Here is a 57,671-nt window from a genome sequence, read left to right on the forward strand (position 1 = left end):
GAACTTGCAAATATCCCCTTCGATGATCCATTCGTGTTTGGTCTGGGATATTAAGTTCGACACCCTAGAAAATGCGTGTTCTGTGCTTCTCATGGGCCTGAAGCCATAAGAGTGTTCGAAGAATTGGGCTTCCAAAATTGGCTCGATAACCATTCTTACACATTCCTGAATGATTCGATCTTTGACCGTTGGAATTCCAAGCGGTCTCATTTCGTCTTTCCCAGGTTTCGGAATGAATTTCCGCCGTATGGGAGCTGGGTTGTAATGGTTCATCATCCGTTGTATCTCTGTGATGATTTCGCCGTAATCTCTTTGAAGATAGTCTGAGATCACTTTGCCATCAGAACCGGCAGTTTTACTGCCTTTGTTGGCTTTGATCTTATGAATCGCTGTCAGGATCGCTGTTTCACTGGAGACAACTTCGTAAATCCCTTTCCATCTAGGTACATCGTTTTTGTTGACCGTTTCCTGTGTGATCTTAAAAACCCTGTCTAATTCAGCTTGAAGTTCACCTTCGGTGTTTGGATAGGTTAGTTTTTGAGCCAATGTACCACCCCCTTTGTTTGGAGATGTCATTGGGTTAGCCAGTTAGTGTCCATCGACTTCCTAACCAAACTGTCTGCAATTACGAATTTCACTGACTATGCCCCTTCGCTCCACAGGCATTACCCTGTTTCATCACTACTACGGGCAGCTGTCCCCCCCATTCAACAGTCATTTCCTACTGTTTAGGGACATCGGATCATTGGTCATCCTTAACATTCCCTTGGGAGGTTCCACTGTTCCCCACATCCTAGCTTTACATATTGCCTTAGGTGCCACCTTTAACCCGCCAGCGATCCTCAGCCCACGGTTGGAGGGCAGTCGGATTGAGTTAGACCCAAAACTCTTCTACTTCGCGAGACAGAACACAAAGTAGCCACTGGAACCCTTATAGGGACCGCAAACTTTCTAAGACCTCGTTTGCGTCGACTTAACGAGCCTTTAGTTCGGTGGTTCGTCAGTACATTCTCATGCACATTCTCACCATAGCAATTTTATAGCCCCCCGTCCTACTTCTGGACATCGGTCAGTCCATTTTCGGTCGCCTTCACCGAGCTTCATACCACCATGTGACCAGCATGGTCGCATGTCGGAGTCTCAGGGAAGGATGGCCAACCTTCCATCCTTAGTGGGAACTTCCCCCACCTATTCGGATGTGGAGTTGGGCTACTTCGTAGCCCCTCAGCTTTTATTGTTTGTCTCCAAACAGGTTAGGCTGAGAACAGTGCGCACGGATCAATGTCCACGATTAACACTTTTTTCCCCAGTGCCGCAATCGCAGCAGCTAAGTTCACAGACGTGGTTGTTTTGTAGGGTAGACAGACAGCGCCTTATCCCTTGAAGGGACCGGTTTCTGTCTGCCCCCCTCCGAACCGGACGTACACCTTTCGATGTATCCGGCTCTCCAGTTGCCCCTAAGCCGTTCTTCGTTCGCCAATGATTCGGTAAAATAGGTAACCCAGGTGGCACCCGTTTTCACCGCAATCGTCCGTTTTCTCTCGCCTATTTGCACCCCATATTTGTCCAACACTTGTTTCACCGAGCTTTTTTCTTTGCTGGCGATGGTCTTGAGCAAGCTACCGTAGTGATAAAAACGAAACTTCCCCAATTTGGCCCGCACATCTGCCGCATAGCGGTAAGTCAGATACAACGCCTTCATCTCCTCCGCATATAACTGCACCAGCTCGGGTACGCTGAGATGAAGGCGCGCTGGATAATGAACCGGTTTGCCCTGTTTGCGAAAAGGCCGAATCCTTTCTTGAATGACCGAATGGGGAACCAGCAGTTGCAACCGTGCCGGATCGCGGTGGTCTTGCCCAATTTCATATCCCATGAACCGAACCTTCTTCTTCTCCTTGATATGGATAAGCGTCAAAGGTTCGGATGAAGTTGAGAATTGGAGTTCCTGATGCAGAAAGGTATGGATTTGTCCAATCACTTCTTGCGCCATCCGTTTCGATCCCTTCACCCCCACAAGGAGATGCTCTCCCCATCTGATGTAGTGAAGGGTGGCATGAGACAGGGAAGCACGGGCGTACTCGTTCATAAACTGATCAAGTGAATGGAACAAGAGCTGGCATGGGAACGGGGCTATGGTTTCATCAAGGGCCGCCGATCGATTAGCCAAAAGGGCCGCCCGCCAAACACCCGCATCCAACATGCGTCGGATCAATTCCAAAAACCGGCCATCCCCAATCCGTTGGCGCAACATCTCCATGAGCAAGGTATGCTGGTTTTTATTCAACTCAGTGGGAAGTTCCCCTCCCACAATCCAATTCACCCCTGATATCCCTTTCACCATGTGAAGCGCGGACCTTATCGTTGGCATCGGTCTAAAGCCTTGTGAAGAATTCAAGAAAAGCGGCTCATAAATCGCGCTAAGAATTTGACTGACCACGACAAGCACCAAATGGTCTTCTAATTTGAGCGGCGGTTTCATTGAGCTGGGAAAACCCACAAGTTGATATGGGGCAAAACGGTATGTCTCGTTCTTCAATTGCTGAATCATCGATTCTATCATTGCTATGTAAGTCCGCCCCGTTGGCCCTGATTTATTTTCCAAACAGACGGGGGCCCCTTGTAATTGCACGAGTGCATACCGATAAAAATCGGGATTAAATAAGTTCCGGTAAAGTCGACGAAAACGATAACGTTGATGTTCTTGTGCTTTTTGGCTTAGCAATGATAGGACGACCTCGGCTCTCTGCATTGCGCATACCTCCGGTTCACTATCATTTGGACAACCTGCCCCCCTTCGCCATGTGGCAGGCTTTCCCTGCCTCGGACTACTATGGGGACTCCGTCATCATAGCGAAAACCTGCCCATGTGGTGCGGGCCAGGCATTCACCTTAGATGATCTCCGTTTAGAGCAACGAGTACAGGGGAGTGACGTAGGTTCCCGTTCGTTTCCTTCACGTATCAACGATACGCCGAGGAAAGCTAGAGAGTACACAGGAGCGTGGGCAATACTCCTGGTAAACTTTCCTGTGCACGCGGCAATCTGTTCGCGCACACCCTGGATGGTTAAGGCAAGGAAACTGGGTTTAAGGCAGTCTAGCCTTGACCATATCACTCCTTGGTCTAGCACATCTGCTTGATCCGTGCGGTTCAAACCATGCGCGTTACTGACAGGCGATGTTCCCTTATCGGCGTTTCCACCTCAGGTTAGTCAGTTGACCATCAGGATCTCTCTCTAATCCTGAGCTTCCTTTGAAGCGATACTCCTTGCCCCTTACGGACGCACGCCCACGCCTCCCTTTTGATTGGCAATTGCAATGACTTTGCCCATACTTTCACCTCTTCTCCCAAACATCATACAGACATGTTGGAGGATTTATCGTCCCCATCATGAGCGGGACGTTCCTTACTTCAGCATTACGGGTTAAATGAAACGGCAGGGCTATGGCATCTCCTTCATCCACTTGCCAAACGACTTGTCTATCCCCTTGTTTCATGCTTTCGTCATGGACTGATGTCTGTGATTTCTTCGAGGCACAATGATGCCTCACTTCCACAGACCCCGCCGCTATCCTCCCCCTTCGCTGGGACGGTCTTTTCATCCCGGCCAACCGACTTAAGGGATGAATGGCCATTCGCGAACGTCCCCAGCCCGACTCGATAAAGAAAAAGAGGCTGACCGCCCCACAGACGATCGACCTTACCTGCTGTCAACCCGTCTCCGTGCTATGTTGCCTCCATTTTCATTCTTTTCTCCTTTTTATTTTAATAATAGACAAGTGAGAACGAAAGAAAAAAATGATGAAATTAGTTCATTCGCCTTTTTTGGGAATGCGAATAACCACTTCATAGTACCCATCATGTTCCTGTTCAGCGGTCTCCACATGTAATCCTGTTTGCTTTACCATATCCACGGATTGGCGAATGGTATTGATCGCGATCCGCATGTCACGCGAAACCGATTTGCGCTGGCTTTTCCCCTGTTTCTCTTCCGCTCCGCACAGCTTGCTGATCCGCACTTCCGTCTGTTTTACATTGAGGTCACGCTCGATGATTTCCGCCAACACTTTTAATTGCAAGGCTTCATCTTTCAGGGCCAGTAGCGCCCTGGCATGTCGCTCGGTTATCGACCTCTTGAGTAACGCGGTTTGAACTGGTTCAGGCAAATGTAATAGTCGCAATTTATTCGCAATCGTCGATTGTCCTTTACCCAACCGCTGTGCTAAACTTTCTTGTGTCAATTGATGTAGTTCAATCAACCTTTGATAGGCATGCGCTTCTTCTATTGCCGTCAAATTTTCCCGTTGCAAATTCTCAATCAAGGCTGCGGATGCTGCTTGATTGTCCGTCATATTGCGTATGATCGCCGGAACCGTCTCCAAACCTAATTTCTTGACTGCCCGTAAGCGCCGTTCACCCGCAATCAGTTCATAACGCCCACGTTCATTTCGTCTTACGACAACCGGCTGAATCACTCCATGCGAACGAATGGATTGACATAATTCGTCGATGCGCTCTTCTTGGAAAATCGTTCGAGGTTGATACGGGCTAGGTTCAATCTCTTCTACTGAAATTTGTTTCACTTGATCTTGACTTTTGTCACCTTTATCCACCAAACCGAATAGTCGTGTGAACGGTTCTTTCATTAACACAGACACCACCTTACGGTTATCTAGAAGTAGCCCGATCTATTAATAACCATTCGCTGACACGATCATCACAACCTGCTCATCTGTTATTTCTCAAAAAATGTTCAGGAAATGTTCCACGTGAAACAATCACTCTCTCATTTATATGGAAAATGTTTCATTGTCCCATAATGACGTTAGCATTTCTGATGTTTACGTCAGTTTTTATTTCTGTTGAATAAATTGTACATATTTGTAGATATTGGTCTCATTCTGTTGACCCTTTGCCTTCACAATTGATAGAATCGTGGGAAGAAGGGCATTTCATTTATTTGAGGAGGATATCTGAAAATGAGTGTACCTGTATACATAGGGAATGACCAAGGGTACTATGGCACCAAAGTTGTCACTCGTGCGAATGGCAAGTTTTATAAGATGTTTATTCGGAATATGGTGGTTCCAAACCGCGTTGGGGAAATCACCTATAACAACGACCCACATAACATCATGTATCGCGAACGTGAAGGCGATCGTGAGTGGTTCTGCGGTAAGCTGGCCATCGAGCAAGCCGGCGACGATGAACTGTTCGATTCCCATAAGCGCCGTTTATTTAGCCCTACATGGTTCCGTGAGCAAGAATACCTCATCATGTTCCGTGTGAGCACCGGATTAATGCTGCAAGGAAGTACGGAACCTGTTGTCTCTGTTGCCCTGCCAACCGATAGCTATATCGATTATAAAGATGAATTGAAGCGCCGCCTGATCGGCAAACACTCATTTGAGGTTAAGCAAGGAAATCTGCCCTGGCGCCGGATTGAATTCGAAATTAAGCGTGAAAACCTCTTCGTAATCAGCCAGCCAATGGCCACCCTCTTCCACATTGCCTTGGATCGTGACGGCAAGCTGTTAAACGAAGATCTGTTCATTCAAAAAGTAAGCATCAACGACTTAGGATTTGGCACTTCCGACATTGAGACATTGCACGGTGAAACCATCATCAAACGCCAAAGCTTCACCTCCCGCCATGCGATGCTTAACGTATATGAACTGTTGGCCAAACGCCTGCTCGATTTCACCCGTCAAGTGGACCCGGACTCCAACGGGAAAGAATATCCGATCTGGAGCTTGCCGCGTGTCGTCCGTTCGGGTGAAATCAGCTTCAAAGGCAAAGTGCATGATGTCAGTGCCATCGTGCAGGAATGCATCAAAGAAGTGGGTGAAGCGTTGGTCAGCGAAGTGTGGAACCGACTTGACTACGGTGATGACATCACCTATATCATCCTGACCGGCGGAGCTTCCATCCCATTCAAGCCATTCTATCGCGAGCGTTTTGGAGACAAGCTGATCTTCGCTGAAGATTATGGTATCGAAGCCCAATTCGCCAACGGATTTGGCCTCTGCAAATTTGCTCAATCCAAAGCGCGTGCGGTCCCAACCAAAGACATGTTGGAAGCGGCCGCCACGATCCACCAAGAATTCCATGTGCCTGATTCATTTGCTGAAGCTGCGGCAGCAACCGAGAAGAAAGCCAAGGCGGTAAAAAAATAAACACTAATCGGCCCCCAAGGAGATCCTTGGGGGAATGCTTTTAAAACCCATTTTTCTAAAATAACCCTAGCGATTCATTGAAAAAAAAGCGATAATAAATACAGAAGAAATAGTTGAGAGCGTAGGGATTCACCACCTGACTAATGGAAAAGGAGGGGGAGAAAATGTCACAATATGAATCGCAGTACGACATGATCATCATTGGCACGGACCCATCCGATCAAGAAGCCGTCCGAAAATTGCAAGAGAGCGGAAAATCGGCCTACTATATTCAATTAACTCCCAAAATGATCACCACCCTGGTAAGCCAAGCGTTAACAAAAGCGGAGACAAGCGAACCCTCCTCAGCTACGGAAGATTTTGATAAAGGGCATAAGCTGACTTTGCAGCAATCGACTTTACATACACCTGCTGGGGAGACAACCACTTATGCCATTCACGTCGCCAAGAGCGAGGTGGATACAGATGAGGAATTGGCATTCACCGGGGAAACCACTTATTATGAACCTGCACCATATCAAACGCATCAGCTGGATGACGAACCGGACTCCGCCGAAGAAGAATTGGAAGTGCTTGAAGCGCAAGAAGTGGAATACGCCAGTCCATATAGTTTTTTTCAAGAAGCCCCTGTCACTTCAACGCGGAAAAAAGGACTGCGCCGCAAATCTCGCATGCCTTTCCAGCCAGAACAAGAGCAGCAAGAAGATTACTCCGTCTATTCAGTGGAACGGATTTCCCTGGAAGATGACGACCATGAGTCTGAACAAGAGCCCATCAACCATTCACCTTGGGGAGAACCCTCTTCGATTTCCCAATTGTTCAGTCATCTGGGCACCGAACCGCAACCCGTCCAACAGACAAGCAACAAGTTAGATGAGGAAGAACCCGCTCAACCCATCTATCGCGAACGGGATCAAAAGCTACGCAAACGCCTTTCCGCTAGCCAACGCATTCATTATGCGGAGAATCCCGTCAAACATGAAGAGAACGGGCAACAACAAACAACTCTGTTCCCTTTTGAATCCCACGCATCCATGCATCACTCGCCTTTTTATCGCGAATCATCCTCGCCATACCAAGAGTCAGCCTCTTATCAAGACTCGACACAAGGGATTCAATTTGAAGCAGACGAGCCCAACGCGCAACCATTAGAACCGTTTGCCCCGCGCAGACGCAATCGTCAACAAAAGAAGGCGCGGTTTCACCAGAAAATCGAATCGCTGGCCGAAAAACGGGCAAGTAAAGCAAACAAGCAAAACTCTTCTTCCTTTTGGGAGGAGCAACCGCTGACATCGAACCATCAATCTCCCTTTTTCGCCTTTGAAGATGGCCCGTTATTTGAAAACACGCAACCATCCATTCAACCATTCAGCCGTGATCTCTATCAAGATGGAGAGTTGGACGATGGCGATGCCAGCCTAAAACGAGATGACATCGAATTTGAAGATGCTTACGGCGGCTATAACTCCTGGGAAGAATTCCTAACCCCCCATTCACAAAATAGCCGCAAACGGCAAGAAATGGATAAGATTGAAAAGAGAAAGCTCGCCTTACGCGGTCTTCACAGCTTGATTAACAATTTGGGATAAAGCAAAAAGCCGAATGTGTACTCCTTCCGTTCTAAGAGTCATTCGGCTTTTTATTATGCATTTCCCGGGAAATTCCCCATTTACGTTCTCATGACCTTTTAGCTCAATGGTTGCTTGGACGGCGTCCCCGCCTTGCGTGGGTACGCTTTGGGAGTATGGTCCCGTTTTTGCATGATGATCAGATTGCGTTTCCCCATCTCATCAGGAAGGAGAAACTCTTTTCGTTGACATGTGGTTTTCCCCAATATATGTAACGCCCGTTTGGCCTCGTTTATCTCTTCCTCCACCGACGGCCCTTTCATCGACACAAAGGCGCCCCCAACCTTCACAAAAGGCAGGCAGTACTCCGCCAACACATTTAAGCGGGCCACGGCCCGGGCCGTGGCCAAATCATAGGACTCACGGAAGCCTTTTTGTTTGGCCAGCTCTTCCGCGCGCCCATGGACACAAGAAACCTGAGTCAACTCCAAGCGGTCAACCACTTCTTGCAAGAAACCTACCCGCTTTTTCAATGAATCCAACAACGTCAGTTTCAGTCCAGGAAAAGCGATCTTCAACGGAATTCCAGGGAACCCGGCTCCCGTTCCTACATCGATTAACGATTCCGCCTTGGATAGGTCCACCACTTGTGACAATGTGAGTGAATCATAAAAATGCTTAATGTATACTTCACGCGCATCGGTGATCGAAGTGAGATTCATCACTTCATTTGTTTTAATCAAATGCTCATAGTACAGTTGAAACTGACGCAGTTGACCTTCCGATAACGAAAGACCCCATGGCGCCACCTGTTCGCGCAACCACTCGCCTAATTCACGCATAAACACCCTCCTAAAAAACCTGACCCCACAAACAGGCCAGGTTTTCATTACGTTTTAACGGCGGATTCACCAAATTTCGATTTTCAATAACCAAACCAATTCCTTTTTCGTTCTAATCTTGTCGATATACCTTGCCACCCTGTTCAATATGAACCATCAGAATGGAGATATCCGCCGGGTTCACACCCGAAATGCGGGAAGCTTGGCCCAAGGAAATCGGACGCACTTGCTCCAGCTTTTCGCGCGCTTCTGAGGAAATCCCGGCAATCTTGCTGTAATCCACCCAAGCGGGGATCCGTTTCTCCTCCATCCGCTTCATCTTCTCCACCTGCTGCAGGGCTTTCTTGATATACCCCTCATATTTCAATTGAATCTCCACCTGCTCTTCCACTTCAGGAGCCAACGGTTCAGGCGGCGGAGACATCCGGGCAATCTCCTTATAGCCCAACTCCGGACGTTTGATCAACGTGGCCAGTTCAATCGCATTATTGATTTCCGTCGTGCCCATCTCATGCAAGATCGCTTGCACTTCGGGCGTTGGACGCACTTTTGTTTCACGCAAACGCTCAATTTCCCGGGCAATCGCTTCCCGTTTTGCCGTGAACCGCGCATAACGCGCTTCGGGAATAAGGCCAATTTCATATCCGATATCGGTTAAGCGCAAATCGGCATTGTCGTGCCGCAACAACAAACGATACTCGGCGCGGGAAGTAAGCAGTCGATAAGGTTCATTGGTGCCTTTGGTTACCAAATCGTCAATCAACACCCCGATATAGGCTTGCGAACGGTCAAGGACAATCGGCTCTTTGCCCTGAACTTTGCGGGCCGCATTGATTCCGGCCATGATTCCCTGTGCCGCGGCCTCCTCATAACCAGACGTGCCGTTTAATTGTCCCGCAGTAAAGAGATTTTCCACCCGTTTTGTCTCCAGCGAAGGCCACAATTGCGTCGGTACGATCGAATCATACTCAATCGCATAACCCGTGCGCATCATCTCCACCCGCTCCATTCCTTCAATGGTGCGCAATATCGCCAATTGCACATCTTCCGGCAAACTGGTGGAAAGCCCTTGGACATACATCTCCATCGTCTCTCTGCCTTCCGGCTCGATAAAGATCTGATGCCGTCCCTTATCAGCGAAGCGCACGATCTTATCTTCAATCGACGGACAATAGCGTGGCCCTCTTCCCTCAATCACACCCGAGTACATCGGCGCTCGGTGCAAGTTGTCGCGGATGTATTGGTGCGTCTTCTCATTGGTATGGGTCAGCCAGCATGGCAACTGATCAGTGATGAATTCTGTCGTTTCATACGAAAAAGCGCGTGGCTCATCGTCCCCTGGCTGTTCCTCCATCTTGCTGGTATCAATCGTATTCTTATTCACCCGCGGCGGAGTTCCCGTTTTGAAACGAACCATATCAAAGCCCAGCTCCAGCAAATGATGGGCCAAGTTAACGGCAGGCTGTTGGTTATTGGGCCCACTTTCATAGGAAAGATCCCCAATAATGACTTTCCCTCTCAGATACGTACCTGTGGTTAATACCACTGTTTTGGCGAAGTAGTGCGCGCCTGTGCGGGTAATCACCCCTTGGCATACCCCGTTTTCCACGATCAGGCGCTCCACCAGCCCCTGATGAATGGCCAAATTCGGGGTGGTTTCCAGCGTTTTCTTCATTTCGCGTTGGTACAGCACTTTATCTGCTTGCGCCCTCAGTGCATAGACCGCCGGCCCTTTCCCCGTATTTAACATGCGCATTTGGATATGGGTTTTATCAATCGTTTTCCCCATTTCCCCTCCCAGCGCATCGATTTCCCGAACCACATGCCCCTTGGCTGGTCCCCCGATGGAAGGGTTGCATGGCATATAGGCGATGGTGTCCAGGCTTATTGTCAACAATAAGGTTGAACATCCCATGCGGGCGGCGGCCAAAGCGGCCTCGCAACCCGCATGGCCCGCTCCCACCACAACCACATCATAGTGCCCCGCGGTATAGGTCATTATTTTCACCCCACTTTTATTTTCCTAAGCAGAACTGCGAAAAAATCTGATCGATCAGATCTTCCGCCACAGCGTCCCCAATCACTTCCCCCAAATATTGCCAAGCGTTTTTAAGGTCGATCTCCACCATGTCCAGCGGCATGCCCGCTTCGATTCCGCGAACCACTTCATCCACGCTGCTTTTCGCCTTTTCCAACAAATGGATGTGGCGTGCATTGCTGACATAGGTCCCATCTGCGGCATCCACTTTGCCCAAGCGGAACAACTGGGAAATGGCTTCTTCCAAGTCCTCAATGCCCCGTTCTTCTTTAAGCGAAGTGGTAATGAGCGGTTTGTCACCGATCAACGATTTCACTTCATCCAAATCCAACCGCCCCTGCAGATCCGCCTTATTGACAATCACTACCGCCGTATGGGGCCCAATCAACTCAAGCAGGCGCCGATCTTCCTCAGCCAGCGGTTCGGCAAAGTTGAGCACCAACAAGACCAAATCGGCTTGTTCCAGCGCTTTATGCGACCGCTCCACCCCAATTCTCTCCACTACATCTTCCGTTTCCCGGATTCCGGCCGTATCGAGCAAGCGCAACGGAATCCCCCGCACATTGACATACTCCTCGATCACATCGCGGGTCGTGCCTGGAATATCCGTCACAATGGCTTTGTTTTCCTGGGTCAATGCATTCATCAATGACGATTTCCCCACGTTGGGCCGACCGATGATTGCCGTATAAATCCCTTCTCGGTAGATTTTGCCTTGCCTTGCCGTGTTAAGCAGACGGTCGATCTCGCCTGCGATGTAACGGCAACGCTCTTCCAAGAACTGCGCAGTCATCTCCTCCGCATCATACTCCGGATAATCTACATTGACCGCCAAATGGGCCAGCGTCTCCAGAATCTCGTTCCGCAGATTATTTATTAAACGCGACAGCCGCCCTTCCGTCTGGGACAACGCAATCTTGGCCGCCCGATCCGTTTTGGCACGGATCAGGTCGATCACCGCTTCCGCTTGCGATAAATCAATGCGGCCGTTTAAAAAGGCGCGTTTGGTGAATTCGCCAGGCTCAGCCAGCCTGGCTCCCGCCGCAAGCAGGGCTTCCAATGTCTTTTGTACCGGAATTATCCCCCCATGGCAACTAACCTCCACCACATCCTCGCGCGTAAACGTACGCGGCGCCCGCATGACGGTCACCAGGACTTCATCAATACGTTCACCGCTCTGCGGTTCAACAATATGTCCATAGTGTACCGTATGCGTCTTTGCCTCAGCTAACTTCTTTTTCCCTTTATATAGTTGATCCACAATTGATATCGCTTCTGGGCCGCTCACTCGTATGACGGCAATCCCGCCTTCGCCAACGGGTGTCGCAACGGCTGCAATTGTATCCGTATCCATCATGTCACCTCTAAGATTTTCCTAATAGTTAATCTTAGCATAGCCTGAAACGGCAAGCAAAAAAGATTCTGATACGAAAAAAACTCCCCATGATGGGGAGAATCAGCAATCATCTCATTCAACTTTGTCGGTTCCAATCAATGACCACACGGCGTTCCGGTTCGGTCCCTATGCTATACGTGACAATGCCGGCATGATTTTGCGCCACCAAATGAACGACTTTTCGCTCGTGCGCGGGCATGGGTGCCAGTTCGACCGGCCGCTTCGTCGCCAGAGCCTCAGCCACCGCTTTTTCCGTGATGCCAACCAACCGCTCTTGGCGCCGTTTCCGGTATCCATCCGCATCCAATTGAAACCGGACAGGTTTGGTCGTACCACGGTTGGCCACGGTATGCGTCAATATCTGCAAGGCCTCGATTGTTTGGCCCCTCCGACCGATAAGTGGGCCCAATTCTTCCCCGACCAATTCCAGCACCACGGGCTGCTCTCCATCCTGCGGCGGATGAACGTGCACTTGCGCCTTGATCCCCAATTTGGCAACCAACTCCGTGAGAAAGTGAACGGCTTTCTCTACAGGATGTTCCGCCAGTGCCACTTCGACCACCGCCTGGCGCCGGCCAATGAGACCACCGAGTAAGCCTTTATTCGGCTCAGACAGCACACGATAAGTAATCTGATCGCGGGAAACTTGCAAGCGGGCGCAAGCTTGCTCCAGCGCTTCTTCAATTGTGTCTGCTTCGATGGTCACTTTCGTCAACGAGCAGTCCCCTCCGATACATTACCTTTCACTTTTTTCTTGTTGAAAAAGATCAAGTATTGCAGAATGGTGAAAATATTGCCGTATACCCAGTACAAAGAAAGCGCCGACGGGAATTGATACGCCAAGAAGAAGATCATGATCGGCATCACCCATAGCATTACCTTCGTTTGCGGGTTATCCGCCGCACCCGTTGCGATAAACTGCAGGTACGTAGTAAATGCGGCTAAGAGCGGCAAAATATAATAAGGATCCGGTTGTCCCAACTGCAAATAGAGGAAATCGGACGTAAAGATATGGCGGTTTCCCATGATCGCTTGATAAAAGGCGAACAAAATGGGAATCTGGATCAACATGGGGAAACAACCGGCCATCGGGTTGACGTTGTGCTTTTGGAACAGCTTCATCGTCTCTTCCTGCATCTTCTGCTGGTTGTTTTTGTACTTCTCCCTGATCTTCACCAAATGGGGTTGCAATTCCTGCATGGCCTTGGAGCTTTGCTGCTGTTTCCAGGTGAGTGGAAACACAATCAGGCGCACAAGAAAAGTAACGACCAAGATCGATAAGCCATAGTTGCCCAACAGCCCCTTAAACCAGTCCAACAGATCGGACATGGGAATCACCAGGAACTTTTGCCACAAACTTGGGTTCTCATAATCAATCTTAAATTGTTGTTGTTGCGGCGCACAGCCTGCGAGGATGACAACCGCCATCGCCAACAGCAACAAGATGGCTATGTTGCGCTTACGTTTCAACACGGGAGTTCCCTCCTCATCTCTTCAATAATTTATTGGCCCGTTTCTCCGCCTGCTTGCTATGTTTCTCTGGTACATAATCAAATCCGCCAGGATGAAAGGGATGACATTTGAGAAGCCTTTTGCATGTAAGCCAACCCCCCGCAAGAACCCCGTGGCGCCGGATCGCGGTCAGTGCATACTCTGAACAGGTAGGCACGAAGCGACAGGTAGGCTGCGGCTTCAAAGGTGAAATAAACCGACGATAAAATTTTATTAGACCCAAGGCGAGCGCTTTCATCCCCATCTCCTCTTTCAATTGGATAGTGGATGCGGCGGTTTTTTGGCAAAGGCTTTTCCTTTGTTGAGCACATGGTAAAGGCTTGACCTCACTTGGTGATAATCCATCTCCTTCGCTGGAATACGGGCGATGATCACGAAATCGGTTTGCGGTTTTAAATAGGAAGTCCATTGTCGCATCGCTTCTTTGACCAACCGTTTCACTCGGTTGCGAACCACCGCTTTTCCCACCTTTTTGCTGACAGACACCCCGATGCGCGGGACGCCTTCATCTTTGCGCGCATGCATCACCACGACAAATTGGCGATTTGCCACCGAGTTGCCTGCTCGAAAAACCCTTGTAAAGTCGTTTCGCCTCTTCAGACGATATTCCTGTTGCAAAAAGACGGCTCCTTCCCAAACAGATTAACGATCTTTCACCATTATAGAGCAAAAGCGGACAGATTAAACAGAGAGGATATAAGAAGATAGGAAAAAAGGCCACATCAATGAGTGGCCAATTAAGCGGATAATACTTTTCTTCCTTTTCTTCTGCGGCGCGCCAAAACTTTGCGACCGTTTTTGGTTGCCATGCGTGCACGGAAACCATGAACGTTTTTGCGCTTGCGCTTGCTTGGTTGATAAGTGCGTTTCATATAGTCGACCTGGTCTTATCAGCCCACTATCCGCTGCAGCAACCACTTTGCTTGTAGCCTGATAGGGAATCCATGAACCAGGAAACCCTCCCTTCTGTATCTTACTTGGATTACATACCGATGGGCAATCTCTCTCATTATAGCGAGATGATGCGAGCAATGTCAAGGAACGGACTTTGTGCATAATGAGTTATCCACATGTGGATATAGATTTTTCTATCCACGCCTTATCCCGACATTATCCTCCATCTATCCACAGCATCCACACCTGTGAATAACCGTCCGATCCAACTCCTGTGAATTGTGGATAACTTACTATTTCCCATTGTAAATACTGGTATCTTTTGATATTCTTATTTTGTTTTCTTGTGGATAATTGTCGCTTCATGGGTTTTTATCCACACAATGTGGATAAGTGACGCAAGCTCCATCCACAAGCTGTGTAAAAAGGTATCCACAGCCTGTGAGTTCTGTTAATAAGTGCCTTAAAGGCTTACAAATACAGGGAAAAACCTGTGTATAGATGGTTTCATAAATCTGTTTACGTATGGACACAACTCTGTATAAACTCTGTCAACAAACTGTCGCAAAGGAGGGATTCAAGTGATTCACATACAGGAATTATGGGCAAGAACACTTGAAGCTATACAAGACAAGATCAGCAAGCCCAGTTTTGAAACCTGGCTCAAAGCGACTGAAGCCGTCGATTTGGATGGGGATATCCTCATCGTCTCCGCACCGAACGATTTTGCCCGCGATTGGCTGGAGTCACGTTACGCCGATCTTGTGCGGGATACGTTAAAAGAAGTCACCGGGTCAACGCTTGGGGTGAAATTCGTCAGCCATACCGCCGAAAAAGAAGAAACCGAAACCGAAGCGCCCGCACAACTCATTCCTGAAGTGTCCGAAGAAGAAGCGCCGCCCAAATCCCAACTCAATCCGCGCTATACCTTTGACACCTTCGTTATCGGTTCCGGTAACCGCTTTGCCCATGCCGCTTCCCTCGCCGTGGCCGAAGCGCCGGCCAAAGCTTACAACCCCCTTTTCATCTACGGTGGCGTAGGGTTGGGAAAAACCCACTTGATGCATGCGATCGGCCATTATGTGTTGGGCCACACGCCATCCAGCCGGGTGGTCTACATCTCGTCCGAAAAATTCACCAACGAATTTATCAACTCGATTCGAGACAATAAAACAATCCAATTCAGGAATAAGTATCGCTCTGTGGATATCTTGTTAATTGACGATATTCAATTCCTGGCGGGAAAAGAACAAACGCAGGAAGAATTCTTCCATACATTTAATGCACTGCATGAAGCCAACAAGCAGATCATCATCTCCAGTGACCGTCCCCCCAAGGAAATCCCAACACTGGAAGACCGGTTGCGTTCCCGTTTCGAATGGGGCTTGATTACGGATGTGCAACCGCCCGACCTTGAGACACGGATCGCGATCTTGCGCAAAAAGGCGATTGCTGATAATTTAGATGTTCCCAGTGAAGTCCTTGCTTTTATCGCTGATCGTGTCGACACCAACATCCGTGAGTTGGAAGGGGCCTTGATTCGCGTCGTCGCTTACTCCGCGCTGATGAACCAGCCCGTTTCGCCCGTATTGGCCGCGGAAGCGTTGAAGGACATCATGCCGCACTCGCGTCCCAAGGTGATCAGCATCCAAGACATTCAACAAGAAGTTTGCAACTATTACCGGTTGCGTGTGGAAGAATTAAAAAGCAAAAAAAGGACCAAGTCCGTCGCCTTCCCGCGCCAAATCGCCATGTACCTCTGCCGTGAGTTGACGGACCACTCTCTGCCCAAGATCGGTGAGGACTTTGGCGGGCGGGACCACACCACGGTGATACACGCCCATGAGAAGATCAGCCGCATTTTGACGCAGGACCCGCAAGTGGAACAGGCGATCAACGAACTGAAAAACCGGATTAAACGCGGTTCATAATGCGAACAGGCCCTTTTAGAGAATCATTCTTTTCATATATAAAAGCCGATGTCGAATTGTGTGTCTAACTTGTGAACGAGATTTTTTTCTTTTTCCATTAAGTAGAACTCTTCTACTTATACACACCCGATGTGAATGATGTGGACAACTGAGGACAGCCTATGCACACTTTTTCCACACCCGTGTATAGGCTGTCCATCTAGCTTCGGCTCACTTATACACATTATCCACAGCCCCTAATACTGTTACTGCTGTTTTTAAAAAAAGATATATATGAAGATGCACCATCGATGATGATCACAATCCCCTTTCCATTTTTATTTTGTTTCCACATACAAGGAGGATGAATGATGAAGTTCCGTGTGGCTAAAACAGCCCTAGTAGAAGCTGTATCCCAAGTTTCCAAAGCGGTCTCTTCCAAGACAACGATCCCCATTCTGACCGGGATGAAGATTCAAGCAGACGAACAGGGACTCACCCTGACAGGAAGCAACTCGGATATTACGATTCAGGTACGCGTAACTAAACAGAAAGAGGACTTAGAACAAGTATTTGTGGAAAAGATGGGAAGTGTCGTCTTGCCAGGGCGAATCTTTGCCGATCTTGTGCGCAAGTTGCCGGGTGACCAAGTGGAATGGGTTGTGAATGAAAAGTTTCAAGCGACGATTCGTTCCGAGACGGCCGAATTTCAATTGAATGGGTTTGACCCTGTGGAGTATCCGCGTTTGCCTCACTTATCCACAGAGATGATGTTCAGCGTTCCCGCCGAAACGTTGAAGTCGCTCATCCGCCAAACCGGTTTTGCCGTGGCAACCAATGAAGCGCGCGGTGTGTTGACAGGCGTTTTGTTTCAGTTGGAAGGAGGCATCCTCACCTGTGTGGCGACGGATAGCCACCGTTTATCCAAGCAACAGGCGGCGGTGGAGGGTTCAGAAACCCTCTCTCTCAGCAATGTGATTGTGCCGGGCAAAAGTTTGTCTGAGCTGGCCAAAACGCTAGCCGATTACACCGGTTATGTGGATATCATCGTAGCGGAAAACCAACTTCTCGCCAAAACGGACGGATTGGAATTTTACTCCAGGCTCTTGGAGGGCACTTATCCCGACACCAACCGCGTGATCCCGCAAAGCGGGGAGACGGAATTGGTCTCATCCACCAAGGAATTGTTACAATCCGTTGATCGTGCATCGCTAATTAGTCGGGATGGACGGGATAATGTGATAAAATGGACGTTAAGAGACGGAAAAGTAGAAGTGAATTCCGCTGCTCAAGATATTGGAAGCGTAACGGAAGAAGTGGTTGCGAAAGTAAATGGACCGGAACTGAGCATCTCCTTTAATGCGCGATATATGATGGAGGCCCTCCGCTCGATTGAAAGTGACGAGATTCGCATCCAATTTACCGGTATGATGACACCATTCTTGATTCAACCTACTGATCGCGAGGATTCCTTGCATTTGATCGTTCCCATTCGCACCCGTTGACTGGCCAAGGAGGGTTTGCCATTTTGAAAAAATTTCACATAGAAGGGCCTTATATTACGCTCGGGCAATTGCTTAAAATGTTGGATGTGATCGATAGCGGTGGACAGGCCAAACACTTCCTCATGGATGTTGAAGTGAAAGTGAATGACGAAGTGGAAACGAGAAGAGGGAGAAAGGTTTATCCACAAGATATTGTGGAAATAGACGGATTTGGCTCCGTGCAGGTGGTCCAAGACTAAGGGAGGAACCCTGCTTGCGTGTAGAAAGTTTAGACTGTAAACAGTATCGTAACTTGAACGAAGTATCCCTCTCGTGTCCGGAGGAACTACACCTCTTTGTGGGGCCCAACGCCCAAGGCAAGACGAACCTGCTTGAATCACTGTATGTCTTGGCTTTGGGCAAATCCCACCGAACCCGCTCACATAAGGATTTAATCCAGTTTGGCCAGCCCCACGCCAATATAAAAGCGAGAGTAAAAAAAGGACAGCAGGCCATTCGTCTCGAAGTTAAACTTTCCGAAAAAGGTAAGAAAGTGATCCGAAATGGCATCGAACAGCAAAAGCTGAGTCAATACATCGGCACATTGCCCGCTGTCCTGTTTGCTCCGGAAGATCTCGCGATCGTGAAAGGAAGCCCGCAAATTCGCCGGCGCTTTTTAGATATGGAGATCGGGCAAGTCAGCCCCAATTATGTCCATAATCTGACGCAGCTGAACAAGCTGTTGACGCAGCGAAATAGCTTGCTGAAGCAGATGGCGCAAAAAAGAAGCGCTCAGTCCCCGCTGTTGGAGGTGCTGGATGAACAGTTTGTCCACATCTCTGTTCAACTGTGGAAAAAACGCTTTCAATTTTTAACCTCTCTACAAGAATGGGCCAAAGAGATCCACTGCGCGATTACCCGCCAACATGAAGAACTTCAGGTGGAATACCGCTCTTCACTGCCGATAGCCGCTTTGCAAGATGAACAAGAATGGGTTAACCTACTGAGACGGGAATTGGAAAGGAACAGAGACAAAGAACTCATGCGCGGCAGCACGCTGGTTGGCCCGCATCGGGATGACCTCTATTTGTCCGTAAATGGGTTGAATCTGCATTTATACGGCTCTCAAGGGCAACAGCGCACAGCCGCTTTATCACTTAAATTGGCGGAAATAGAACTGATCCGCCAAGAAACAGGCTATTATCCGATTTTGTTATTAGATGATGTGTTGTCCGAACTGGATGACTCGCGTAAAACGCATTTGCTTGAGGCCATTCGTGGAAAGGTGCAAACGTTCGTCACCACGACGGGCCTGGAGGGGATTGACCCTGAAACGCTTGCGCGGGCCCGAATTTATCAGGTGCGGCAAGGGAGTATCACAGAACTGGGGGGATAAGGTGTTTATTCACCTGGGCGGCAGCCGCATGATTCGCATTCGAGAGGTGGTAGCCATTTTGGATGCGGGTGCGGCGGAGCAGGCGGCCAATGAGACGCATTTTGTACAAATAGCCAAAAACGAGGGGAGAATGGAACACATCTCTCCAGATGAGATTAAGTCTTACGTGATAACCAAAGATCGCGTGTTTGCTTCGCCCATCTCATCGACCACATTGAAAAAAAGGGCGGATCAGAGCCAGAAATCATGGAAATGATCCTTTGGTTTGTTTTCAGTAGTTCTGGATAAGGAAGCAGGTGACCAAACGTGTCCGTAAATAAAACCAATTATGATGAAACACAAATTCAAGTGCTTGAAGGGTTGGAAGCTGTACGAAAGCGTCCCGGGATGTATATCGGTTCCACGTCGAGCCGGGGCTTGCACCACTTGGTGTGGGAAGTGGTGGATAACAGTATTGACGAAGCGTTGGCGGGCCGATGCGATACCATCCATGTCATCGTCAATGAGGACAACAGCGTCACTGTCATCGACAACGGTAGCGGGATTCCGGTCGGGATTCAACCCAAACTGGGGCGGCCGGCGGTGGAGGTCGTGTTGACCGTGTTGCACGCCGGCGGGAAATTCGATGGCGAAGGATACAAATTCTCCGGCGGGTTGCACGGGGTGGGGGTATCGGTCGTAAACGCCCTGTCCGAGTGGCTGGAAGTGGAAGTCAAACGGGAAGGGAAAATCCATCGTCAACGGTACCGCCGTGGAGTGCCGGAACATGATTTGGAAGTCGTGGGCCAAACGGAGGAAACGGGAACGACCATTACGTTCAAACCGGATGCCACCATTTTCACCGAAACGACGGTGTATGATTACGACATTTTGCAAAACCGCCTCAGGGAGTTGGCCTTCCTCAACCGTGGCGTGAAGATCATTCTGGAAGATAAGCGCGGTGAGGGGAAACAAGTGGTTTTCCAATACGAGGGCGGCATTCAGTCGTTTGTGGAACATTTGAACCGCAACCGTGAAGTCTTGCATGAACCGCCGATTTACATCATGGGCGAGAAAGAATCGATTCATGCGGAAATCGCCATGCAGTACAATGATTCCTTCTCTTCCAACATCTATTCGTATGCCAACAACATCCACACGCATGAGGGTGGGACCCACGAATCCGGGTTTAAGTCGGCATTGACACGTGTTATCAACGATTATGCTCGCCGAAACAACATGTTGAAGGATAATGACAGCAACCTGACCGGTGATGATGTGCGCGAAGGGTTGACGGCGATCATCAGCGTGAAAATTTCCGATCCGCAGTTTGAGGGGCAAACCAAGACCAAGCTGGGCAACAGTGAGGCGAGAACGGCGACGGAGCAATTGTTCACGGAGCACTTCCAAACCTATCTGGAGGAAAATCCAGCTGTGGCCAAGAAAGTGATCGGCAAGGCGGTCATGGCCGCGCGGGCCCGGGAAGCGGCGCGGAAAGCGCGTGAATTGACCCGCCGCAAGAATGCCCTTGAAGTAAGCTCATTGCCCGGGAAATTGGCTGATTGCACTTCCCGCAATGCGGCGGAGAGTGAGCTGTTTATCGTAGAGGGGGACTCCGCGGGCGGTACGGCGAAACAAGGGCGTGACCGCATGTTCCAAGCGATTCTTCCCCTTAGAGGTAAAGTGCTCAACGTTGAAAAGGCCCGGATCGACAAAGCGTTGTCCAACGAAGAGATCCGCACCATCATCACCGCGCTTGGCACCGGCATTGCCAACGATTTCAATATAGAAAAAGCGCGCTATCATAAAATCGTTATCATGACAGACGCCGATGTGGACGGAGCGCATATCCGCACGCTTCTCTTGACGTTCTTCTATCGCTATATGCGTCCGCTGATTGAACATGGCTATGTGTATATCGCACAACCGCCTTTATATAAAATCACGCAAGGAAAAACGATCCGCTATGCGTATAATGACCGGATGAAAGAACAAATCCTCAAGGAACTCGAAGGAAAGAACGGAAAAATCGAGATCCAGCGTTACAAAGGGTTGGGCGAGATGAATGCGACCCAGCTGTGGGAGACGACGATGGATCCGGAATCCAGAACGCTCTTGCAGGTATCCCTCCAAGATGCGATGGATTCCGACGAAGTGTTTGAAATGCTGATGGGAGATCGGGTTGAACCACGGCGCGAGTTCATTCAAGAATTCGCGAATCAGGCTACTCTTGATGTATAGAGCAGTGGGTAAGTAGCGGGGAGATGAAAAAATGGCAGATATGCAAAGGATACAGAAAATAAATATCAGCCAGGAAATGAAAACCTCTTTCCTGGATTACGCGATGAGCGTCATTGTCAGCCGTGCTCTTCCCGATGTGCGCGATGGGTTGAAGCCTGTGCATCGGCGAATTCTCTATACGCTGTATGAATTGGGAATGACACCTGACAAGCCGTATAAGAAATCGTCTCGTGTCACCGGTAACGTCACTGCGCAATATCACCCCCACGGGGATGTGGCGGTATATGACGCGATGGTACGGATGGCCCAGGATTTTTCCTATCGCTATCCGCTTGTCGACGGGCATGGGAACTTTGGATCGATTGACGGCGATCCCCCGGCGGCGATGCGTTATACCGAGGCGAGAATGGCGCCGATTACGCTGGAAATGTTACGGGATATCCAGAAAGATACGATTGATTTTGGTCCCAACTACGACGGGCAACAAGAAGAGCCGCTTGTGTTGCCGGCCCGTTTCCCCAACTTGATCGTGAACGGGGCATCGGGAATCGCTGTAGGAATGGCCACCAACATTCCGCCGCACAACCTGCGTGAAGTGATCGACGGAATCTTGATGCTCCTGGACAATCCGGAAGCGACCGTAGAGCATCTGATGAAAGTCATCAAAGGGCCTGACTTCCCAACCGGGGGGATCATCCTTGGGTATGAAGGTATCCGCAAGGCTTTCCGCACCGGTCGGGGCAGCATCCAAATCCGGGCCAAGACGCGCATTGAAGAAGCTGGCAATGGCAAAATGCGCATTATTGTTGAGGAATTGCCTTACCAAGTGAACAAGGCGAAGCTGGTTGAAAAAATCGCCGAATTGGTGCGGGACAAAAAGATTGAGGGCATCACCGATTTGCGTGATGAATCCGACCGGAACGGAATGCGAGTCGTGATTGAGTTGCGCCGTGATGTCAATCCCCGCGTCGTCCTCAACAACTTGTACAAACACACCAGCCTGCAAACCAGCTTTGGAGTAAATACCCTGGCCCTTGTTGATGGGCAACCGCGTGTCCTCAACCTGAAAGAGGTGTTGCACTACTACATTCTTCATCAGGTGGAAGTGATTCGCAGACGGACCCAATTCGATCTCAACAAAGCGGAAGAGCGGGCCCACATCTTGGAAGGGTTGCGGATTGCGCTTGATCATATCGATGAAGTGATCGCCTTGATCCGCGCATCCGCCACCACGGCTGAAGCGCGAACCGGCTTGATGGAGAAATTTGGCTTGAGCGAGAAACAAGCGCAAGCGATCCTCGATATGAGATTGCACCGCTTAACCGGTCTGGAACGGGAAAAAATCGAAACCGAATATCAAGAGCTGCAAAAACTGATTGCGGAGTTGCGGGCCATTTTGGCTGATGAGAACAAAATCCGCGGCGTCCTGCGGGAAGAGATCATCGAGATTAAAGAAACCTATGGGGATGAGCGCCGCACCATGATCAAGGTGGATGAGGACAACATTGAAGAGGAGGATCTCATTCCTGAAGATGAAGTCTCGATCATGATGACCCATCGTGGCTATATCAAGCGGATGCCGCTGTCCACCTACCGCGCCCAACGCCGTGGCGGCAAAGGAATCACCGGAATGGGAACACGCGATGATGACTTTGTCCAACATATGTTTGTCACGCATTCGCATAACCACTTGCTCTTCTTCTCCAACAAAGGGAAGGTATATCGCTTGAAAGCGTACGAAATTCCCGAGTTGGGGCGGACGGCCAAAGGCACCGCGATCATCAACTTGATCCAGATTGACCAAGATGAGCGGATTCAAGCGATCATTCCTGTGAAGGAATTCGCCGCCAACCAGTATCTCTTCTTCTGCACCGCCGAGGGAGTCGTGAAGAAGACCGCTTTGAGCGAGTTTGAAAACATTCGGCGCAACGGCCTGTTTGCCATCAACTTGCGCGAAGGGGACGAACTGGTCGGCGTCCGCTTGACGGACGGGGAACAAGAAGTCATCATGGGAACGAAAGGCGGAATGTCGATCCGTTTCCCAGAGATGGAAGTGCGGGAAATGGGTCGTTCGGCCACCGGGGTGAAAGGAATTACTTTGGCGGAGGATGACCGTGTCATCGATATGGATATTGTCATTCCCGACAAGAATGTGATGATCGTCACCCGCAATGGCTACGGCAAACGCACGCCGATTGAAGAGTATCGTGTGCAATCGCGCGGCGGGAAAGGGATTAAGACACTCAGCCTGACTGAGAAAAAAGGCGATGTGATCGGTCATAAAGTGGTTTCCGATGATGAAGACTTGATGATCGTCACCCAATCGGGCATTGTGATTCGCCTCAATGTGAAAGACATCTCTGTGATGGGCCGATATGCGCAAGGCGTGAGATTGATTAAACTGGATGATGATGAAGTATCGGCTGTGGCGAAAGTGCAAGCCGAAGATGATGAAGAGATGGAAGCTCCGGCGGCTCCAACGGAAGAATAAACTTAAGTGTTAATGAGCCCGCAAGATGAGCTTTTCCTCGGCGAAAGCTGTCAGCATCAATTGCGCAAACTTGCGGGGCACCAACTCAAGCAATTCATGGATGATGATTTGCTCGGCCTGTTGGTTGTCCAACATGATTTCTCCCCACAGGGGCGGATCATATCGACATAACATGCTGAGGGAAAACAATAGCATCAAATGAACCAAAATCTCCGGCAACGGAGCGACTGGGCGATCATTACCTAACCACAGGTAAAGATCGCCTTTTTTGTTTTCATAAAACCAAGGGTGATGGAAACTCACACAAAGGGACTCCGTTGTGGATAAGGAGGGAAAACCCGGATGGGGTGGCAAGGGATTGTCCACAACCACAGTGGATAGACCCTCTTCATCACATGCGCAATGCAGCGTCAGATACCCATCGTAACCTCTGGATGTGGACAGGGAAAAGAGCCCATGCCTTGCCTGGTTTAATTTATCAACAAGACGTTCAGCGCTGAGATGGAAGTGATCCAGCACCTGTTCGGGAACATGGAGAAGGAGGCCTGCGCCGGAACGGGTAAAAAAGACGCGGGCCAAACTCTTTTGTTGAAAAAGTCGGTGATAAGTGGGATGCAAATCGGGTATAAAACTAAACAACTCTTTGGCTGTGTAGCTTTCCCCCGTCATGGGCGGGAGGTTCCATTCCTCCGCAACGAGGGGAAACAACCCTTCTCGTTGAATCTTAATTTCATCTTCACAGAAACGGAAACGCTCCCGTTTTCGTTTGCGGGTGGAAAGCCCATGACGCAAAACCGCCGTATTCTGCGGATAATCCGGAATGCGCGTTAAGAGCCACGCTTTGAGCATGCTCATCATCCCGTAATACAGCAAGATGGGACGGACCCAAGGGTGGTTAGTCTGGCTTTCTTTGATGAGGGACGTGGCTTGGTTGATATAGGAAGTGAAGGCGGGAACATTGCGATAGGCCAGACGATCCGGCTGGTTGAAAGGGCGTCGGCTGTAAGCGTCAATCAGATAACGGCGGGCGGTTTCCTCGTTTTGTAATAACATGTACTCCGTCCATATCCATTGCTCGGGGTTTTCTGTGCAGATGCATTTGATTGACTTCCTGATCATGTACCTTCACCTCCTATCGTCTTGTGCTTTCCCTTATTGTAAGGAAAAAAATTGCATGCTATAACAAAAGGGAAGCTGGGAAGAAAAAACGAGAAGAGTAGGCTTTGCTCTTTCTGCTTTCATTTTGTTTGGATGGGGAACCCTACCGCTCCAAGATTTGGCCAATCCACCTCGCCTCGCAGACGGTACATGGGCTTGGCAACCGCCACCCATGGGGCGCTGCCTTTTTGTGAGCCTTGGCAAAACACCAGGAATCATCGACATCTTTTCATTTACGCGAACGGATCTAACGATTGCAAAGGCACACAAACCGAAAAGGGGGAACCAATATCCGGGAATCGTCACCGACGGCTACCGATCCATTGAGGAGCAAGCGGAACTTGTTCCCCGGAAGGTGGACATACTACAAAAAAGAGTTTTAGTGGCCCCATGGGGGGGAGTCCCGTGGCAGACCGTTTGTTTGCGCCTTTACCAATATCCCATTTGATTAAATGGGAACAACACATGCAGGGACTTCACTTGCGACAGAATATGAAGGTGGAGAAAGAGCGATGCGCCCGATGACATCCCAGACGAATCAAGCCGGGGTTGGTACGGGGGATTGGCAGTGGGAGTTGCCTTGTTGGTGCGGAAAGTAGTGATAAAAGAGAAAGAGGTAACCATTTCCAGGGAAATACATGCTGAAAACCTTTTATGATAACAACTATTGGCGAGTCAATCCGAAGCTTAAGGTGGCTGAATGGATGTCCAAGTGATTCACAAGTTATCCACAATTCATCCATAGTTATGCACAGTTCTTGTGGATAACTTGTGAAGAAAAGTGAAAAACCAATGTTCAATCGGTGGATTCTTGACAGTATTGTGTAAGGCTTGTTAAACTTGCAAGAAAAACTCAGGGCCAAAGGGGATAGCGAGGTATGTGGGAAGAGAAATTTGCTAAAGAGGGTTTCACATTTGACGATGTGTTGTTAGTTCCGTCCAAGTCGGAAGTTTTGCCGCGCGATGTCAGTGTGGCGACCAAACTTTCGGAAAAAGTGCAGTTAAACATTCCTTTGATCAGTGCCGGCATGGACACCGTCACCGAATCGGCGATGGCGATTGCCATGGCTCGCCAAGGTGGCATCGGAATCATTCATAAAAACATGAAGGTCGAAGAGCAAGCGGAAGAAGTGGATCGGGTAAAACGCTCCGAAAGTGGCGTCATTACCAATCCCTTTTATTTGACGCCAGAACATAAGGTGCACGATGCAGAGGAGTTGATGGCCAAATACCGCATCTCGGGTGTGCCGATCGTTGATGAAAACCGTAAATTAGTAGGCATCCTCACCAACCGTGACCTGCGTTTTGTACGCAACTACTCTACCCTCATTTCCGAAGTGATGACCAAAGAGAATTTGGTTACCGCGCCAGTGGGAACAACGCTTGCTGAAGCGGAAGAGATTCTGCAACAGCACAAGATTGAAAAATTGCCGCTGGTTGATCAGCATGGCATTCTCAAAGGACTTATCACCATTAAAGATATTGAAAAAGCCACTTTGTTCCCCAACGCTGCCAAAGATAGCCAAGGCCGCCTGTTGGTCGGGGCGGCGGTCGGCGTGTCCAAAGATACGATGCGTCGCGTGGCCGCGTTGGTGGAAGCGGAAGTGGATCTGGTTGTGGTGGACACAGCGCATGGCCACTCCAAAGGCGTTTTGGATACCGTCCGCACCTTAAGAGAACAATACCCAGACCTCGTTATCGTTGCCGGAAACGTCGCGACCGGGGAAGGGACCCGCGACTTGATTGAAGCGGGAGCCAGCGTGGTGAAAGTGGGGATTGGCCCTGGATCAATCTGCACCACACGCGTCGTAGCGGGAATCGGTGTGCCACAGATCACCGCGATTTACGATTGCGCGAGTGTTGCCCGCCAATATGGCGTGCCGATTATTGCGGATGGCGGAATCCGTTACTCCGGCGATATCGTCAAGGCGTTGGCCGCGGGAGCGGATGCGGTGATGTTGGGCAGCGTATTCGCCGGTACCGAAGAATCCCCAGGCGAAACGGAAATCTTCCAAGGCCGCCGCTTCAAAGTGTATCGCGGCATGGGATCGATCGGGGCGATGCAAGCGGGAAGCAAAGACCGTTATTTCCAAGAAAACGAGCAAAAATTGGTTCCGGAAGGCATTGAAGGACGGGTGCCATACAAAGGACCATTGGCCGATACCGTATATCAACTCGTTGGGGGCATTCGGGCTGGCATGGGATATTGCGGCACGGCAACCCTGACAGAACTGAAAGAGAACAGCCGCTTCATCCGCATCACCTCCGCTTCTTTGCGCGAAAGCCATCCGCATGATGTGCAAATCACCAAAGAAGCGCCAAACTACCACCTGTAAACGTCGGTTTTGTGAACAAGCAGATCTTTTCTGCTTGTTCATTTCTTTTTGCCCCGCATTTCTGATATATTTAGTATCAGGATTAAGTCAGTTTGAATAAAAATGTTAATTTTACAACACCATTGTTATGGAGATAGAGAAATGAACCATATGCGTGCTGCGCGAATTGTCGCGCTTTCTGTTGTGCTGTGCGTGTCCGTCCTCCTCAGCTCGCCGACGGGGACCTGGGCTGAGGGAATGGCTCCAAAGGTAAAAGCCAAATCCTATATTTTAATGGATTTTGACTCTGGCGCGATTCTGGACGAATACAAGGCGGATGAAAAGAGAGCTCCGGCCAGCATGACCAAGATGATGTCAGCCTTTGTCGTGCTGGACAAGATCAGCGAGGGACAATTGAGTTGGAATGACATGGTGACCGTCAGCCCCCGAGCCGCCAAAATTGAAGAGGCCCAAATATTTCTCAAGCCGGGTGAACAGGTGCCCGTAAAAGAACTGTTTACGGCGATGCTGGTGTACTCCGCCAATGACGCGACAGTGGCGCTGGCGGAACATGTGGGTGGTTCCGAAGAAGCCTTTGTGGAGATGATGAACCAAAAAGCAAAAGCGTTGGGCATGGTACATACTCATTACCGTTGCGCTTCCGGATTGGATATGCACCTGTATCCCGATCCGCCCAACGTGCCTGGCGAGCATGTGATGTCAGCACAGGATTCGGCGATTTTGGCCCGGGAACTGATCAAAACTTACCCCGAAGTGTTGAAAACCACTTCCATGCCGAACGCCACCTTTTTGCAAGGGACGGACCACGCCCAGAAAAAACCGAACTGGAACAAGATGTTACCCGGATTTAAGCATTTTTACGATGGCGTCGATGGACTGAAGACCGGACATACGAATGAAGCGGGTTATTGTTTTACAGGGACGGCCAAACAACGGGACTACCGGTTGGTTACGGTGGTGATGGGCACCGCTTCTGACGATGCCCGGTTCAGTGAGACCAGCAAGTTGCTGGACTATGGCTTCGGCTCTTTTCAACCCACTGAACTGGTGGCTAAGAATGGAAAAGTGGCGGGAAAAGAAACCCTCGCTCTGCCCAATGGCGTGGAACGGACAGTGCCGGTCGTCGCCAATGAAAAGATCTTGATTCCCACACGAATCGGCGAAGAGGGAAATTACACCATCCAGGTTCAGTTTAAGCAGGGCATTCAGGCTCCGCTCAGCAAAGGGGATGTGGTGGGCGAAGCGAGAGTGCTGTACAAAAACCAGCCAGTGAAAGGTGTTGCGCCGATTCAGATGGTAGCGGCCGTGCCGATGGAAGAGGCAAGTGATTTCCAACTCTTTTTCCGTAAAGCGGGAGATACAATCAAAAGCTGGATTAACTAGGTTGTTTTCAAATGGTTATATTTATTTATAATAAATGAGAGAGGAAAGGTTGGTATTTTTTCTCTCAACCACTTATTTAAGGCTATAGGGGGCAATAACGATGACAACTCGCCAGACAGGAACTGATCGTGTAAAACGTGGAATGGCAGAAATGCAAAAAGGCGGCGTGATCATGGACGTCGTCAATGCCGAACAAGCGAAGATCGCCGAACAAGCGGGTGCTGTAGCGGTTATGGCGCTCGAGCGCGTTCCTTCTGATATTCGTGCAGCCGGTGGCGTGGCGCGCATGGCTGACCCAACAGTGATCGAAGAAGTGATGAATGCGGTAACGATTCCCGTGATGGCGAAAGCGCGGATCGGCCATTTTGTGGAAGCGCGTCTCTTGGAAGCGATGGGAGTAGACTACATCGACGAAAGCGAAGTGCTGACGCCGGCAGACGATCTGTTCCACATCGATAAATCACAATTCACCGTGCCTTTTGTCTGTGGCGCACGTGACTTGGGTGAAGCTTTGCGCCGGATTGGCGAAGGGGCTTCGATGATCCGCACCAAAGGGGAACCGGGCACGGGGAATATCGTGGAAGCGGTCCGCCATATGCGCATGATGCAAAGCCAAATCCGCAAAGTGAAAAGCATGTCACGCGACGAGTTGATGGCAGAGGCCAAACAGCTGGGAGCGCCATTTGAGTTATTGCTCCAAATCCATGAAACCGGCCGTTTGCCAGTGGTAAACTTTGCGGCGGGCGGTGTGGCGACACCGGCCGATGCGGCATTGATGATGCAACTGGGCGCGGACGGGGTATTTGTGGGCTCGGGTATCTTCAAATCGGAGAACCCGGAGAAATATGCCAAAGCGATTGTTCAAGCGACAACCCACTATGAAGATTTCGCACTGATTGCCGAAGTCTCCAAGGGATTGGGTGAGCCGATGACCGGTCTGGAAATCTCCAAACTAAGCGCAGCTGAACGGATGCAAGAGCGTGGTTGGTAGGAGGTTTCGGCGATGAAGATTGGTGTATTGGCCTTACAGGGAGCGGTGCGTGAGCATATCCGCCTGCTTGAATTGGCTGGCGCGGAAGCGGTGGCCGTCAAATACCGCCATGAGTTGGCCGATTTGGATGGATTGGTGATTCCTGGCGGGGAATCGACCACGATCGGCAAATTGATGCGGCAATATGAATTGAACGAACCCATCATGCAGATGCATCAACAAGGGAAACCGATCTTCGGCACATGTGCAGGATTGATCATGATTGCCAAGCAAGTGGAGAATTTGGAACAACCCCACCTGGACCTGATGGATATTGTGGTAAAGCGCAATGCCTTTGGGCGCCAAAGAGAGAGCTTTGAAGCCGACCTGGAGATCAAGGGTGTGGCGGATACGTTTCCGGCGGTTTTTATCCGGGCCCCTTATGTGGAGAAAGTGGGAGCCGGGGTCGAAGTGTTGTCCACCATTGATGGCAAAATCGTAGCCGCACGTCAAGATCGGTTGCTGTGTGCGGCGTTCCATCCCGAATTGACCGATGATGTCCGGTTCCATGCCTATTTTGTTGAAATGGTACGGGAATCGATGGTTACAAATACGGCAAAATAGGATATAATATAGAATAACTTTTTATACGGAGCGAGTCGCGAAGAAAAGGAAGAGTAGCTGTAGGATTCTGGCTCAGAGAGGCGATGGATGGTGCAAATCGCCCCGAATCGACAGCGAATCCACCTTGGAGCGAGGCATGACCGTGGGCTTGTCCCGCCTAAGTGCCGCCGGAGCGAGCCGTTATCTCGTTAGAGTGGACTTGTAAGCCTTGGCTTATGGTCAATAAGGGTGGCAACGCGGGCCTTCCGTCCCTTCTGAGGATGGAGGCCTTTTTTATTTATTATGGGGAGGTGTCTTGATGTTAGATATCAAGTTGCTGCGCAGCCAATTGGAAGACGTCAAACAACGCTTGGAAACACGGGGGGGCGATTTGACCAGCTTAAACGCGTTTGTCGATCTCGACCAGCGCCGCCGTGAGTTGATCCAGCAAACGGAACAGCTAAAAAACCAACGCAACGTGGTTTCAAAAGAGATTGCGGAGAAGAAAAAGCGCAAAGAGGATGCGGAGGCGCAGATTTTGGAGATGCGTCGCGTGGGGGATGAGATCAAGCGGTTGGATGAAGAACTGCGCCAGCTGGATGAGCAGATGGAGGGATTGCTTCTGACCTTGCCCAATGTGCCGCATGAAAGCGTGCCGGTGGGCGCTTCGGAAGAAGAAAATGTGGTGGTTCGCGCCTGGGGGGGGATTCGAGAGACCGGCTTCGAGGTGAAGCCCCATTGGGAGATCGCGGAGCAATTGGACATCCTTGATTTTGAGCGGGCGGCCAAAGTGACCGGATCGCGGTTTGTGTTTTACAAAGGCTGGGGTGCGCGCCTTGAGCGGGCTTTGATCAACTTCATGTTGGATCTGCATACGGCCGAACATGGGTATACGGAAGTGATTCCGCCTTATATCGTCAACCGTCAGGCGATGACGGGAACGGGGCAATTGCCGAAATTTGAAGAGGATGCCTTCAAACTGGCGGATAACCAAGACTACTTCTTGATCCCCACCGCGGAAGTCCCTGTGACAAACTACCATGCGGGCGAGATTTTGCCTGGTGAAGACTTGCCCAAATACTACACCGCTTTCACGGGTTGTTTCCGTTCGGAAGCCGGTTCCGCCGGCCGGGATACGCGTGGGTTGATCCGTTTGCACCAGTTCAACAAAGTGGAGATGATCAAGGTGGTGCATCCGGAAGCGTCGTACGACGAACTGGAAAAAATGGTGGCCAACGCCGAAAGGGTGTTGCAACTGCTGGAGTTGCCATATCGTGTCAGTGCCTTATGCACAGGAGATTTGGGTTTTAGCGCAACCAAGACCTATGACTTGGAAGTGTGGATGCCAAGCAATGGCCAATATCGCGAGATCTCTTCGTGCAGCAATTGCGGCGATTTCCAAGCGCGTCGCGCCAACATTCGCTTCCGCCGTGATGCGAAGGCAAAGCCGGAGTTTGTGCATACACTCAATGGTTCCGGCTTGGCGGTGGGCCGCACCGTGGCCGCGATTCTGGAGAACCATCAACAAGCGGATGGCACGATTCGCATTCCCCAAGCACTGCAACCCTACATGGGCGGTTTGGAGAAAATAGGAAAATGAGAGGGGTGGGAGCGGTTTTCCCTTTGCATCTCCGCTCCTCGCCCATTTTCCACTTTCATTTGACAATCGCAAAAAAATCTGTATAATTAATATCTGTAGCTCGTGATATCTGCCGTGGAGAGGTGGTCGAGTGGTTTAAGGCAGCGGTCTTGAAAACCGCCGATGTCGTGAGGCATCCGTGGGTTCGAATCCCACCCTCTCCGCCATAAGAGACAAAAAACGCACTTGCCGTTCATGCACGGCAAGTGCGTTTTTTGTGTTGGTGACCGTGCTTTCAAACAGGCGTTGCCAATGGCAAAACATTTGTTTCTCTAAATCAAATGCTGTTTATGGGTAGTAATATGGTGAACTTAGTGAATATAAACAGAAAAATGATTGTCTATACGAAATATATAAATGAAAGGGTGTTTGAGGAGTAGATGCATCTGCCGTCGATCTTTTAAGCAGTATCAATCGTGATAACGATTGAGCAATCCCTTATCAACCCGGAAAGGGATGAAGAATTTGAGAAAATTTCTCTCATTGGCGATGACATGGCTGCTTGTATTTACAGTGTTGTTGTTAGGAACTCCTGTATGGGCAACTGAAAATGACGCTGCAACACGTTATAACCTGACAAGTGATTGTCGTCCGGATGACCAAACCGTTAAACTTCGCATTACCAATGACAGTGATCAAGATGAAAACTATATGTTGTCCTTGCATGGTGGCAGTGAGAAATTTGCTGGAATAGTGAAAGCACATGGCAACGCGGAACAGATCGTGCCATGGAAATCTGCATACGATACTTGGATTCTTGAAATCGCCGGTCAACAAGTGACGAAAGCTGTTGGGGACAGTCCAAAATGCGAGACGGAAGGACCAACTCCTGAACTTACGATAACAGGCGACGGCATGGGAAATGTGTTTGCCAATATGACTAACGCGAAAGAGGCAAAGGGTACGTGGACTTATCTAATTGAAGATTATACTCCCATCATTCATCAGGGGGTAGAAGGACTGAGAGATGAAGCTAATTTTGAACATTATTTATCTCCAATGGTTCCTGAAGAAACGTTTAGCGTAACAGTTATTTTTGAAGGGGTTGTAGATGGCAAAGCAGGGTTTAAACTAACTGGTACAGTCAAACTTAAAGTGAAGGTACATCCCCATCAGTATGAAATGGCTTATCAGTATAAGTTTGAAGATTGCAAACATAAGATTGGCGGACAAGTATTGGGGGCAAAAGAGATTAGCACCTGGTGGGAAATTGAAATCTATAAGCAAGATGGGACACGTGTCGCAATCAAGGATCAGATGGGGAGCCGCAGTACATCATTTTCGGCGGAGTTTGATGTAGTGCCAGTAGGTAAATATACAGCAAGGATCGCATTAGTGCCTGATTCAACCTATATAGATCGTAAGCCTGGATTTGCAATCGCCACATTTCCATTAGAAGTGACAGAAAAACAATTTAAGGCTTGCAAATCTACTCCTTTAAAACCCCCAGCTATAGGTAACCCAAGGGAAGGTGGACCGCTACCCAAGACCACTACAGTCTATCCCATCGCCGCCATTGCAGGGGGTGTGGTGCTCTTGGTAGGTGTAACCCTTCTCAAATTCCGCCGCGCCGCTTAAGAGTTCGAATCCCACCCGCTCCGGCAAACAAACAGAAGCCGTCCTACCATCATGGTGGGGCGGTTTTTTTTGAGAATGTGCCTATCTTCATTTCACTTTAAGGAGCATTCCCGTTCATGGGATGAAGCGGCTTGTCATCTATCGGCGGCCAGTTCAAACCTCTACTCTTTAAGCGGTTCCGTTTTTTACTGACGCACCTTGTCGAGGATTGATTCATAAATCCCCATGCTGTGTCCGTGAATGTGGCTCAGTTCCGATTGCAACAACTGAGTCAGCATGTTCCGTTCTTCTTCCGTCCATTCTCCTTTGCGATCGCGAAGTTTTTGCTGTAATTGACGGATGGGATGTAATTCCTGTTCCTACGCGGAATGCTCATCGGCATGCGCATAGAGCCGCTGTACCTCCGCTTGTTCCTCTTCAAGCAAAGTGGCCAGCATATCCATCTCTTCAACCGTTAATTGCACGGCCCCAACCTCCATTCATCAATCTGGAAATAGTATCTGCATGGCCTGGCTAAATTAATACAAGCAATTCCATGAAGGGATCGAGCGCTTTTTAAGTCAGCGGTCTTGAAAACCGCCGATGTCGTAAGGCTACCGTAGGAGCGAATCCCACCCTCTCCGCCAAATGATAAAGAAGTCGTTCAAAACCTTTTCCTTGTATATTGGGCATAACGTGTGAGTAAGTATGGCAATTTAGTCTTCGTGTGAATTACAAACGGGTATTTCTCTTTATCGACTTTATTCTTGATCAATAGGTTTAGAAATACGATCATTATATAAATCAAAATACAGCTGACCATTTGTACCCATCACAGCATAGCAGACATCTTTTACATTCAGTCCGCGTTTGAGTAGCTCTTGAAATAACCAGTCTGTTGAAAGTTGTTTCTGAATCAAATTTTTTTCGACTATTTCACCATCCATAATTAGTTCAACTGGAATCTTTTCAACTAATGGAGTAACGATCGATAAATCTTTTTTCGTTATATGACGATAATGGGGCTTTTTCAATACAGATAAAGACCCATCGATTTCAACCATTGCAACCTCTACTTCTTCAATATTAAATATATCTTTTTCACGTAATCCATGATTTAAAGAATCCAACGTATATTTTAATTTTTTCATATTGTGTTCTAGTATTTTTCCATTTTCAATAACAACAGTTGGTTCTCCAGATATCCATTTTCTGGCTTTTCGGTTTCTTAATGCTATTAAAGCCAACAGAAAAATGATACTACTCATAATCAACAAAGAGATGACAAAATGCCAAGAATTTATTTTTATATTGAACGCCATATTTCCAGCAATGGTTCCCAATGTAATCGAAGCTATAAAACCGTGATAAGTTTTTTGAGCAATCGTTTGTTTGCCAAGTATACATGTAAAAGACCAGAGCAAGATAAATGCTACGAAGGTTCGAATAATCACTTCGATATTGTCAGACATCAATTTTTCTCCTTTATTTTACTTGGGATAAATGACTACAATAATACAAAAGTAGTTTATCCAGTTAGAGGAACAATATGTCTGATTATCTTGAAATCATCCTTCGTATGGTCGGAACGTTTCTTATAGGCCCATGGAAGCCCTGTATCGAATCACTCCATTTCTCAATAAGGATTTTATTTTGGCTTAAAATTGAATTGGCATAATGATCGTACGGATAACCTAAAGGAGCTGTCGTTATGAAAACGAAAAGTACGACTTTTATTGTTGTAAATGGAAAAAAGATTAAGCTGACAAAAAAACAATACGCTCTTCTCATAAAGAACTAAAATCATCGCCTTGGAAAGAAGATTTCGAACATCATACACCCTCTTGATGTCCCTCATAACCAGAGACAGAACATGTCTGACTGGTATGGGTTTTTCCATGACATTTAGGTGGTTCCGGCTTGACTTAATTTTTGGGCTAATTATTTTCCGACTATTACAAAAGATCGTGCGGTTGAAATGGAATGATTTAGATCCATTGGTTTGCAAATAAAAGAAGATAAATCTGTCAGCCACTCTCTATGGGGGGGAGTCGCTTGTTCATTGCCGTAACAAGGTAGATCGGCGTTCAAGTCCTTATTGATCAGCTGGATCTCCACCATGAAGTTTTGGATATAGTTTGCGTTGTAGAGCAGCGTCCATTGCGCTAATTGTTTTTGGTAAGCGAGAAGGGGAATTCGATAATTTTTAAATTTTATTTTTGGTTGAATTTGTATATAATACAACATCATTGTCTATAGAATAATCAGTGAAAAAGGAGCTTTGCACTATGAAAAAAATGATGATCCTTGCTGCGCTCGGGGTGATCCTTGGTTCCTTTTCTTGGAACTCTGTTTATGCGGAAGATACATATGCGAATTACGCAGACTTGGCTGCCCATGAACAATTGGGAGTAGATTACTCTATTCGTAGCAGAACGACATCTAGCCAGGCGGCGATCATCGCTATTCATGGAGGGAAAATAGAGCCTGGCACTTCACAAATTACTGAGAAAATCGCCGGTGATGACCATAATCTTTATCTGTTTGAGGGAACAAAATCGGCCAATAATCACGATTTGCATATCACCTCTACCCATTTTGATGAGCCGACGGCGGTCAAATTGGTCGCCAAGGCGCACAAAGTCGTTTCTGTACATGGTGCGGATGGCGATCAACCCATTGTGTACTTGGGTGGGAAAAATGAAGCGCTGAAAGATAAGATCAGTCAATTGTTAAGCGAGAAAAATTTTGTGGTCAAACCGCCTCTCGATGGAATTGCGGGTACGGAAGCGACGAACATCTGTAACTTAAACCGGACGCAAGCAGGTGTTCAATTGGAGTTAACCCGTGCGTTAAGGGATGAACTGGTAAGCAGTACGGATAGAATGAATGACTTTGCGACGGCGGTGAGAAATGCCATTTCCGCCGTGCCGGCCAATTCGGGCAGGGTGTTTGATTTTGATGCAGATTCATTTACTTCTTCCACCTATTTGAATGGCGGAAAAGTATTTTATGTGGACTCGTCAGACTATATCTTGGGAATACAAAATCCGAATAACACCAGTGACACGATTACCGTTCGCTTTAATATCTATGATCAGAATAACAAACTCGTTCTCTCAAAGACCAAGACGAGCCAGTTTCGCGAAGGTTATTTTAAACATGTTTTTACAGGGTTGCCCACGGGATATTACAAGATCGAAATGGTGAATCTGTATAAGCAATCTGCCTATATCCATGCCGGTCTGCACTATTGAGTCCGATACAGATGCCGTTCCTCATCATCAATGGGGACGGCATTTTCTTTTGGCTCATTCCACTTGTAACAATATTAAGAATGGATATGAAATGCATAAATGATTCGTTTGTTGCCTATTAAGATCGTTCTTTTCTTGTCTTACGTGTTGTCAGAGGAGATATTCAATGATGTTTTATATAGTCAATATTGTTATTTAAATAATATTATTTTAATTTGGTCTACTATTTAAATATAATGTAGTTAGAATTATTTACTCTATACTGACTGAGGGGTCTAATGTGTCTGGTTTTAATTAGCAGAGGTTCGAAATGTAAATAATTCGCAAAAGAGTTTGGAAAGGGTGACAACAGTGAAATTGAGCAAAACGATGGTAGGCATGCTATCTTCCGCCCTTGTCATCAGTGGTTTTGCGAGCGCGCCGATGGTCTTGGCCAAACCGACCACCCCAGGTCAACATGAGAAGCATATCGATTGGGCAAGCGTCGATGTGGAGCGATTGTCCAAAGCATTGGTAGAACAAGGTATTGTGAGCAAACGGGCTAGCGAGCAAGAGTTGGAAAAAGCGGTAGAATCTTATGTGGAAGAGAACAGCATCGAAGGCGGCATTGACACGTCCACCTCTTTCGGTAAAAAAGCGCAACGGGGTCTGGAACGCGTCCAGAGCCGCCAAGCGAAAAAAGCGAATGAAAGTGCATCCGCCACCTTTGGCAAATCGGCTCATAAAGATAACATTGTCTTGGCTTTGGTTGAATTCCCCGATTATAGCCATAACCGCATGAAGGAAGAACCAGGCTACCTATATACGAAGGACTTCAATCCAAGCCACTACCAAAACATGCTGTTTAACCAAAAGGGATACACCACACCGGAAGGATTGAAACTGACAACCATGGCCCAATATTATTTGCAGCAATCGGGCGGCACTTGGACGGTTGACGGCGTGGTTACCCCTTGGTTCCAATCAGAGCGCACCGCGAAAGAGAATGATGCGGATCCGCGCGGATTGGTTGTGGAAACATTAAGCCAAGTGGGGGAAGCGATCAAAGGGAAGGAAGCGCAATATGACCAACGCGATCCCTATGACATTGACCAGGACGGCAAAGTGATGGAAGCGGATGGCATGTTGGACAACCTCATGCTGGTCCACGCCGGTGTGGGTGAAGAGGCGGGTGGCGGAGAGCTGGGCGAAGATGCGATCTGGTCCCATCGCTGGACGCTGAGACAACCAACCGCCATCCCAGGCACTTCTCTCAAGGCCTATGATTACATGATTCAACCGGAAGACGGCGCGGTCGGCGTGTTTGCGCACGAATATGGCCACAACTTGGGATTGCCTGATTTGTATGACACCACCAATACCGGACTGGGCTCCCCTGTGGGCACATGGTCCCTGATGTCCGGCGGCTCTTGGAACGGGAAAGTGTCCGGAACGGAACCGGTCGGATTTGATCCATGGTCCAAACTGTACTTACAAGCCACTTATGGCGGGAAATGGATCGCCGCTAATGAAATCGACCACAACCAACTCAGTGATGACTTGGTGGTCAAGGTAAATGAAGCAGTTAGCTTAAAACCGGAAAACAAAGTGGTGAAAGTGAATTTGCCAGACGTGGAGAAAAAGCCGCCAACCCAACCAGTGGGCGGGAAATTCGCTTATTTCTCCGACATGGGAGACAACCTCAATACCAGCATGGTTTCCAAAGAGATCGATTTGACCGGTGCGCAAGCGGTCAAGCTTCGCTTCGACTCCTGGAGACAAATCGAGACCGGTTATGATTACCTGTATGTGAATGTGATTGATGTGGCCACCAACCAAAAACAAACGGTCAAAGCGTTTGATGATGACACCAAAGGCATTTGGGTGAAAGAAGAAATCGACTTGTCGGCTTTCGCCAATAAAAAGATTAAAGTCGAGTTTAACTATGTCACGGATGGCGGGTTGGCGATGGAAGGCTTCTACGCTGACAATATCGCGGTGGAGGCCGATGGCAAAACCGTCTTCGCCGATGATGCGGAAGCCGACCTGCAATTCTCCTTGTCCGGCTTCAGCCATTTCGACGGCAAGGGCAAGTTGTACCCAAATTATTACCTGATTGAGTGGCGCACGCACCATGGCGTGGACAAAGGGCTCGCGAATCTGCGCCGCGGCAGCAGCTTCATCACCAGTGACCCGGGCATGCTCGTATGGTACGTGGATGGCCGCTACCTCGATAACAACACCAGCGCCCATGTGGGTTATGGGATGGTTGGGGTGGTGGATGCCCATCAACGTGTCCATTACTGGAACAACGACCTGAGCAAACCGGCGAGCGACCGTTACCAACTGGTGGACGCCGCGTTTGGCTTTAAGAAAACGTCCGCCATTCACATTGACCAATACGCCACCTTTGGATCCATGCACTATAAGGGATTGCCGGGGGTATCCACTTTCTACGACGGCAATGATTACACGCTCAAAGGAGCACCTGAGGTAGGGAAGATCCTGCCGAAATACGGTTTGCAATTCAAGCTGAAGAAAGTGTTGAAAGACGGGAAGTCTGCGCTCATCAAGCTTTCCAAGCAATAAGGCGTCACATGAAGCCCCGCCCATCGCCAAGCGGGGCTTTTTATATTGGGCGATACTAACTGTCCATAAGCCGTCCGATCAGCAAGATACGGACGGCTTTTCCTTTTCCGTATGACTTTTGCGGGGAGGCGCTGTTGGAATCGGTTGTTTCGTCGACAAAACTTCCCATAAAAAGCGGATTGCCTTTAAATGTTTGAAAATTTATAATTGAGTTGTAATTATTGCATATTTTTCCAAGAGGTGTTGTCCATGTCCAAGAAAAAAGGAATTCGTTTCACTTTGTTGAGTCTTGCAATGGTTGTAGCGTTGGTTACCATGGTTTCCGCCCACCCCGCTTCAGCCGCATGGAGCGATAAAGAAGAAGTGGCTGATCCCCATCAATCCGTGTCCAGAAGTGGACAAGCCGTGATTATGCGGGATCATGCCTTTGATGATGTGGTTAAGACCAAAGATGGGGCATATGCCAAGGGGGCCAAAGGGACGGGGATGGCCCGGCCCGAACAGGCGGCACCTTCTGGGCCCGTGTCGGTTAAGGATATGGGATACAAGGAGCGGGAATCGATCATCGGGCGGGATGACCGGACCCAGGTGACGAATACTGGGGAGTACCCTTATCGTGCGATTGTCTATATTGAGTTTGAAGTGGATGGCAATCGGGCATCTTGCTCCGGCTTTCTCATCGATCCGGATACGGTGGCCACGGCGGGGCATTGCGTCTATGATCCCGAGCGGAAGCGGTGGGCCGAAAAGGTGAAGGTATACCCAGGCCGAAATGGTTCCGATGCCCCTTATGGTTATGCGGAAGAGGTGGACCTTTACACCGTTGACGGCTGGAAGAATCAAGGCGATGAGAACTTTGATTATGGAGCGATCAAGTTGAATCGGGAGATAGGGAATGAAGTGGGTTGGTTTGGATATCGCTGGCAATCCAACACATTGGTGGGAACGAAAGAGAATATCAGCGGCTATCCGGGGGATAAGCCAACAGGGACGCAATGGCAGCACAGCGATGAGATACGCCAAGAAACCGCAACCAAACTTTTCTACGCCAATGACACGTATGGTGGACAGAGCGGTTCACCCGTGTATAACGGGACCGATTTTCCTGACTGTGGCATCTGTGCGATCGCGATTCATGCCTATGGTACCGGATGGGATCGCCCATATAACAGCGGGACACGGATGAACGAATCCATCTTCAATAATCTGACCAACTGGAAAAATCAATAAACGGGAATGCGAGAGAGGCCATGGCGCCTCTTTTTTGGTTCTGTTGGATAAGTGAACAGGGGGATGGCGAGAACGGGAGGATTAACTTCAAGAATAAAAGGTTATAGTTCGAAAGGTTAATTAATTATTGTTAAAATAGATTCATATTACAGCGCTTAGTTTGGCAAAAGGAGAAAGAGACATGAGAGCATTAGTGATCGTAGCCCATCCTCATTTGGAAAAATCAAGAGTGAACCGCCGTTGGGTGAATGAGCTGAGAAAACAGAACCCGCGCTGGGTAACTGTGCATGAACTATATAAAGAATATCCTGATTTCCGGATTGATGTTGAGCGCGAACAAGCCTTGCTGACGGCGCATGACCGCATTGTCTTGCAGTTTCCGATTCAATGGTACAGTACGCCCGCGTTGCTTAAACAGTGGCAAGACGATGTGTTGACTTACGGGTGGGCCTATGGATCAAACGGGAACAAGTTACATGGGAAAGAGTTGATCATCGCCTTTTCGGCGGGGGGAGGGGCGGATACCTATCAAGCCGGCGGATTCAACCAATTTACCATTGATGAGTTTTTGCGCCCATTGCAACAAGTGGCCAATCTGACTGGAATGAAGTTGCTACCGTATTTCCGCTTTTATGGTGCGTTTCAGGTTAGTGAGGAGCAGTTGGAATTAAGCGCCAAATATTATGTGCAATACATATTCCATCAAAACAGTTGATATAGAAGAGAGTGGATGGCGCCGAAAGACGCCTCTGGCAGGGTGGGTGATATGCTAACCCCGGCAGGGGCGTCTTTTCGCTTGAAAAAGGGATGGTGACAATTGATAATCGCTGTTAAAAATGGATTTCCACCCCGAGGCTGTGGGTAAACAAGTCAGCTGTCGTCAAAACCAAACTGCCCAGCAGGAGCGAAGGGAATGGATCCATGTCGAATCCTTCGATAAAAGCGGAGATGCCTCCGAGCATAAACAGGTTGATGAAGAAGACCGAGAGGTTAAATACCCAAAAGAAAGTGGCCCATTTTACCCGAATGGAACGGTCTTCGATAAAAAAGGGAAGGAAGATGAGCACGGTAAACCCACCAAGAATATAACCAACCAAGCGGATGGCCGCCACAGCGAGTGCGGTGCCCAAGCCGGCCACTTCAATGCCTTGCGTCCACAATCCGAGCAAGAAGATGACGAGCGTGCTGAAAAGCAACTGATAGATCGCTTTGGTCAAATCCCAATAAGCTGTGATAAATCATCACCCTCCCAGAATGAGATGGACACGCTATGAGTACTTTTTCTACACGGGGGAATAAAAATCTTTCTTATCATTTAATTAAGCGGTTGGCGATTTTATGCCGATATCCATAGGATGATGAAAAAATCCGCCCGAGGTTTCGGACGGATACAACATACATGAGGAAAGGTTTGCATGTTCCGGATTTAATGGATTCAGTTAATGAGACGACAAATGTTTTCCTTAACCGAATGGGTGGTTCCAATTTGTTGGCGCTTGACAAAATTCTTGCGCTTCCCCCTTTTTGAGTATCCATCTTGAGACTCCACACGGCTGAAGCTGTGGGATTCTTGGGTAGTTAGCGCACTCAATCCATTTCTGCTTCGTGCAACTCCCAAGTTCAGGGCTGTCTCATCAGCCCGTCCCATGCAGTTCTACAACTCATGTTGCATGTACCCACATGGGTGGAACACCTGTTACCGGCGTTCTAGCTCCGTTTCACTCACTCTCATGATTTTACCCAGTGGGAGAGATTGGTTCGCCACTGGAACCCCATATCATGACGTACAGAGCCAGTGGGATGAGCACCGCTCATGCGTTCGATTGTACTGAATATTGTTTCTCTTAGCAATCCCATAAAGGGATTACCGAGCAACGCTGTCTTTCATCCCACGATTGAAACCGTGGGCTTTCAGCCAGCCAGCAAAAATCTGTAAAGGTTTCGTATGGAGTTGGGGTGGAGTTGTGATGTGCTTGTCATGAAATCTTCGAAGAACTTGCTGAGTCGCCCACAGACAAAAAATGAAGCCCACCGTCCTTCAATCGGGTCGTGATGAGGCGGGGAAGCGAATGGTAAACAGGACCCCGTCAGCGGTATTGGCGAGCTGGTAGGGAAAACGGTGGACTTCCAAAATGCGCTTCACAATAAACAAGCCCAATCCACTTCCCCCCGTGCTGCGGTTCCGTGATTTCTCCAACCGCGTGAATGCTTGAAAGAGGCGTTCTATCTCCTCTTCATCAATGTGTGCGCCCGTATTGCCCACGCGAAGGCAGATCCCCTCTCCCGTGTCCGTGAGCGAAACCGTGACGGTCGCTTCTTCCGGCGCGTATTTGATGGCATTATCGATAATGTTGGAGACGGCTTTTTCCAACCACGTGGGATCCGCTCTGACATAGACGGCGGGCTGGATGTCCGTTTGCAAATGGATTCGTTTACTGCTGCTAAAGTAATCAAACCGTTTGATCACGCCTTCCACCAGCTCTGACAGGTTCAGGGGTTCCAGCTTTAAGGCGAAATCGACCATTTCCAACTTGGACAATTCCAAAATCTCGTTTACCAATCCGCGCAACTCTTGCATGATCTCGTAAGAGCGTTGCAAATATTTATCCCTGTCGCGGTAGGCCCCGATATTGTGAATCATGCCCTCCAACTGGCCCATTACGGCAGTAATCGGCGATTTCAGCTCATGGGAGATGGTCGCGAGGAATTCCCGCCGCTTGGCTTCCAGTTCCCGCTCCCGTTGGATGTCGTCTTTCAGCTTGGTATTGGCCTTGGTCAGATCGGACATCGTCGCTTCCAGATTGCGGGACAATTCATTGAGGCTTCGCGACAACTCACCGATTTCGTCTTGGGCTCCTTCTTCGCACTGTTCGCTGAAGTCGAGTTGCGCCATGCGTTTGGCCACTCGATTGATGCGCAAGAGGGGCTGGGAGATCACCTTAGCGTAAAGCATCGCACCGCCGAGGGAGATAAGCAAGATAATCAAGCCGACATAGGGCATGAACATAAAAATGGCATCAGACGCTTCATCGATCGGTTGCATGGTTACACTGATGAAGGCGATATAGGTTCCGTCCAGAAAGGTGAGTGGTTTCTGGGCTGTATAGATCCGTTCACCCTTTGTTTCGTCGGAGTGAAAGCGCTCCTGTGGGGGGGGAGTCAACAGATCGGCAGGCAACTGTTTGAGTTGAATATAGACAGGTGGACGGTAAACCACACTCCCCTGCACATCGACAATCAGCAATCCCGCGTTATATTGTTCGGCAAAGGTGTCCAACGTCTCTTGCGCCTCGGTGATCGGAATGGAAGCGACCTGGGTCTTCAGTTCCTTGAAGCCATTTTCCAACCTGTTCGTTTTGTATTGATAGTAATAAGAGGGAAGGAGAAAGTAAAAGAGCAAGAAAATGAGTAAGGTCGAGACAAATAATAACAAGCTGGTAATGATAAAAATCTTGCCAGTAATGCCTTGCCTCAGTTTATTCACCAATTTTGTATCCAATCCCCTTTACCGTTTGTATATAGGGAACCCCCAATTTCTTGCGCAGATTTTTGATATGCGTATCGACGACGCGGGGATCGCCGTAGAAGTCGTAGCCCCACACTTGGTTCAATAACGCTTCGCGGCTTAAGACTTTGCCGCGGTTGCGCAAGAGCGCATGCAGGATTTCAAATTCCTTCGTCGTCAAATCCATCTTTTGCTGATGAAGGGTGACGGTATACCCGTCCGCATCTAGTTTCAGCTCTTTATAGTGGAGCTGCCGGGATGGTTGTGCCTGATGCGCGCGTCGCAGTACGGCCTCCACGCGTTTGATCAGGACATTGAACGAAAACGGCTTGGAGATATAGTCGTCTACACCCAACTCAAACCCTTTGATTTGATCGGGTTCTTCCCCCAGTGCGGTGAGCATGATAATCGGCACTTGCGATTTGTTGCGGATCATCTTGCAGACGCTATGCCCGTCCAGATTGGGGAGCATCACATCCAAAATGACCAAGTCATACGGCTTTTCCTGAAACATGCGAATTCCTTCAAGCCCATCGCTGGCGACGGCAACCTCATAATCCTGTGACTGCAGAAATTCTTGAATCAACTCTTGAATATCCAGATCATCTTCGACAACCAAGATGGAATAAGACATTTGTCGGTTTTCACCTCTTTGTGAAACGATTATAGCGTGTCCACATGGAGTTTGTGTGAAGGGACATCTTCCATGGTTTACCCTGTTTTAGATTGATGGAAAACCGAATGGAAGTGATGATCGACAGGAAACAATCCCCAGAACGAAATTCACCCACAGGGAACAGGCAAAACCTCTTTCCTTATGATGGTTAAGCAATCCTGCTAGTTCCATATAAAGATTCATTTCCGGGCGATTTTTATGCACCTTTTAGAGGGGGCTACATATGATGGAGAGTAGACATTCGCCTAGAAAGGGTGTGAAGTCTGATGTGCGGTATTACAGGATGGGTTGATTTTCAACGAAATCTGCAGGATCACACCGCCTTGTTGGAAAGAATGAACAAGACGTTGGAGGTGCGCGGCCCCGATGCGGAAGGGGCTTGGATCAAGGAGCATGTGGCGTTGGGCCATCGCCGTTTGATTGTCATCGATCCTTGTGGCGGCAAACAGCCGATGCGAAAAACCATCAACGATCGCACTTATGTGATTACTTATAACGGAGAAATCTATAACATGGATGAGATCCGGCTGAAGTTGTTATCACTGGGCTATCCGCTCCATACCCGGTCGGACACGGAATTGATCCTCACCGCGTATATTGAGTGGGGCGCTGAGTGCAGCCGGCATTTGAATGGGATCTTTGCCTTTGCGATTTGGGATGAAGCCAAGCAGCAGTTGTTCGCCGCCCGCGATCGCATCGGCGTCAAACCGTTTTTCTATGCCCAGATGGGAAGTTCGTTCTTATTCGCTTCTGAAGTAAAAGCCTTATTGGCCCATCCTGAGGTCGATCCGATAATTGGGGAAGAAGGACTTGCCGAAATTCTCGTCATGGGGCCGGCTCGCACGCCGGGTGTCGGAATATTTCGGGACATTAAAGAATTGCGCCCAGGCCATGCGCTGTTGTTTAACCGGGATGGCCTTCAGATCTGTTCATACTGGGAATTGGTGAGCGATCACCATACCGATGATTTGGAAACGACGGCGGCCAAGGTGAGAGAACTGTTTCAAGACGCGGTCAAACGCCAGTTGGTTTCCGATGTGCCGATCGGCACCATGTTATCGGGGGGATTGGATTCCAGCGCCATCTCCGCGTGTTCCGCCCAAGTTTTTAAGGAAGAAGGACGCGGAACATTGTCCACGTTTTCCGTCGATTATGTGGATAATGACAAACATTTCAATGTGAATGAATTTCAACCCAACTCCGATGCTCCTTGGGTAAAGCTGATGGCGGAAGCAATCCAATCGGAGCATCATGCCGTCATGCTGGATAATGAGGAATTGCTCCAAAATCTCACGCAAGCGATGGTGGCCCGTGATTTTCCGGGAATGGCTGATATCGATGCGTCTCTTTATCTGTTTTCGCGGGAGATTAAGAAGAAGATGACGGTGGTCTTATCTGGCGAGTGCGCGGATGAAGTGTTTGGCGGGTATCCCTGGTTCCACCGCGAAGAGATGATCAATGCCGATACGTTCCCGTGGGCCCGATTGGTCTCCAAGCGGATTCCGTTTATTTCCCCGGAAATCGCGCGGCGGATTAAACCGCTGGAGTATGTGGAGGCGCGTTACCAAGAAGCGTTGTCGGAGGTTCCGCGCCTATCCGAAGAAAGCACCACTGAAGCGCGAATGAGGGAAATGTTCTATCTGAACCTGACGCGCTGGATGCCCACGCTGCTCGATCGCAAAGACCGAATGAGCATGGCGTTTGGTCTGGAAGTGCGGGTGCCATTCTGCGACCATCATTTGGTGGAATATGTGTGGAATATTCCCTGGGCGATGAAAAAGTTGGGAGAGCGGGAGAAAGGATTGCTTCGTTACGCGCTGAAAGGGATCTTGCCGCAAGAAATTATCGACCGTAAGAAAAGTCCTTATCCGAAAACGCATCATCCGGACTATTTGCGCACCATGCAAAAACAAGTGCTGCAATTAACTGAAGACGCGCAAGCGCCGATGTTTGCCTTGCTTGATCGCCAAGCAGTGCGTCAATTTGCCGAACAAGACTTAACCAAAACCCACCTGCCGTGGTTTGGCCAATTGATGAACGTCCCTGCGCTTTTGGCCTACTGGTTGCAGTTGAACGAGTGGATGAAGCGGTATCGGGTGGAAGTGGATATCTAACCTGTTTGAGCCTCCGTCCAAGGGGGCTTTTTGCATGCATCACAGTGAGCCATCTCCCCATGGCGTCGCTCACTGTGATGGGGGATGGCTAACCTTTTTCTTCGATGCCGCCAAAATGAAGCCAGCTATGGTCCCGCAGGCGATCATGATTCACCTTGACATCATCTTTAAACCAAGTCCCGGCTGTGAGTCCGGCGGCGAAACCGCCAATCGCGCCGAGTTTACTCCATTGCTCATGATCACGGAAGTAATACTTCTTGCTGTCCCCCAACCTTTGCGGCTCGTCGACCATGTCTTGAATCAGCCGGCGCAATGTTTGGACAAGGGTGGCAAGATCGTCTAATTGATCAGGGTTGAAGCGGACTTCCCGCCGTACCAGATGATTCTCTTCCAATTCCACTTCCAGCAACAAACGGATGCCTTCCGTCTCGATCTTGGCGACAAACTGCAGCTCTGTGATTTCTTCGAATATGTCGGAGGTTTGAGTAAACTCGAACTTTTGCAAGTAGCCATCAAAGGAGCGGGAACCGTATTTCTCCCGGAATCCGAGTTGTCGCAAGGCCAATTGGATTTGGTGAAGTGAAGGCGGAGGAAGGATGACGATCGGGTTATGGTCAGTTTGGTCGACCGCTTGGGCAATATCCAAACGGGTGGCGAAAGAATAAGAGATGGAATAACCGGATAAGAGCAGGTTGATGGGTAACGTATAGGTGAACGGAAAGGATCTCTCCGCGCCCGGTTCAATTTGAAAAGGTTTGTCAAATGAAAAACGCTTGATCAAGTGTGTGACGACTTTGTCATGCTGTTGCATGTGGATGACAAAATCGATGTCCACCTTATTAATATGCTGGGCGACGATTCCGCCTTGAATGACCAGGGAGCCCGTGATCGTTTCCCCCAATGTGTATTCTTCTTTTCCCAGTCTCAAGTCGACTCGGGTACCGCTTTTGCCTATTTTTGCAAGATAATCTTTAAACACCAAAGATCATTAGGCCTCCTCGTACTAAACTATCTTTATTTTACCATGCTTTGAAAGGGTTTTCGTGAAAAAGACATGTGTTTTGGTTCTACACAAAGTTACCCGGAACCAACCCGCTCCACTCTGCCAAGTTCATCCACTTTTCGACTTACCCTGTGCAAGGAAATAAGGCGATTGTCTTGTTGTTCATGGATTGGACACAAAAAATGCGCCGGATGGGGACAAAAAATCAACGAAAGCTCCGAATAAAATAATAGGTGCAACCATTGGCTACACCCTTCTCTATGACTTGGAAGAACATGGACTTTAGGCGCTTCATTTGAGTTTCTCTCATAGCCACCCCCAATGACCGCTTGGGGCGTGGTTTCTTTTTTAAGCGAATGAATCTGTGCCTTAAGGGATGGGTTGGATGGTTAGCAAAATAATCCGGCGTTTGAACATAATAAGGACAATCCCTTATACTTGAAAGATGAAGTAACAGGTGATGGGGGACAGAGGGATGCGTCATGAAAAGGTAGACATGATTTTTCAAGCTGCTGTGGAAGTGTTTGCGGAGAGAGGTTTCGACCAAGCCAAAATGGATGATATCGCCCAAGTGGCCGGTGTGGCGAAAGGAACGATTTATTACCATTTCAAAAGCAAGGAAGAGCTGTTCGCCGGTCTGATCAATGAAGGGATCGAAAAATTAATCGAATGTGCTGGACGGCATATGGATAATGATGAAGAACCTGTGGCCAAATTGCAAAACCTGATCAAAGCGCATGTGTATTTTTTCATTCATCATGCCAAGCTGGCCAAATTGCTTTTAAATGAAGCTTTTGGCACGAAAGAACGCCAACGCCATTTTCGCTGGAAGATCCGTGAATATATTGAGCTGATCGAGAAAGTGCTGATAGAAGGAAAAGAAAAAGGGCAATTCAATATCAACCATACGCTGGAGACGGCCAGTGCCATTTTTGGGGCGGCCAGTGTGATTGTGTTGCAGAAGTTGTACCATATGGAGGATCGCAAGGTGGCGGAGATGGAAAAAGAGTTGCCGGCGATGTTGGAAACGCTTCATCTATTAGTGCTAAAAGGACTCGCAAATGTAACAGATTTGTAATGCCTTCTTCTCTTGCAACTTTGCAGGAGAGGAGGTACATTTATTTTTGTACTGACCAGTCAGTTCATGTGTTGAGTCGTTGCTAGGGAGGAGGATGCACGATGAAGTGGTTGAAGGAAAAGCTGGCCAGTGGCCAGATTGGCTTTCGCGACCTTCAGTCCTTATGGAGTCAAAAACCGATGCGGTTAGCGCTCGTTGGCATCCTTGCGATTCCATTGGTCTATAGTCTGATTTATCTTGAAGCGTTTTATGACCCATACGAAAATATGCGCTACCTTCCTGTCGCTGTCGTCAATGAGGATCAGGGTGTGGTCAAAAATGGAGAGCGGGTTGATATTGGCGATGAATTGCGGGAACAGTTGAGCGATGATTCCAAGGTGAAATGGGAGTTTGTGTCACGAACCCAGATGATGGAAGGGTTTAAAGAGGAACGATACTATATCGGGATTGTGGTTCCCAAGGATTTTTCACGAAAAGCGGTATCGTTGGATAGCCCCAAACCGCTCAAAGGGCAGTTGGAGTATTACGTGGATGAAAGCACCAACTATCTTTCCGGGAAAATCGGAGAATCTTTGCGCCGCGAACTGGAACTCTCGCTGGAAGAGAATTTGACGGAAGCGTATGCGGAAGAGATTTTCGGTTCAATTGCCAAATCGGCACGCGACTTGGATAAAGCGGCTTCGGGTGCGGCGGAATTGCGCGATGGCTCAAAGAAGGCGATAACGGCCAGCGGCCAATTGGCAGCCGCGTTAGGGAAGTTGGAGAACGGTTTGTCGCAAATCGTGAATGGATTGCATCAGGCTGCAAGCAAAGTGGCGGCAAGTCAAGCGAAAATCGCTGCGAAGATCGCCCAGGCAATGCCCTATTTGGAAAAGGCTGACCAAGTGTTAACAAGGCTGGAGCAAGTGCTGAACCAGCCCATCGGCCAATCGGCCCAACAGGTGGGCAATTGGGTGAGCCAGTTGCGTGCGAGCCAAAGCGCCTTAGTGCAATCGGGGCAACAGCTGGACCAGTCGCAAGCGGCTTTGCAGCGTCTGATGGCACGGCATCCCGAGTTATTGGGAGACAAAGATGCGCGAGATTTGCAAGCGGCGTTGGGACGCGCGGAAGAATGGCAAGGACAGGGGCATCGACAGATCGGCGACATCGCCAAGCAGGCGCCGGCGATCAAGGATCAATTGAACCGAGTGGAACAAGCGCGGCAAAGGGTCGTGAATGAAGGGAAAGTTCGGGAACTCCACGCTAAGGTGAAGCAGGTTCAACAAGACCTGAACCAAGCCAATGCCCAGATCAATGCGTTGGCATCCGGCCTGAATCAATTGGAAAAAGGGGCCAATGAGGCTTTAAACGGAACCCGTCGCATTCATGAGGGTCAGAACGCCTTGGGCAAGGGCTTGAAGAAGATCCATGCCGGCCAGGCTGAACTCGCCAAGGGATTGAAAGAAGGGGCGGCCACCGCCAAGGAGAAGTTAAAAGGGGCGGACCTCAAAGAGAATATGTTGGCTGATCCGGTAGTGATCAAGGAGAAAAATCTTCACCCCGTTCCCAACTATGCGACGGGCTTTGCGCCTTACTTTATCTCCCTTTCGTTATGGGTGGGGGCGATGTTGTTATTTACTGTCGTCGATTTGTATCGGGCCATCAAGCGACCGGGCGGCGAGCCACTCAGTTTGTCCACGGGCGGACTGATCGGGGCGGCGCAAGCGGTGATCTTGTGCGGGATATTGATGTTGGCCCTCCATCTCCAACCGAAGTTGCCGGGATGGTTTTACCTGTTTACGATCATCATGGCGTTTACGTTTATCGCCATAAACCAGATGCTGGTTGCCCTCTTCGGCAATGTGGGCCGCTTCTTGTCCATTATCGTGCTCATGTTGCAACTGGCTTCCAGTGGGGGCACTTATCCACTCGAGCTAGTGCCGGAGTTCTTCCAAGCGATCCATCCATACTTGCCTATGACCTATACCATTCATGGGCTCCGGGCCATTTTGTCCAACGGGAATGTGCAGGCGGTGCTGCATGACACTTGGATCATGATTGCCTTTATGGCGGGATCGTATGCGGTGACGCAAGGGGTCATCCTGTTTGTGCGCCCGTGGTTAAAAACGATGATCGCCAAAGTGAGAACGAGAACGGCTCAGTGAAAGCATAAATGAAATGATGGAAAAGGTCGATGGAGATGTGTGCGGGGATCTTTAAGGGAAACCCCAACCACATCTCTTTTTTTCTCCTGAGATAGAAAAACATCCCCTGACCGATGGGGATGTTTTCTTATGCTTGATCGTCGGCGATGGCCACCCTCACCGCTTCGACAAAAGCGTGGAAGCGCGGGGTGGGGTGCATGCGGGCTGTGCGTCCCTTGCCTTGAAAGAAAGCGTGGCGGAGGGCGGTGGTCAATTCCAGTTGCACCCCTTTTTTGCGCCTGCCTCGGTTGACGATGTTCTCCGGTTCTTTGCCGCCCAGGTGAAGGGGGGGATCCGCTGCGACAAATCCGCGTTTGGCCAAGGATTCTTTGATGCGTTGGCGCCATTCGTTATCCAGCCCACCCACATAGACCCGCTCTTCCTTCCCGGTTGCTCCATGCAAGGCGATGATCCGTTCGCACTGCCCTGCCAATTGGCGAGCCAGCGGTTCGTCGAAGCGGGTGGAAGTCAGGTGAAGCCGGTGATTGTCGTTGGTTTTGTCACCGCTGAAGAGATAATAGCTCCAATCCTTGCCGGCGATGGCAAGTGCCAGTTCGCTTGTGCCTACTTCGATGCCTCCGCCATGGATGGCAAAGACCCCGACTCGGGCCGATTGGAAGCGGAGATGAATCGAATAATCTTTTCCGACCTGTTCATGCCGGGCCAACTCTGCATAATCGGCATACGTATCTTTCATGGCTTTCCTCCTTCTGTTCCGAATTTTACCAATTTCGTTCTCTCTTGGCGACGACTGGCGGTGAAAGCAATCGGTTTCCCGCCGTTATTAATGTGAAAGGAAGGATAAACTAGATGGGTAATCAATAATCGATCGACCAAATCGTAATATTTACGATTTACAACAAAGGAAGTTGGCGATATAATGATTAGAGGTCTTATATGAAAACGGAATATATCTATTGTAGGTGATGAAAGTGAAAAAATGGTTGGTGGCCTTGGTAGCGGTGTTGGTTATATTGACGGGCTGTCAGTCGAAAACCGCGTCCAAAAGCAATGGCAATCCTGACAAATTACAAATATATACTAGTTTATTCCCATTCGAAGATTTTGCCAAAAAGATTGGCGGGGAACATGTGGAAGTCACCAATTTGATTCCGCCGGGCGTGGAGCCGCATGATTTCGAACTGACGGCAAGGGACATGGCCGCACTCAGTGAGGCGGATGTGTTTATCTACAACGGTGCCGGCTTGGAAGCGTGGGCAGGCAAAGCCGTGACAAACTTGGACCCGAAGCAGACGTTGGTGGTGGAAGCGACCAAAAACCTCCCACTGTTGAAAATGGAAGAACATGAACATGGGAAAGAGCATGGCGCCGAACATGCCCATGGCGATGTGGACCCGCATGCGTGGTTGGATCCCAGCCTGGCCAAGAAGCAAGCGGAAGCGATCCGTGATGCTTTAATCAAGCGGGATTCGGCAAACAAGGCTGATTACAACAAGAACTTTGAACAATTGGAAGCCGAGTTGGATAAACTGGACAGTGAATTCCAAGCGATGGTGAAACGAGCACCGAAGAAAGAGTTTGCTGTATCCCATGCCGCCTTTGGCTATTTGGCCCATCGTTACGGTCTGGAGCAACTGGCGATAAGCGGTTTATCCCCTTCGGATGAACCAAGCCCGCAAGAACTGAAGCATATCATCGAAGAAGTGCGTGAGCACGAGATCAAGGTGATCTTGTTTGAAACGTTGGTAAGTAGTAAAATTGCGGAAGTAGTGAAGAGAGAGGTCAAGGCGGAAGCGCTTGTCCTCAATCCATTGGAAGGCTTAACGGAGGAGGAAAAGGCCCAGGGCTTGGACTATTTCAAAGTGATGCGCAAGAATAAGGATCATCTTGCCAAAGCGCTGGGCGCGACTCAATGAATGAACATGTGATTGAGATAAGGGATCTTCATTTCTCATATGAAGAACAAAAGGTGCTGGATGATGTCAATTTCGTGGTTGACCGCGGGCAGTTCTTGGGATTGGTGGGCCCCAATGGTTCAGGCAAATCAACGTTGGTCAAGTGCATTTTGGGTTTGTTGAAACCGGAACAAGGGGAGGTTCGGCTGTTTGGTGAACCTGTGCGATATTCGCGGGCAGGGAGCCGGCTCGGTTATGTATCGCAAAAGGCCAATAGCTTTAACTTGGGCTTTCCGGCCACAGTCAAAGAAGTGGTTGCTTCTGGATTGTATGGACAGCTGGGGTTATTCCGCCGGATGAAGCAGACCGATTGGGACAAAGTGGATCAAGCGATTGGCAAGGTTGGTTTAACCGAGTACCGCGACCGCAACATCGGGAAATTGTCCGGGGGGCAACAGCAAAGGGCGTTTATCGCTCGGGCCTTGGTGGCCGATCCCGAGTTACTCATATTGGATGAGCCGACGGTGGGGGTCGATGTGAAGTCAACCGAACAATTTTATCAGCTGTTGACGGAGCTGCATCGCCATCACGGCTTGACGTTGCTTTTGGTCACCCATGATATCGGAGTATTGTCCACTTATGTCGATCAAGTGGCCTGTCTCAATAAACGCCTGTTTTTCCATGGTGACCCGGATGAATTCGCCGAACGGGAACAAGAGATTTTGACCCGTGCGTATGGACACGATATACAAATCGTCAGTCACCATCACCATTAAGACTGAGTTGGATGGGAGGGAGGCGCCTAACAGTTGGGCGCCCTTTCGTATGTTTGAAGTGCTTTTTCAATATGATTGGATGAGAAATGCCCTGTATGCCGGTGTGATTATCGGCTTCATTTCTCCGTTGGTCGGAGTGTACCTCGTCGTGCGTCGTCTGTCCCTCATTGCCGATGCCTTGTCGCATGTCACTTTATCGGGAGTGGCCGCGGGGTTGTTGCTCAAGAAAGAAGTGTTGTTGTTTCAAGCCATCAATCCGCTGTATGTCGGGATGCTGTTTTCGCTGGCTGGCTCCTTGTTCGTGGAGAACATCCGCCGCCTGTACCGTTCCTATCAGGAATTGGCCATCCCGATTCTCCTTTCAGGCGGCATCGGACTGGGCGTGGTTATGATCAGTGCGGCGGATGGGTTTAATGTGGATATCGCCGGCTATCTGTTTGGCAACATTCTGGCCGTTGGCAAAGATGAGTTGGCCCTGATTGCCGGCATCGGTCTCGTCGTGACCCTCTTTTTCTTCTTGTTTTATAAAGAGATGTTCGCCCTGTCGTTTGATGAGGAGCATGCCGCTTTGGCGGGGATTCCGCGCAAGTTGGTCAATCTCTTCTTCGCCCTCATCGTTGCCTTGGTGATTGCCGCTTCCATCCGTGTGGTGGGAATCCTGCTTGTGTCGGCCTTGATGACGATTCCCGTGGCCGCCAGTTTGCAGTTCACCAACAGTTTTCGCCAAACGTTCATCTGGTCGGTGATTTTCTCCCAACTGGCTGTGTTTAGCGGTTTGTTTGCCGCTTATTATCTGGACTGGGCTTCCGGTGGGACGATTGTGCTCGTTTCCGTCATGATTCTGCTCCTGGTAGTGGCGTTGAAGCGCATCACTCGCATTTTCCGCAGCAAACCAGTATCATAGAAGGAAATAAACAGGATCAAGGATGGCCATATAGGAGCGATTGCGATGGATATCAAACAGGCGCTTGATATGCTGAAACAGCACGGATACAAGTATACGGGCAAACGGGAAATGATGGTGCAACTTTTCTTTGATGAAGGGCGCTATTTGACCGCCAAAGAGATTCTGGACTTGATGCAGGAAGATTATCCAGGCCTTAGCTTTGATACGGTGTATCGTAATCTGGCTTTGTTTGAACAGCTGGGGATCATCGAAGGGACGGAATGGAACGGTGAACGGCGCTATCGCATTCACTGCGGCGGTGATTCGCACCATCATCACATCATTTGCACGGCATGTGGACGAACTCGTGCCATCGAACTTTGTCCGATGAAGGCGATTTTTGGCCAACCGGAGAATTTTGAGATCACCGGTCACAAATTTGAAATTTATGGGATTTGCGCAGAGTGCAAAGAATAAGGAAAATAGGCGGAATCGTAAGGAATGGCAGCGTGTCCCCTTGTGGTGGATAAGGGGGTATCGCTGTTTTTTTATTCATCTATGCTATTGCATTTCTGTGTTTGTAATAGAAAAGAAGGGGGGGCCCTATCCTCTGTTCCCACAAAACTTTTTTCAATAAAAAGGAAAAAGCCAATAATTGTAGAAATTAACCATTCGCACAAGCCATCACCCGAAGTCATGAATGGATCGTGGGCGGTCAGAAAAACAGAGATAGAGGGGGAACTCATTCGATGAAAGAGTGGGCGAAGTTGGCATTAACTGAGGCGACACAAGCGGGGTGTGACTACGCGGACATCCGCATCGGACAGCTCGCCAATGAAGAGATACGCATTAAAAACGGAATTGTCGAGCATTTGCATCATCATACCGATCGGGGATTTGGGGTTCGTGTGCTGATTGGGGATGGCTGGGGATTTGCCAGTAGGCCGCAACTGGACGACAATGAAGTGGTCTCGGCAGTCAGGGAAGCGTGTGAGGTGGCCCTGGCCAGCCAAACAGTAAGGCGGGAACCGGTCAACCTGACCGAGTTGGAGGCGGTGGAAGCCTCATATCAGACTCAGCTTACGATTGATCCTTTCAACGTGCCGCTTGAACATAAACTCTTTTTATTAAAACGTGCGGAAGCCGCATTACATATCAATGAACACATTGTGGTTGGATTGGCCATGATGAAGTGTTCAAAAGAGAAAAAGTGGTTTTACAGTACAGCTGGTTCGGCGATTGAGCAAGAGACGGTGATCGTAGGGGCCGGCTTACAAGTGATTTCTTCCGATGGGAAGGATGTGCAGGTTCGCTCCTATCCCAATACGTTTAGTGGAAATTATGCGCAGGCGGGGTATGAGTTTATTGAACTGCTCGATTTGGTGCAACATGCCCCGCGCATCGCGGAAGAAGCGGTGCAACTCCTGACGGCTGAGCCTTGCCCAACCCAGGTGGGAACGCTGATCTTGCATGGTTCCCAGTTGGCGTTGCAGATTCACGAATCGTGTGGGCATGCGGTGGAGTTGGATCGGGTGCTGGGGGAAGAAGCGGGCTATGCCGGCAAAAGCTTCCTCACGATAGATAAGCTGGATTGTTATCGTTATGGGTCTGAGATCGTCAACTTGACGGCTGATGCCACCACGGCAGGGGGCTTGGGCACTTATCTGTACGATGATGATGGGGTTCCGGCTGGACGCGTCCCTTTAGTGGAGAAAGGAATCTTGGTTGGATATCTTTCCAGTCGTGAAACCGCTCCGCAAATCGGACGGAAAAGCGGGGGAGCGATGCGCGCCGTCGGTTGGCAAAACGTTCCGATTGTGCGCATGACCAATATCCACTTGGAGCCTGGGCAGATGTCCAAAGAAGAGTTAATCGCCACCACGGATGAGGGAATATATATGGAAGGGATCAAGAGTTGGAGTATTGATGACCGACGTTATCAATTCCAATTTGGCTGTGAAATTGCCTGGGAAATAAAAAACGGGAAGCGAGGTCGCCTGTTTAAGAATCCAGTCTACCAAGGCACAACGCCGGCGTTTTGGCAGAACTGTGATGGCATCGCCGATGAACAAGACTGGATGCTGTGGGGATTTATCAATTGTGGAAAAGGGGAGCCGATGCAGATGATTGCAGTGAGTCATGGCACATCCACCGCCCGGTTTCGTAATATTCAGATTGGAGTGGCCGAGCAATGAAGATAAAAGAACATATAGAAGGGAAGCGGCTGTTGCAGGCATGTGATTATGTGATGGATTACGGGAGACAAGTGGCGGATCAAGTCGCTTGTTCGTTGCTGGCGCAGTCGCATTATTTGACGCGCTTAGCCAATAACCAGATCGTTCAACATGTACGGAAGCGGGAACTGCAACTGGTGGTGAGGGTGATCCTTGATGGACGGATGGGTATGGCCTCTTGCAATCAACTGGATGAGGGCACGTTGCGCGATACGGTGGAACAGGCTGTTCGGTTAAGCCGATATGCCGAGGCCCTGCCTTTTTGGACGGGGTTTGCCGAGCCGGAGACCATTCCGCAGATCGTAGGATTTGATGAGGCCACCGAGCAAGTGACACCCCTGGAAATGGCCAAAAAGGTATATGTGATCGCCCAAACGGCGCAGGAAGAAGGATTGACTGCGGCAGGCGCCTGTCAGGTGGTCATCCAGGATCATGCCGTTGTGAACTCACGGGGCATCCGTCTGTACGGTCGGCGGAGCAAAGCCGAATTGCATGCGGTGGTGATGGGGGAGACGAGTTCCGGTTACGCTTCCGATACCAAGCGCTCCTTCTATGAACTGGAGGGGGAGCGGGTGGCGACGACAGCGAAGGATAAGTGCCTGGCGAGTCAACATCCGATCGAGATCGAGCCGGGAACCTATCAAGTTTTGTTGGAACCGAAAGCCGTAGCCGATCTGGTGTCGAACTGGGCTTGCTACAGCTTTAACCCCGTTCCATATCATGAAGAACGC

At 49.2% G+C, this 57,671-nt stretch carries 46 protein-coding genes, 1 tRNA gene, 1 pseudogene and 1 other annotated feature (2 of these 49 only partly in view); of the genes and pseudogenes, 29 read left to right on the forward strand and 19 right to left on the reverse strand.

The window, feature by feature from the left end; genetic code table 11:
- The 4 genes and pseudogenes from ltrA to noc form a co-directional block, all read right to left on the reverse strand.
- Positions 1–546 carry the start of a group II intron reverse transcriptase/maturase gene (ltrA, locus tag ACFQNG_RS03120; protein WP_379863375.1) on the reverse strand. It extends 1,305 nt beyond the left edge of the window, so the window shows 546 of its 1,851 coding nt (coding positions 1–546); the start codon lies at positions 544–546; its stop codon lies beyond the left edge, outside the window.
- 728 nt (positions 547–1,274) lie between these two features.
- Positions 1,275–1,337, reverse strand: a pseudogene (locus ACFQNG_RS03125) (ParA family protein); the annotation flags it as partial.
- On the reverse strand, positions 1,334–2,752 hold the full coding sequence (locus ACFQNG_RS03130; RefSeq protein ID WP_379863376.1) for an RNA-dependent RNA polymerase family protein: 1,419 nt from the start codon (positions 2,750–2,752) through the stop codon (positions 1,334–1,336). The gene ACFQNG_RS03130 and the pseudogene ACFQNG_RS03125, both read right to left, overlap by 4 nt.
- A gap of 1,061 nt (positions 2,753–3,813) precedes the next feature.
- Positions 3,814–4,647: a nucleoid occlusion protein gene (gene noc, locus ACFQNG_RS03135; protein WP_379863378.1), complete on the reverse strand. Its 834-nt coding sequence runs from the start codon at positions 4,645–4,647 to the stop codon at positions 3,814–3,816.
- 333 nt (positions 4,648–4,980) lie between these two features.
- Here noc and ACFQNG_RS03140 point away from each other — a divergent pair, with 333 nt between their 5' ends.
- Positions 4,981–6,177, forward strand: a complete 1,197-nt coding sequence (locus ACFQNG_RS03140; RefSeq protein ID WP_379863379.1) for a ParM/StbA family protein — start codon at positions 4,981–4,983, stop codon at positions 6,175–6,177.
- A gap of 164 nt (positions 6,178–6,341) precedes the next feature.
- Positions 6,342–7,766 carry a hypothetical protein gene (locus ACFQNG_RS03145; protein ID WP_379863381.1) on the forward strand — a complete coding sequence of 475 codons (1,425 nt, stop codon included), beginning with the start codon at positions 6,342–6,344 and terminating at the stop codon, positions 7,764–7,766.
- Positions 7,767–7,864: 98 nt separating this feature from the next.
- Here the strand turns inward: ACFQNG_RS03145 and rsmG are convergent, their stop codons facing one another.
- The 8 genes from rsmG to rpmH form a co-directional block, all read right to left on the reverse strand.
- A complete protein-coding gene (gene rsmG, locus ACFQNG_RS03150; protein WP_379863382.1) occupies positions 7,865–8,587 on the reverse strand; it encodes a 16S rRNA (guanine(527)-N(7))-methyltransferase RsmG in 723 nt (240 codons plus the stop codon).
- 112 nt (positions 8,588–8,699) lie between these two features.
- Complete coding sequence (gene mnmG, locus ACFQNG_RS03155) at positions 8,700–10,586, reverse strand: tRNA uridine-5-carboxymethylaminomethyl(34) synthesis enzyme MnmG (RefSeq protein WP_379863383.1); 1,887 nt, start codon at positions 10,584–10,586, stop codon at positions 8,700–8,702.
- 16 nt (positions 10,587–10,602) lie between these two features.
- Entirely contained in the window at positions 10,603–11,979 is a 1,377-nt protein-coding gene (mnmE, locus tag ACFQNG_RS03160) for a tRNA uridine-5-carboxymethylaminomethyl(34) synthesis GTPase MnmE (RefSeq protein ID WP_379863384.1), read from the reverse strand.
- 118 nt (positions 11,980–12,097) lie between these two features.
- Entirely contained in the window at positions 12,098–12,727 is a 630-nt protein-coding gene (gene jag / locus ACFQNG_RS03165; RefSeq protein WP_379863478.1) for an RNA-binding cell elongation regulator Jag/EloR, read from the reverse strand.
- 5 nt (positions 12,728–12,732) lie between these two features.
- Positions 12,733–13,449 (reverse strand): YidC/Oxa1 family membrane protein insertase, encoded by a 717-nt coding sequence (locus ACFQNG_RS03170; protein WP_379863479.1) that lies wholly within the window; start codon positions 13,447–13,449, stop codon positions 12,733–12,735.
- 58 nt (positions 13,450–13,507) lie between these two features.
- Positions 13,508–13,771, reverse strand: a complete 264-nt coding sequence (yidD, locus tag ACFQNG_RS03175; protein ID WP_379863385.1) for a membrane protein insertion efficiency factor YidD — start codon at positions 13,769–13,771, stop codon at positions 13,508–13,510.
- Between the two features lie 14 nt (positions 13,772–13,785).
- The gene (gene rnpA / locus ACFQNG_RS03180; RefSeq protein ID WP_379863386.1) at positions 13,786–14,151 is read right to left on the reverse strand and encodes a ribonuclease P protein component; all 366 of its coding nucleotides are present in this window, start codon (positions 14,149–14,151) and stop codon (positions 13,786–13,788) included.
- Positions 14,152–14,270: 119 nt separating this feature from the next.
- Positions 14,271–14,405 (reverse strand): 50S ribosomal protein L34, encoded by a 135-nt coding sequence (rpmH, locus tag ACFQNG_RS03185; protein WP_083464932.1) that lies wholly within the window; start codon positions 14,403–14,405, stop codon positions 14,271–14,273.
- Between the two features lie 603 nt (positions 14,406–15,008).
- Between rpmH and dnaA the strand changes: the two genes are divergently transcribed.
- The 7 genes from dnaA (at position 15,009) to gyrA (ending at position 23,928) form a co-directional block, all read left to right on the forward strand.
- On the forward strand, positions 15,009–16,358 hold the full coding sequence (gene dnaA / locus ACFQNG_RS03190) for a chromosomal replication initiator protein DnaA (RefSeq protein ID WP_379863387.1): 1,350 nt from the start codon (positions 15,009–15,011) through the stop codon (positions 16,356–16,358).
- Between the two features lie 350 nt (positions 16,359–16,708).
- A complete protein-coding gene (dnaN, locus tag ACFQNG_RS03195) occupies positions 16,709–17,842 on the forward strand; it encodes a DNA polymerase III subunit beta (RefSeq protein ID WP_379863388.1) in 1,134 nt (377 codons plus the stop codon).
- Between the two features lie 23 nt (positions 17,843–17,865).
- A complete protein-coding gene (yaaA, locus tag ACFQNG_RS03200) occupies positions 17,866–18,081 on the forward strand; it encodes a S4 domain-containing protein YaaA (protein ID WP_379863389.1) in 216 nt (71 codons plus the stop codon).
- A gap of 14 nt (positions 18,082–18,095) precedes the next feature.
- The gene (gene recF, locus ACFQNG_RS03205) at positions 18,096–19,217 is read left to right on the forward strand and encodes a DNA replication/repair protein RecF (protein ID WP_379863390.1); all 1,122 of its coding nucleotides are present in this window, start codon (positions 18,096–18,098) and stop codon (positions 19,215–19,217) included.
- 1 nt (position 19,218) lies between these two features.
- Positions 19,219–19,473: an extracellular matrix regulator RemB gene (gene remB / locus ACFQNG_RS03210; protein WP_379863392.1), complete on the forward strand. Its 255-nt coding sequence runs from the start codon at positions 19,219–19,221 to the stop codon at positions 19,471–19,473.
- 50 nt (positions 19,474–19,523) lie between these two features.
- The gene (gene gyrB / locus ACFQNG_RS03215; RefSeq protein ID WP_379863393.1) at positions 19,524–21,437 is read left to right on the forward strand and encodes a DNA topoisomerase (ATP-hydrolyzing) subunit B; all 1,914 of its coding nucleotides are present in this window, start codon (positions 19,524–19,526) and stop codon (positions 21,435–21,437) included.
- A gap of 31 nt (positions 21,438–21,468) precedes the next feature.
- Positions 21,469–23,928 (forward strand): DNA gyrase subunit A, encoded by a 2,460-nt coding sequence (gene gyrA / locus ACFQNG_RS03220; protein WP_379863394.1) that lies wholly within the window; start codon positions 21,469–21,471, stop codon positions 23,926–23,928.
- Positions 23,929–23,937: 9 nt separating this feature from the next.
- Here the strand turns inward: gyrA and ACFQNG_RS03225 are convergent, their stop codons facing one another.
- Positions 23,938–25,047: a YaaC family protein gene (locus tag ACFQNG_RS03225; protein WP_379863395.1), complete on the reverse strand. Its 1,110-nt coding sequence runs from the start codon at positions 25,045–25,047 to the stop codon at positions 23,938–23,940.
- Positions 25,048–25,964: 917 nt separating this feature from the next.
- On the opposite strand from ACFQNG_RS03225, the gene guaB reads away from it, so the two are divergent.
- From guaB to ACFQNG_RS03260, 7 genes are all read left to right on the forward strand, one after another.
- Entirely contained in the window at positions 25,965–27,422 is a 1,458-nt protein-coding gene (guaB, locus tag ACFQNG_RS03230) for an IMP dehydrogenase (RefSeq protein ID WP_379863396.1), read from the forward strand.
- A gap of 141 nt (positions 27,423–27,563) precedes the next feature.
- Complete coding sequence (locus ACFQNG_RS03235) at positions 27,564–28,805, forward strand: D-alanyl-D-alanine carboxypeptidase family protein (protein WP_379863397.1); 1,242 nt, start codon at positions 27,564–27,566, stop codon at positions 28,803–28,805.
- 100 nt (positions 28,806–28,905) lie between these two features.
- Positions 28,906–29,796, forward strand: coding sequence for a pyridoxal 5'-phosphate synthase lyase subunit PdxS (gene pdxS, locus ACFQNG_RS03240; protein ID WP_379863398.1), 891 nt, complete (start codon positions 28,906–28,908; stop codon positions 29,794–29,796).
- A gap of 12 nt (positions 29,797–29,808) precedes the next feature.
- Positions 29,809–30,399: a pyridoxal 5'-phosphate synthase glutaminase subunit PdxT gene (gene pdxT, locus ACFQNG_RS03245; protein ID WP_379863399.1), complete on the forward strand. Its 591-nt coding sequence runs from the start codon at positions 29,809–29,811 to the stop codon at positions 30,397–30,399.
- A 31-nt stretch (positions 30,400–30,430) separates the two neighbouring features.
- Positions 30,431–30,655 (forward strand) — a binding site (T-box leader).
- A gap of 42 nt (positions 30,656–30,697) precedes the next feature.
- Positions 30,698–31,978, forward strand: a complete 1,281-nt coding sequence (serS, locus tag ACFQNG_RS03250; RefSeq protein WP_379863400.1) for a serine--tRNA ligase — start codon at positions 30,698–30,700, stop codon at positions 31,976–31,978.
- A gap of 116 nt (positions 31,979–32,094) precedes the next feature.
- A tRNA-Ser gene (locus ACFQNG_RS03255) sits at positions 32,095–32,184 on the forward strand.
- 298 nt (positions 32,185–32,482) lie between these two features.
- Positions 32,483–33,595, forward strand: coding sequence for a hypothetical protein (locus tag ACFQNG_RS03260; RefSeq protein WP_379863401.1), 1,113 nt, complete (start codon positions 32,483–32,485; stop codon positions 33,593–33,595).
- 740 nt (positions 33,596–34,335) lie between these two features.
- Here the strand turns inward: ACFQNG_RS03260 and ACFQNG_RS03265 are convergent.
- Complete coding sequence (locus ACFQNG_RS03265; RefSeq protein ID WP_379863402.1) at positions 34,336–35,046, reverse strand: DUF421 domain-containing protein; 711 nt, start codon at positions 35,044–35,046, stop codon at positions 34,336–34,338.
- 816 nt (positions 35,047–35,862) lie between these two features.
- On the opposite strand from ACFQNG_RS03265, the gene ACFQNG_RS03270 reads away from it, so the two are divergent.
- From ACFQNG_RS03270 to ACFQNG_RS03285, 4 genes are all read left to right on the forward strand, one after another.
- The gene (locus tag ACFQNG_RS03270) at positions 35,863–36,831 is read left to right on the forward strand and encodes a poly-gamma-glutamate hydrolase family protein (protein ID WP_379863403.1); all 969 of its coding nucleotides are present in this window, start codon (positions 35,863–35,865) and stop codon (positions 36,829–36,831) included.
- A gap of 342 nt (positions 36,832–37,173) precedes the next feature.
- Positions 37,174–39,399, forward strand: a complete 2,226-nt coding sequence (locus tag ACFQNG_RS03275; protein WP_379863404.1) for an immune inhibitor A domain-containing protein — start codon at positions 37,174–37,176, stop codon at positions 39,397–39,399.
- A 249-nt stretch (positions 39,400–39,648) separates the two neighbouring features.
- Positions 39,649–40,629, forward strand: coding sequence for a trypsin-like serine peptidase (locus ACFQNG_RS03280; protein ID WP_379863405.1), 981 nt, complete (start codon positions 39,649–39,651; stop codon positions 40,627–40,629).
- A 181-nt stretch (positions 40,630–40,810) separates the two neighbouring features.
- Positions 40,811–41,344, forward strand: a complete 534-nt coding sequence (locus ACFQNG_RS03285; RefSeq protein WP_379863406.1) for an NAD(P)H-dependent oxidoreductase — start codon at positions 40,811–40,813, stop codon at positions 41,342–41,344.
- A gap of 115 nt (positions 41,345–41,459) precedes the next feature.
- On the opposite strand, the gene ACFQNG_RS03290 is transcribed toward ACFQNG_RS03285, so the two are convergent.
- From ACFQNG_RS03290 to ACFQNG_RS03300, 3 genes are all read right to left on the reverse strand, one after another.
- Complete coding sequence (locus ACFQNG_RS03290) at positions 41,460–41,846, reverse strand: hypothetical protein (protein ID WP_379863407.1); 387 nt, start codon at positions 41,844–41,846, stop codon at positions 41,460–41,462.
- Positions 41,847–42,667: 821 nt separating this feature from the next.
- Positions 42,668–44,128 (reverse strand): sensor histidine kinase, encoded by a 1,461-nt coding sequence (locus ACFQNG_RS03295; RefSeq protein ID WP_379863408.1) that lies wholly within the window; start codon positions 44,126–44,128, stop codon positions 42,668–42,670.
- The gene (locus ACFQNG_RS03300) at positions 44,106–44,768 is read right to left on the reverse strand and encodes a response regulator transcription factor (protein WP_379863409.1); all 663 of its coding nucleotides are present in this window, start codon (positions 44,766–44,768) and stop codon (positions 44,106–44,108) included. The genes ACFQNG_RS03295 and ACFQNG_RS03300 overlap by 23 nt, the downstream gene beginning before the upstream one ends.
- A gap of 308 nt (positions 44,769–45,076) precedes the next feature.
- On the opposite strand from ACFQNG_RS03300, the gene asnB reads away from it, so the two are divergent.
- On the forward strand, positions 45,077–46,924 hold the full coding sequence (gene asnB / locus ACFQNG_RS03305) for an asparagine synthase (glutamine-hydrolyzing) (protein ID WP_379863410.1): 1,848 nt from the start codon (positions 45,077–45,079) through the stop codon (positions 46,922–46,924).
- Positions 46,925–47,012: 88 nt separating this feature from the next.
- Here asnB and ACFQNG_RS03310 read toward each other — a convergent pair whose 3' ends face one another.
- On the reverse strand, positions 47,013–47,903 hold the full coding sequence (locus ACFQNG_RS03310) for a sporulation protein (protein ID WP_379863411.1): 891 nt from the start codon (positions 47,901–47,903) through the stop codon (positions 47,013–47,015).
- Positions 47,904–48,402: 499 nt separating this feature from the next.
- Between ACFQNG_RS03310 and ACFQNG_RS03315 the strand changes: the two genes are divergently transcribed.
- Together ACFQNG_RS03315 and ACFQNG_RS03320 are read left to right on the forward strand one after the other, a co-directional pair.
- The gene (locus tag ACFQNG_RS03315; RefSeq protein ID WP_379863412.1) at positions 48,403–49,005 is read left to right on the forward strand and encodes a TetR/AcrR family transcriptional regulator; all 603 of its coding nucleotides are present in this window, start codon (positions 48,403–48,405) and stop codon (positions 49,003–49,005) included.
- Positions 49,006–49,106: 101 nt separating this feature from the next.
- Complete coding sequence (locus ACFQNG_RS03320; protein WP_379863413.1) at positions 49,107–51,149, forward strand: YhgE/Pip domain-containing protein; 2,043 nt, start codon at positions 49,107–49,109, stop codon at positions 51,147–51,149.
- A gap of 127 nt (positions 51,150–51,276) precedes the next feature.
- Here the strand turns inward: ACFQNG_RS03320 and ACFQNG_RS03325 are convergent, their stop codons facing one another.
- Positions 51,277–51,885, reverse strand: a complete 609-nt coding sequence (locus ACFQNG_RS03325; RefSeq protein ID WP_379863414.1) for a poly-gamma-glutamate hydrolase family protein — start codon at positions 51,883–51,885, stop codon at positions 51,277–51,279.
- 235 nt (positions 51,886–52,120) lie between these two features.
- Here ACFQNG_RS03325 and ACFQNG_RS03330 point away from each other — a divergent pair, with 235 nt between their 5' ends.
- The 6 genes from ACFQNG_RS03330 to ACFQNG_RS03355 all read left to right on the forward strand — a co-directional run.
- The gene (locus ACFQNG_RS03330) at positions 52,121–53,065 is read left to right on the forward strand and encodes a metal ABC transporter substrate-binding protein (RefSeq protein ID WP_379863415.1); all 945 of its coding nucleotides are present in this window, start codon (positions 52,121–52,123) and stop codon (positions 53,063–53,065) included.
- Positions 53,062–53,820 carry a metal ABC transporter ATP-binding protein gene (locus tag ACFQNG_RS03335; RefSeq protein WP_379863416.1) on the forward strand — a complete coding sequence of 253 codons (759 nt, stop codon included), beginning with the start codon at positions 53,062–53,064 and terminating at the stop codon, positions 53,818–53,820. Before ACFQNG_RS03330 ends, ACFQNG_RS03335 begins: the two co-directional genes overlap by 4 nt.
- Before the next feature lie 49 nt (positions 53,821–53,869).
- Entirely contained in the window at positions 53,870–54,724 is an 855-nt protein-coding gene (locus tag ACFQNG_RS03340) for a metal ABC transporter permease (protein WP_379863418.1), read from the forward strand.
- Positions 54,725–54,769: 45 nt separating this feature from the next.
- Positions 54,770–55,183 (forward strand): Fur family transcriptional regulator, encoded by a 414-nt coding sequence (locus tag ACFQNG_RS03345; protein WP_379863419.1) that lies wholly within the window; start codon positions 54,770–54,772, stop codon positions 55,181–55,183.
- A 272-nt stretch (positions 55,184–55,455) separates the two neighbouring features.
- Positions 55,456–56,901 (forward strand): TldD/PmbA family protein, encoded by a 1,446-nt coding sequence (locus tag ACFQNG_RS03350; protein WP_379863420.1) that lies wholly within the window; start codon positions 55,456–55,458, stop codon positions 56,899–56,901.
- Positions 56,898–57,671, forward strand: partial view of a TldD/PmbA family protein gene (locus tag ACFQNG_RS03355; protein WP_379863421.1) — the 5' portion only. Its footprint extends 588 nt past the window's final position; only the first 774 of its 1,362 coding nucleotides appear in the window; the start codon lies at positions 56,898–56,900; the stop codon falls past the right edge of the window. The genes ACFQNG_RS03350 and ACFQNG_RS03355 overlap by 4 nt, the downstream gene beginning before the upstream one ends.

This window comes from Laceyella putida (genome assembly GCF_042665195.1).
GTDB classification, from domain to species: Bacteria; Bacillota; Bacilli; order Thermoactinomycetales; family Thermoactinomycetaceae; genus Laceyella; species Laceyella putida.

Coding starts and splice junctions, on each gene's coding strand:
- ACFQNG_RS03280 (WP_379863405.1), top strand. CDS start 39,649: ATGTCCAAGAAAAAAGGAATTCGTTTCACTTTGTTGAGTCTTGCAATG.
- mnmE (WP_379863384.1), bottom strand. CDS start 11,979: ATGGATACGGATACAATTGCAGCCGTTGCGACACCCGTTGGCGAAGGC.
- ACFQNG_RS03130 (WP_379863376.1), bottom strand. CDS start 2,752: ATGCAGAGAGCCGAGGTCGTCCTATCATTGCTAAGCCAAAAAGCACAA.
- ACFQNG_RS03335 (WP_379863416.1), top strand. CDS start 53,062: ATGAATGAACATGTGATTGAGATAAGGGATCTTCATTTCTCATATGAA.
- dnaN (WP_379863388.1), top strand. CDS start 16,709: ATGAAGTTCCGTGTGGCTAAAACAGCCCTAGTAGAAGCTGTATCCCAA.
- pdxT (WP_379863399.1), top strand. CDS start 29,809: ATGAAGATTGGTGTATTGGCCTTACAGGGAGCGGTGCGTGAGCATATC.
- noc (WP_379863378.1), bottom strand. CDS start 4,647: ATGAAAGAACCGTTCACACGACTATTCGGTTTGGTGGATAAAGGTGAC.
- ACFQNG_RS03300 (WP_379863409.1), bottom strand. CDS start 44,768: ATGTCTTATTCCATCTTGGTTGTCGAAGATGATCTGGATATTCAAGAG.
- ACFQNG_RS03350 (WP_379863420.1), top strand. CDS start 55,456: ATGAAAGAGTGGGCGAAGTTGGCATTAACTGAGGCGACACAAGCGGGG.
- ACFQNG_RS03140 (WP_379863379.1), top strand. CDS start 4,981: ATGAGTGTACCTGTATACATAGGGAATGACCAAGGGTACTATGGCACC.
- rsmG (WP_379863382.1), bottom strand. CDS start 8,587: ATGCGTGAATTAGGCGAGTGGTTGCGCGAACAGGTGGCGCCATGGGGT.
- ACFQNG_RS03320 (WP_379863413.1), top strand. CDS start 49,107: ATGAAGTGGTTGAAGGAAAAGCTGGCCAGTGGCCAGATTGGCTTTCGC.
- asnB (WP_379863410.1), top strand. CDS start 45,077: ATGTGCGGTATTACAGGATGGGTTGATTTTCAACGAAATCTGCAGGAT.
- mnmG (WP_379863383.1), bottom strand. CDS start 10,586: ATGACCTATACCGCGGGGCACTATGATGTGGTTGTGGTGGGAGCGGGC.
- ACFQNG_RS03265 (WP_379863402.1), bottom strand. CDS start 35,046: ATGTCTGACAATATCGAAGTGATTATTCGAACCTTCGTAGCATTTATC.
- pdxS (WP_379863398.1), top strand. CDS start 28,906: ATGACAACTCGCCAGACAGGAACTGATCGTGTAAAACGTGGAATGGCA.
- ACFQNG_RS03225 (WP_379863395.1), bottom strand. CDS start 25,047: ATGATCAGGAAGTCAATCAAATGCATCTGCACAGAAAACCCCGAGCAA.
- ACFQNG_RS03285 (WP_379863406.1), top strand. CDS start 40,811: ATGAGAGCATTAGTGATCGTAGCCCATCCTCATTTGGAAAAATCAAGA.
- ACFQNG_RS03145 (WP_379863381.1), top strand. CDS start 6,342: ATGTCACAATATGAATCGCAGTACGACATGATCATCATTGGCACGGAC.
- ACFQNG_RS03345 (WP_379863419.1), top strand. CDS start 54,770: ATGGATATCAAACAGGCGCTTGATATGCTGAAACAGCACGGATACAAG.
- ACFQNG_RS03315 (WP_379863412.1), top strand. CDS start 48,403: ATGCGTCATGAAAAGGTAGACATGATTTTTCAAGCTGCTGTGGAAGTG.
- ACFQNG_RS03325 (WP_379863414.1), bottom strand. CDS start 51,885: ATGAAAGATACGTATGCCGATTATGCAGAGTTGGCCCGGCATGAACAG.
- ACFQNG_RS03270 (WP_379863403.1), top strand. CDS start 35,863: ATGAAAAAAATGATGATCCTTGCTGCGCTCGGGGTGATCCTTGGTTCC.
- serS (WP_379863400.1), top strand. CDS start 30,698: ATGTTAGATATCAAGTTGCTGCGCAGCCAATTGGAAGACGTCAAACAA.
- ACFQNG_RS03235 (WP_379863397.1), top strand. CDS start 27,564: ATGAACCATATGCGTGCTGCGCGAATTGTCGCGCTTTCTGTTGTGCTG.
- ACFQNG_RS03170 (WP_379863479.1), bottom strand. CDS start 13,449: ATGGCGGTTGTCATCCTCGCAGGCTGTGCGCCGCAACAACAACAATTT.
- rpmH (WP_083464932.1), bottom strand. CDS start 14,405: ATGAAACGCACTTATCAACCAAGCAAGCGCAAGCGCAAAAACGTTCAT.
- guaB (WP_379863396.1), top strand. CDS start 25,965: ATGTGGGAAGAGAAATTTGCTAAAGAGGGTTTCACATTTGACGATGTG.
- gyrA (WP_379863394.1), top strand. CDS start 21,469: ATGGCAGATATGCAAAGGATACAGAAAATAAATATCAGCCAGGAAATG.
- yidD (WP_379863385.1), bottom strand. CDS start 13,771: ATGAAAGCGCTCGCCTTGGGTCTAATAAAATTTTATCGTCGGTTTATT.
- ACFQNG_RS03340 (WP_379863418.1), top strand. CDS start 53,870: ATGTTTGAAGTGCTTTTTCAATATGATTGGATGAGAAATGCCCTGTAT.